The sequence below is a fragment of the Chloroflexota bacterium genome (genome assembly GCA_018825785.1).
In the GTDB taxonomy this organism is placed as follows: Bacteria; Chloroflexota; Dehalococcoidia; order JACVQG01; family JAHKAY01; genus JAHKAY01.
The window spans coordinates 55,626-113,097 of record JAHKAY010000006.1; the positions used below are offsets into that span (position 1 = coordinate 55,626).

Annotated in this window: 57 protein-coding genes (2 of these 57 only partly in view); 36 read left to right on the top strand and 21 right to left on the bottom strand. The window is 59.5% G+C overall.

The window, feature by feature from the left end; all coding sequences use genetic code 11:
- The 6 genes from KJ624_01180 to KJ624_01205 all read right to left on the bottom strand — a co-directional run.
- Window positions 1-215 carry the 5' portion of a hypothetical protein gene (locus tag KJ624_01180; protein MBU2008453.1) on the bottom strand. The gene continues 94 nt to the left of window position 1, outside the view, so only the first 215 of its 309 coding nucleotides appear in the window; the start codon lies at window positions 213-215; its stop codon lies beyond the left edge, outside the window.
- 127 nt (window positions 216-342) lie between these two features.
- A complete protein-coding gene (gene carA, locus KJ624_01185) occupies window positions 343-1,419 on the bottom strand; it encodes a glutamine-hydrolyzing carbamoyl-phosphate synthase small subunit (GenBank protein MBU2008454.1) in 1,077 nt (358 codons plus the stop codon).
- A gap of 157 nt (window positions 1,420-1,576) precedes the next feature.
- Window positions 1,577-2,908, bottom strand: coding sequence for a dihydroorotase (locus KJ624_01190; protein ID MBU2008455.1), 1,332 nt, complete (start codon window positions 2,906-2,908; stop codon window positions 1,577-1,579).
- Entirely contained in the window at window positions 2,901-3,830 is a 930-nt protein-coding gene (locus tag KJ624_01195; protein MBU2008456.1) for an aspartate carbamoyltransferase catalytic subunit, read from the bottom strand. Before KJ624_01195 ends, KJ624_01190 begins: the two co-directional genes overlap by 8 nt.
- A complete protein-coding gene (gene pyrR / locus KJ624_01200; protein ID MBU2008457.1) occupies window positions 3,827-4,366 on the bottom strand; it encodes a bifunctional pyr operon transcriptional regulator/uracil phosphoribosyltransferase PyrR in 540 nt (179 codons plus the stop codon). The genes KJ624_01195 and pyrR overlap by 4 nt, the downstream gene beginning before the upstream one ends.
- 138 nt (window positions 4,367-4,504) lie before the next feature.
- Complete coding sequence (locus KJ624_01205) at window positions 4,505-5,089, bottom strand: molybdenum cofactor guanylyltransferase (GenBank protein MBU2008458.1); 585 nt, start codon at window positions 5,087-5,089, stop codon at window positions 4,505-4,507.
- Between the two features lie 548 nt (window positions 5,090-5,637).
- Between KJ624_01205 and KJ624_01210 the strand changes: the two genes are divergently transcribed.
- The 6 genes from KJ624_01210 (at window position 5,638) to KJ624_01235 (ending at window position 8,367) form a co-directional block, all read left to right on the top strand.
- Window positions 5,638-5,898, top strand: coding sequence for a hypothetical protein (locus tag KJ624_01210; protein ID MBU2008459.1), 261 nt, complete (start codon window positions 5,638-5,640; stop codon window positions 5,896-5,898).
- A gap of 16 nt (window positions 5,899-5,914) precedes the next feature.
- A complete protein-coding gene (locus tag KJ624_01215) occupies window positions 5,915-6,187 on the top strand; it encodes a hemerythrin domain-containing protein (protein ID MBU2008460.1) in 273 nt (90 codons plus the stop codon).
- A 282-nt stretch (window positions 6,188-6,469) separates the two neighbouring features.
- Window positions 6,470-7,096, top strand: coding sequence for a flavodoxin family protein (locus KJ624_01220; GenBank protein ID MBU2008461.1), 627 nt, complete (start codon window positions 6,470-6,472; stop codon window positions 7,094-7,096).
- Window positions 7,097-7,157: 61 nt separating this feature from the next.
- Complete coding sequence (locus KJ624_01225) at window positions 7,158-7,580, top strand: rubrerythrin family protein (GenBank protein MBU2008462.1); 423 nt, start codon at window positions 7,158-7,160, stop codon at window positions 7,578-7,580.
- Window positions 7,577-7,957, top strand: a complete 381-nt coding sequence (locus tag KJ624_01230; protein ID MBU2008463.1) for a transcriptional repressor — start codon at window positions 7,577-7,579, stop codon at window positions 7,955-7,957. Before KJ624_01225 ends, KJ624_01230 begins: the two co-directional genes overlap by 4 nt.
- Entirely contained in the window at window positions 7,954-8,367 is a 414-nt protein-coding gene (locus KJ624_01235) for a rhodanese-like domain-containing protein (GenBank protein MBU2008464.1), read from the top strand. The genes KJ624_01230 and KJ624_01235 overlap by 4 nt, the downstream gene beginning before the upstream one ends.
- A 102-nt stretch (window positions 8,368-8,469) precedes the next feature.
- Here the strand turns inward: KJ624_01235 and KJ624_01240 are convergent, their stop codons facing one another.
- From KJ624_01240 to KJ624_01265, 6 genes are all read right to left on the bottom strand, one after another.
- Window positions 8,470-8,907, bottom strand: a complete 438-nt coding sequence (locus KJ624_01240) for a hypothetical protein (GenBank protein ID MBU2008465.1) — start codon at window positions 8,905-8,907, stop codon at window positions 8,470-8,472.
- A 5-nt stretch (window positions 8,908-8,912) separates the two neighbouring features.
- A complete protein-coding gene (locus tag KJ624_01245; protein MBU2008466.1) occupies window positions 8,913-9,350 on the bottom strand; it encodes a ferritin in 438 nt (145 codons plus the stop codon).
- 134 nt (window positions 9,351-9,484) lie between these two features.
- A complete protein-coding gene (gene gmhB, locus KJ624_01250) occupies window positions 9,485-10,036 on the bottom strand; it encodes a D-glycero-beta-D-manno-heptose 1,7-bisphosphate 7-phosphatase (GenBank protein ID MBU2008467.1) in 552 nt (183 codons plus the stop codon).
- Window positions 10,023-10,619 carry an SIS domain-containing protein gene (locus KJ624_01255; GenBank protein ID MBU2008468.1) on the bottom strand — a complete coding sequence of 199 codons (597 nt, stop codon included), beginning with the start codon at window positions 10,617-10,619 and terminating at the stop codon, window positions 10,023-10,025. Before KJ624_01255 ends, gmhB begins: the two co-directional genes overlap by 14 nt.
- Entirely contained in the window at window positions 10,613-11,872 is a 1,260-nt protein-coding gene (locus KJ624_01260) for a hypothetical protein (GenBank protein ID MBU2008469.1), read from the bottom strand. The genes KJ624_01255 and KJ624_01260 overlap by 7 nt, the downstream gene beginning before the upstream one ends.
- Before the next feature lie 97 nt (window positions 11,873-11,969).
- The gene (locus KJ624_01265; protein MBU2008470.1) at window positions 11,970-12,956 is read right to left on the bottom strand and encodes an SDR family oxidoreductase; all 987 of its coding nucleotides are present in this window, start codon (window positions 12,954-12,956) and stop codon (window positions 11,970-11,972) included.
- 71 nt (window positions 12,957-13,027) lie between these two features.
- Between KJ624_01265 and KJ624_01270 the strand changes: the two genes are divergently transcribed.
- The 14 genes from KJ624_01270 (at window position 13,028) to KJ624_01335 (ending at window position 34,554) form a co-directional block, all read left to right on the top strand.
- Window positions 13,028-15,808, top strand: a complete 2,781-nt coding sequence (locus tag KJ624_01270; GenBank protein ID MBU2008471.1) for a YfhO family protein — start codon at window positions 13,028-13,030, stop codon at window positions 15,806-15,808.
- Between the two features lie 55 nt (window positions 15,809-15,863).
- On the top strand, window positions 15,864-17,390 hold the full coding sequence (locus KJ624_01275) for an adenylyltransferase/cytidyltransferase family protein (GenBank protein MBU2008472.1): 1,527 nt from the start codon (window positions 15,864-15,866) through the stop codon (window positions 17,388-17,390).
- A gap of 12 nt (window positions 17,391-17,402) precedes the next feature.
- Window positions 17,403-18,389, top strand: a complete 987-nt coding sequence (locus KJ624_01280; GenBank protein MBU2008473.1) for an SDR family oxidoreductase — start codon at window positions 17,403-17,405, stop codon at window positions 18,387-18,389.
- A gap of 32 nt (window positions 18,390-18,421) precedes the next feature.
- A complete protein-coding gene (locus KJ624_01285; GenBank protein MBU2008474.1) occupies window positions 18,422-19,348 on the top strand; it encodes a thiamine pyrophosphate-dependent dehydrogenase E1 component subunit alpha in 927 nt (308 codons plus the stop codon).
- 9 nt (window positions 19,349-19,357) lie between these two features.
- Window positions 19,358-20,428, top strand: coding sequence for an alpha-ketoacid dehydrogenase subunit beta (locus tag KJ624_01290; protein ID MBU2008475.1), 1,071 nt, complete (start codon window positions 19,358-19,360; stop codon window positions 20,426-20,428).
- Between the two features lie 46 nt (window positions 20,429-20,474).
- Window positions 20,475-20,975 (top strand): hypothetical protein, encoded by a 501-nt coding sequence (locus tag KJ624_01295; protein ID MBU2008476.1) that lies wholly within the window; start codon window positions 20,475-20,477, stop codon window positions 20,973-20,975.
- Window positions 20,975-21,724: a glycosyltransferase family 2 protein gene (locus KJ624_01300; GenBank protein MBU2008477.1), complete on the top strand. Its 750-nt coding sequence runs from the start codon at window positions 20,975-20,977 to the stop codon at window positions 21,722-21,724. Before KJ624_01295 ends, KJ624_01300 begins: the two co-directional genes overlap by 1 nt.
- Window positions 21,721-23,217, top strand: coding sequence for a B12-binding domain-containing radical SAM protein (locus tag KJ624_01305; protein ID MBU2008478.1), 1,497 nt, complete (start codon window positions 21,721-21,723; stop codon window positions 23,215-23,217). The genes KJ624_01300 and KJ624_01305 overlap by 4 nt, the downstream gene beginning before the upstream one ends.
- Window positions 23,218-23,229: 12 nt before the next feature.
- On the top strand, window positions 23,230-24,384 hold the full coding sequence (locus tag KJ624_01310; protein MBU2008479.1) for a DegT/DnrJ/EryC1/StrS family aminotransferase: 1,155 nt from the start codon (window positions 23,230-23,232) through the stop codon (window positions 24,382-24,384).
- Between the two features lie 432 nt (window positions 24,385-24,816).
- The gene (locus KJ624_01315; GenBank protein MBU2008480.1) at window positions 24,817-26,853 is read left to right on the top strand and encodes a hypothetical protein; all 2,037 of its coding nucleotides are present in this window, start codon (window positions 24,817-24,819) and stop codon (window positions 26,851-26,853) included.
- A gap of 17 nt (window positions 26,854-26,870) precedes the next feature.
- On the top strand, window positions 26,871-30,041 hold the full coding sequence (locus KJ624_01320; protein ID MBU2008481.1) for a hypothetical protein: 3,171 nt from the start codon (window positions 26,871-26,873) through the stop codon (window positions 30,039-30,041).
- A gap of 12 nt (window positions 30,042-30,053) precedes the next feature.
- Entirely contained in the window at window positions 30,054-31,535 is a 1,482-nt protein-coding gene (locus KJ624_01325; protein ID MBU2008482.1) for a B12-binding domain-containing radical SAM protein, read from the top strand.
- Window positions 31,536-31,816: 281 nt separating this feature from the next.
- Entirely contained in the window at window positions 31,817-32,761 is a 945-nt protein-coding gene (locus KJ624_01330; GenBank protein MBU2008483.1) for a discoidin domain-containing protein, read from the top strand.
- A gap of 158 nt (window positions 32,762-32,919) precedes the next feature.
- Window positions 32,920-34,554 (top strand): acetolactate synthase large subunit, encoded by a 1,635-nt coding sequence (locus KJ624_01335; GenBank protein ID MBU2008484.1) that lies wholly within the window; start codon window positions 32,920-32,922, stop codon window positions 34,552-34,554.
- Window positions 34,555-34,823: 269 nt separating this feature from the next.
- Here KJ624_01335 and KJ624_01340 read toward each other — a convergent pair whose 3' ends face one another.
- From KJ624_01340 to mtaB, 5 genes are all read right to left on the bottom strand, one after another.
- On the bottom strand, window positions 34,824-35,000 hold the full coding sequence (locus KJ624_01340) for a helix-turn-helix domain-containing protein (protein ID MBU2008485.1): 177 nt from the start codon (window positions 34,998-35,000) through the stop codon (window positions 34,824-34,826).
- A gap of 564 nt (window positions 35,001-35,564) precedes the next feature.
- Entirely contained in the window at window positions 35,565-37,817 is a 2,253-nt protein-coding gene (locus KJ624_01345; protein ID MBU2008486.1) for a molybdopterin-dependent oxidoreductase, read from the bottom strand.
- Window positions 37,814-39,697: an FAD-dependent oxidoreductase gene (locus tag KJ624_01350; GenBank protein ID MBU2008487.1), complete on the bottom strand. Its 1,884-nt coding sequence runs from the start codon at window positions 39,695-39,697 to the stop codon at window positions 37,814-37,816. Before KJ624_01350 ends, KJ624_01345 begins: the two co-directional genes overlap by 4 nt.
- A 296-nt stretch (window positions 39,698-39,993) precedes the next feature.
- A complete protein-coding gene (gene aroF, locus KJ624_01355) occupies window positions 39,994-41,010 on the bottom strand; it encodes a 3-deoxy-7-phosphoheptulonate synthase (protein MBU2008488.1) in 1,017 nt (338 codons plus the stop codon).
- A 244-nt stretch (window positions 41,011-41,254) separates the two neighbouring features.
- The gene (gene mtaB, locus KJ624_01360; GenBank protein MBU2008489.1) at window positions 41,255-42,487 is read right to left on the bottom strand and encodes a tRNA (N(6)-L-threonylcarbamoyladenosine(37)-C(2))-methylthiotransferase MtaB; all 1,233 of its coding nucleotides are present in this window, start codon (window positions 42,485-42,487) and stop codon (window positions 41,255-41,257) included.
- Between the two features lie 68 nt (window positions 42,488-42,555).
- Here mtaB and KJ624_01365 point away from each other — a divergent pair, with 68 nt between their 5' ends.
- A complete protein-coding gene (locus tag KJ624_01365; GenBank protein ID MBU2008490.1) occupies window positions 42,556-43,302 on the top strand; it encodes a biotin--[acetyl-CoA-carboxylase] ligase in 747 nt (248 codons plus the stop codon).
- Between the two features lie 7 nt (window positions 43,303-43,309).
- On the opposite strand, the gene KJ624_01370 is transcribed toward KJ624_01365, so the two are convergent.
- The 3 genes from KJ624_01370 to KJ624_01380 are packed head-to-tail and all read right to left on the bottom strand — an operon-like array spanning window position 43,310 to window position 46,614.
- A complete protein-coding gene (locus KJ624_01370) occupies window positions 43,310-44,521 on the bottom strand; it encodes a hypothetical protein (GenBank protein MBU2008491.1) in 1,212 nt (403 codons plus the stop codon).
- Between the two features lie 29 nt (window positions 44,522-44,550).
- Complete coding sequence (locus KJ624_01375; protein MBU2008492.1) at window positions 44,551-45,315, bottom strand: slipin family protein; 765 nt, start codon at window positions 45,313-45,315, stop codon at window positions 44,551-44,553.
- 9 nt (window positions 45,316-45,324) lie between these two features.
- On the bottom strand, window positions 45,325-46,614 hold the full coding sequence (locus KJ624_01380) for a nodulation protein NfeD (GenBank protein ID MBU2008493.1): 1,290 nt from the start codon (window positions 46,612-46,614) through the stop codon (window positions 45,325-45,327).
- Between the two features lie 110 nt (window positions 46,615-46,724).
- Between KJ624_01380 and KJ624_01385 the strand changes: the two genes are divergently transcribed.
- The 13 genes from KJ624_01385 (at window position 46,725) to KJ624_01445 (ending at window position 56,388) form a co-directional block, all read left to right on the top strand.
- Window positions 46,725-47,921: an ATP phosphoribosyltransferase regulatory subunit gene (locus KJ624_01385; GenBank protein ID MBU2008494.1), complete on the top strand. Its 1,197-nt coding sequence runs from the start codon at window positions 46,725-46,727 to the stop codon at window positions 47,919-47,921.
- Window positions 47,896-49,251 carry an ATP phosphoribosyltransferase gene (gene hisG, locus KJ624_01390; GenBank protein MBU2008495.1) on the top strand — a complete coding sequence of 452 codons (1,356 nt, stop codon included), beginning with the start codon at window positions 47,896-47,898 and terminating at the stop codon, window positions 49,249-49,251. The genes KJ624_01385 and hisG overlap by 26 nt, the downstream gene beginning before the upstream one ends.
- Window positions 49,252-49,983 carry a hypothetical protein gene (locus KJ624_01395; GenBank protein MBU2008496.1) on the top strand — a complete coding sequence of 244 codons (732 nt, stop codon included), beginning with the start codon at window positions 49,252-49,254 and terminating at the stop codon, window positions 49,981-49,983. It begins immediately after the preceding gene.
- Entirely contained in the window at window positions 49,980-51,278 is a 1,299-nt protein-coding gene (gene hisD / locus KJ624_01400; protein MBU2008497.1) for a histidinol dehydrogenase, read from the top strand. The genes KJ624_01395 and hisD overlap by 4 nt, the downstream gene beginning before the upstream one ends.
- Window positions 51,279-51,289: 11 nt before the next feature.
- Window positions 51,290-52,363, top strand: a complete 1,074-nt coding sequence (gene hisC, locus KJ624_01405) for a histidinol-phosphate transaminase (protein MBU2008498.1) — start codon at window positions 51,290-51,292, stop codon at window positions 52,361-52,363.
- A complete protein-coding gene (locus tag KJ624_01410; GenBank protein MBU2008499.1) occupies window positions 52,356-52,931 on the top strand; it encodes an imidazoleglycerol-phosphate dehydratase in 576 nt (191 codons plus the stop codon). The genes hisC and KJ624_01410 overlap by 8 nt, the downstream gene beginning before the upstream one ends.
- A gap of 81 nt (window positions 52,932-53,012) precedes the next feature.
- Window positions 53,013-53,252: a type II toxin-antitoxin system HicB family antitoxin gene (locus KJ624_01415; GenBank protein ID MBU2008500.1), complete on the top strand. Its 240-nt coding sequence runs from the start codon at window positions 53,013-53,015 to the stop codon at window positions 53,250-53,252.
- The gene (locus KJ624_01420) at window positions 53,249-53,470 is read left to right on the top strand and encodes a type II toxin-antitoxin system HicA family toxin (GenBank protein MBU2008501.1); all 222 of its coding nucleotides are present in this window, start codon (window positions 53,249-53,251) and stop codon (window positions 53,468-53,470) included. Before KJ624_01415 ends, KJ624_01420 begins: the two co-directional genes overlap by 4 nt.
- Window positions 53,471-53,521: 51 nt before the next feature.
- Window positions 53,522-54,181: a YggS family pyridoxal phosphate-dependent enzyme gene (locus tag KJ624_01425; GenBank protein MBU2008502.1), complete on the top strand. Its 660-nt coding sequence runs from the start codon at window positions 53,522-53,524 to the stop codon at window positions 54,179-54,181.
- A gap of 22 nt (window positions 54,182-54,203) precedes the next feature.
- Window positions 54,204-55,013, top strand: coding sequence for a pyrroline-5-carboxylate reductase (proC, locus tag KJ624_01430; protein ID MBU2008503.1), 810 nt, complete (start codon window positions 54,204-54,206; stop codon window positions 55,011-55,013).
- Window positions 55,014-55,060: 47 nt separating this feature from the next.
- Window positions 55,061-55,606, top strand: coding sequence for a 16S rRNA (guanine(966)-N(2))-methyltransferase RsmD (rsmD, locus tag KJ624_01435; protein MBU2008504.1), 546 nt, complete (start codon window positions 55,061-55,063; stop codon window positions 55,604-55,606).
- Complete coding sequence (gene coaD, locus KJ624_01440) at window positions 55,603-56,115, top strand: pantetheine-phosphate adenylyltransferase (GenBank protein MBU2008505.1); 513 nt, start codon at window positions 55,603-55,605, stop codon at window positions 56,113-56,115. Before rsmD ends, coaD begins: the two co-directional genes overlap by 4 nt.
- A gap of 3 nt (window positions 56,116-56,118) precedes the next feature.
- Complete coding sequence (locus KJ624_01445; protein MBU2008506.1) at window positions 56,119-56,388, top strand: YfhL family 4Fe-4S dicluster ferredoxin; 270 nt, start codon at window positions 56,119-56,121, stop codon at window positions 56,386-56,388.
- A 56-nt stretch (window positions 56,389-56,444) separates the two neighbouring features.
- Here the strand turns inward: KJ624_01445 and KJ624_01450 are convergent, their stop codons facing one another.
- Entirely contained in the window at window positions 56,445-56,687 is a 243-nt protein-coding gene (locus KJ624_01450; GenBank protein MBU2008507.1) for a YggT family protein, read from the bottom strand.
- Between the two features lie 123 nt (window positions 56,688-56,810).
- On the opposite strand from KJ624_01450, the gene KJ624_01455 reads away from it, so the two are divergent.
- Window positions 56,811-57,431 carry a DUF3786 domain-containing protein gene (locus tag KJ624_01455; protein ID MBU2008508.1) on the top strand — a complete coding sequence of 207 codons (621 nt, stop codon included), beginning with the start codon at window positions 56,811-56,813 and terminating at the stop codon, window positions 57,429-57,431.
- On the top strand, window positions 57,419-57,472 hold the start of the coding sequence (locus KJ624_01460) for a polyprenol monophosphomannose synthase (GenBank protein ID MBU2008509.1). It continues 621 nt past the right edge of the window; the window shows 54 of its 675 coding nt (coding positions 1-54); it begins with the start codon at window positions 57,419-57,421; its stop codon lies off the right edge, out of view. The genes KJ624_01455 and KJ624_01460 overlap by 13 nt, the downstream gene beginning before the upstream one ends.

Here is a 57,472-nt window from a genome sequence, read left to right on the forward strand (position 1 = left end):
GCCGCGCACATCAGCAGGTTCAGGATGGCCTCCTTGATTTTCCCGTCCGAGAGCTCCCCTCTTTCCATCGCCGCCCGGAGACGGTCCTCCCCCGTCTTCCCCTGGATGAGGATGACGTACTCGGCCATTCCCTCCACCCTCATCCCCTTGTTCTCCGCCAGGAACTCCGTGGTGGCATCAGCTACCAGCTGGGCCAAATTAAAGATGGCTTTCATAGAACCTCACCCTTTCTGCCAGGGCCTTCTGTTCAAGCCTGCCCCTGCGGCGAGCAGCCCTCACCCCCTGGCCCCCTCTCCGTTCAGGGAGAGGGGGGAATTATCTCGCCCCTGCATCCCGATAGCTTCATGTTTTCACCATCTCCAGGAATTTGTCAAAGATATACTCGTTGTCTCTGGGGCCGGGGGAGGCCTCGGAGTGGTACTGGATAGAGAAGATGGGCAGGTCTCTATGGGCCAGGCCCTCCACGGTGCCGTCGTTGAGGTTTATCTGGCTCACCTCCAGTCCCCCCTTAAGGCTGTCCCCGTCCAGGGCGTAGCCGTGGTTCTGGGCGGTGATGAACACCCGCCTCGATTTCAGGTCCTTTACCGGGTGGTTTGCCCCCCGGTGGCCGAACTTCAGCTTGAAGGTCCTCCCGCCAAAGACCTGCCCTAAAATCTGGTGCCCAAGGCAGATGCCCAGGAGGGGCTTCTTCCCGACAAGCCCCTTTGCTGTCCGGACAGTGTAGTCCAGCAGGGCCGGGTCCCCCGGGCCAGGGGAGAGGACTATGCCATCGGGCTTGAGGGCAAGAATGTCCTCGGCGGAGGCTGTTGCCGCCACAGCGGTGGCCCGGCAGCCCCTCCGGGCCACCAGGCGCAGGATATTATATTTGAGACCGTAGTCCAGCACAACGATGTGGTAGCTGGGGGCCGGGGGGGCAGGCCAGTCATAGGGGGCAGGGGTGGTTACCTCCTGGACAAAGTCCATCTCCCCGTAGCTGGGCCGGCTCTTGAGGATGCCCAGGGCCTCTTGCGGAGAAAGCCCCTGGGCCAGCATCCCCATCATCACCCCTCGCACCCTCAGCCTTCGGGTGATGGCCCGAGTGTCCACGCCCCAGAGGCCAGGGATGCCGTATTCCTTCAGGAACTGGTCCAGGGTCTTGTGGGAAAGCTCGTGGCTGGGGGTGGGGCAGAGCTCCCGGACCACAAAGCCCCGCACCTGGATTCTCTTGCTCTCAAAGTCCTGGGCGTTGATGCCGTAGTTCCCCTGGAGGGGATAGGTAGCCACAAGGACCTGGCCGGCATAGGAGGGGTCGGTGAGCATCTCCTGGTAGCCGGTCATGGCGGTGCTGAAGACCACCTCGCCATAGGCAGTGGTCTCCGCCCCAAAAGGGACGCCCTCATAGACCGACCCATCCTCCAGGACCAGGAAAGATTTAGCCACCCTCACCCCCTGTCCCCCTCTCCCTGGGGGAGAGGGGGAATTTGAAATAGAGATTCCTGGGGGACACCCCCAGGCCCCCGCCAGAGGGGGCAAAGCCCCTCTGGACACCCCCGTTCCCCAAAGGAGGACATCGCTTTCAATAACTTGTTTCTCCCCTTCATATCTTCGCTTTTCGGGACTCCGGGACTTCCAGCTTGAGGGAGGGGTCCAGGTAAGCGGCCTTCCCACCCACCAGGGTGGCCATTACCCTGCCCTTAAGCTTCTCCCCACCCAGGGGGGTGTTCTTCCCCCGGGAGGCGAGGGCCTGGGGGTCCACCGTCCACTCCCTGTCGGGGTCAAAGATGACAACATCGGCGGGCCAGCCCACCTTGAGGCTCCCCAGCTCCTTTCCCAGGATGCGGGCCGGGCCTATGGTGAGACGGGCGACCAGCGTGAGGAGGTCCAGCTCGCCCCGGTGCACCAGGGCCATCAGGCTGCCCAGGGCCGTCTCCAGATTGGACATCCCCGGACCCGCCCGGGAGAACTCCACCAGCTTGTCCACGAGGGCGTGGGGGGCATGGTCAGTGGCCACCGCATCTATCAAGCCTTCCCTCAGTGCTTCGGCCAGGGCCTTCCTTTCCCGCTCCGAGCGCAGGGGGGGGTTGACCTTGAGGTTTGTATCGTAGGGGATAGGGGCCAGGAGCCTGTCATCGGTGAGGGTCAGGTGGTGGGGGGTGGCCTCGCAGGTCACTTTCACCCCCTTCTCCTTCCCCCTACGGATATGCTCCAGGGAACCCTGAGAGCTCACATGGTGGATATGGACATGCCCCCCGGTGAGGCCCGCCACGGCCACATCCCTGGCCACCGCCGCCTCTTCCGCCTGGGAGGGCATGCCCCGCAGGCCCAGGCGGAGGGAGACCACCCCCTCGTTCACCAGGCCCTCCCGGGCAAGCTCCGGGTCCTCACAGTGGTCCATAACGGGCAGGCCCAGGTAGCGGCTGAACTCCAGGGCCTGGCGCATAATCCGGGAGCCTGTCGGGTGGCCGTCATCGCTGAAGGCCACCGCCCCCGCCCGGGCCATGGCCTCCATCTCCACCAGCTCCTTCCCCACCCTGCCCCTGGTAAGGGCCCCTACAGGGAGGACCCTCACCAGGCCCTCTCTTGAGGCCTTGTCCTTCAGGAACTCTATCAGGGGAGGGGTGTCCACCGGGGGGCGGGTGTTGGGCATGGCGCAAACCGTGGTAAAGCCCCCCCGGCAGGCGGCCAGGGTGCCCGAGGCCATGGTCTCCTTGTCCTCCTGCCCCGGCACCCGCAGGTGGCAGTGGAGGTCCACAAACCCGGGGGAGACCACCAGGCCCTGGCCCTGAAGGACCTTGTCCGGCTCCTGGGGCGGGGGGGCGTGGCCTATCCACAGGACCCGACCCTTCCCCACGAGGATGTCTCTCACGCCGTCCAGCCCCTGGCCGGGGTCCATCAGCCTGCCTCCGGAGATAAGGATAAGGTCACTCATGGGCACCTCCCAGCAGGAGATAGAGCAGGGCCATCCGCACCGCCACCCCGTTGGTCACCTGTTCATCTATCAGGGACTGAGGCCCGCGGGCCACCTCTGGGTCTATCTCCACCCCTTCATTTACTGGCCCGGGGTGGAGGATGGGGGCCCCCGGCCGGGCCCGGGAAAGCCTCTGGGCGTTGAGTTGGTAGAAGGCCACATACTCCTCCAGAGAGGGGCTGAGGTCCTGCTGGCGCTCCAACTGGAGCCGGAGGGCTATAACTGCCCCCGCCCCTTCCAGGGCCCGTTCCAGGTCCCATTCTACCTCCACCCCGGCATAGGCATCGGCGAAGCTCATGGGGAGGAGTGTGGGGGGGCCACAGAGGACCACCCGGGCCCCCAATGCCCTGAGGCCCCGGATATTGGAGCGGGCCACCCGGCTGTGGAGGATGTCCCCCACAATCACCACCTTCAGCCCCTCCAGGCCCCCTATCTTCTGCCTGAGGCTGAAGATGTCCAGGAGGGCCTGGGTGGGGTGGGCATGGGCACCGTCTCCGGCATTGACAATGCTGGCCCGGCAGTAGCGGGCCGCCAGGTAGGGGGCCCCTGCCTCGGGATGGCGGATGATGATGGCATCGGCCCCCAGGGCCTCGATGGTCTTTATGGTGTCTAGAAGGGACTCCCCCTTCACCACGCTGGAGGCCTGGGCGGTGATGCCCACCACCTCGGCGCTTAGAGTCTTGGCCGCCAGCTCAAAGGAGGCGCGGGTGCGGGTGCTGGGCTCATAGAAGAGGCCGAAGACCCTTTTCCCCCGCAGGGTGGGCACCTTGGGCACCGGACGGGTGAGTACCTCTTTCATAGCCGAGGCCGTTTCCAGAACGGCCTCTATCTCCTCTCGGGAGAAATCGTCCAGGTCCAGGACATGGTGGTGATGCCAGGTCAAGGTGTCTCCTTCTTTCTGATGGCCACCTCGTCCCTCCCGTCCACCTCCGCCAGCCTCACTATGACCTCCTCATCCCGGGAGGTGGGGACATTCTTCCCCACATAGTCGGGCCGGACGGGCAGCTCCCGGTGTCCCCGGTCCACCAGCACCGCCAGTTGAATTGAGCGCGGCCGGCCGTAGTCCATGAGGGCATCCATAGCCGCCCGGATGCTCCTCCCGGTATAGAGCACATCGTCCACCAGGACCACGGCCTTCCCCGTGATATCGCCAGGGATATAGGTGTGGCGCACCTGGGGGGGAGGCCCCAGGGGGATGTCATCGCGGTAGAGGCCGATATCCAGGACCCCCACCGGCACCTCTATCCCTTCAAACTCCCGGATATTCCTGGCCAGGCGTTGGGCAAGGGGGACCCCCCGGGTGAGGAGGCCCACAAACACCACCTCCTGCCCCCCCTTGTTCCTCTCCACCACCTCGTGGGCGATGCGGGTCAGGGCGCGGCGGAAGTCCTCGGCGTTGAGGATAACCTTTTCCTGCATAAAAAAACCCCCTGCCGCGGCTGGCAAGGGGTTATAGTACTTTTTTTCCACCCTGTCTCCCTTACCAGCCTCACCGGACTGGTTTAAAGGTCCCTACCTCAGGGCCTTGTGCTATTGTAACACAAAATCCGCCCCTTTTCAAGTCTCTTTCAGCCAGGTCTGGGCCTTTTCCAGGTCCTGGGGAGTATTGATGTTGAAAAAGGGGAGGGTGTCCCCCATCTCCCTCCCCTCCACATAGCGCACCTTCACTCGAGTGAACACCTCCAGAAGGGAGAGCTTTCCCTGGCGCAGGAGGTCTCTGAGGACGGGGAGGCATGTTCGGGAGTAGACGGCATGGAGGGGCTCTAAAAGCTCCCCCACCCGGGGGACAACCGCATCATAGCCGGGGGCCAGGGAGAGAAGATAGCCCAGGAGCTCGGGCCTGATGAAGGGCATATCGCAGGCCAGGGCCAGGGCATAATGGCTGGGGGAGAGGAGCAGGCCGGTGTAGAGCGCCCCCAGTGGGCCTTTCCCCGGGAGAATATCCGCTACTATCCTCACCCCTGGGAGAAGGGGGAGGGGTCGCCCATCCCCCACCACCCACACCTCCCCCAGAGGCCTTGTCAGGCGGACGGCCCGTCCCAGGAGGGTTTCTCCCTCAAGCAATACGCCCGCCTTCTCACGGCCCAGGCGCAGGCCCTTCCCTCCGGCCAGGATGAGCACCACCGGCTTCACTGCTCCCATTTTACCAGACCATCTCCCCAGCCGTTTTGTGAGTTTGGTCGCTTCTTTTTTGTATGTTCTACAACCCTGGATTTCCCATATCAAACAGGGGCACAAATACGGTTCCTATGGTGGGATAGCACATCCTTGACAGCCGAGTCCCGGAGTCTTACTATCGGCACAGGTGGGTATACGCGGCTGGCACGTCCTTACCGAGAGCTGAAATGGGAAATCAAGGGTCAAGAGGGCAGCGGATAGTCAGATTTGTTGTCATTGTGCTCTTGCTCGCCGCTTTGGGCGTATGGACCGTTGCCTGCGGAGCGAGGCAGCCTACACCTACCCCAACTCTTACTCCTGCCCCCACGCAAACTCCTGCTTCCATCCCTACTCGCACGCCCACACCTAGCCCAACACCCACGCCTGCCCCCACCTCAACGCCCACTCCTACCGGCACGCCCACCGTTACTCCTGCCCCGCCTCCCGTCACTCCTCTTACTCCTGAAGTTACTCCTCCCCCTGTTCCTCCCGCTACTACGACAACATATGAACTCCTGTTTCGTGACGGTACAATGGAAAGAATCCCCATTGACCTGAGGAAAGGGGACATTGTGGCGGTGTCAGTAGACGTACCCTCCCCAGGGCAGATTATGGCGGTTGGAGTGGAGGACCCGGCCGGGGGAGGCCTTGAATTCCAGGCCGTCTATTATGATGACCGAGAAGTCACGTTTAAGGCTGTAACAGACGGAAAACACAATATTGTTGTGGCCCAGATGGACTCCAGAGGGGGTGCAGCGGCCGTCGTCATCAAATACTACCCTGCGGGGTCGTAGCGAGGCGGGCACCTGAGTGGCCCTGGAAGCCCTGAAGCAGGCCCACCGCCGGGGGGAGGCAATGCTGGCCCATCTGGAAAGGGCTTTGGCCTCTCTGGACAGAGAAGGTCGCCCCCTGGAACCTATTGATGAGTTCCTGGCCTTCTGCGATGGGGAGCTGGAGGCGCATTTTTCCCAGGAGGAGGAGAGCCTCTTCCCCCGGCTGGAGAGGGCCATCGGCCCGGGGTGGACCGATGAAAGCCATGCTGGAGGAGCACCTCTCCCTATGGAAGGCCGAGGACGCCCTTAAAGAGGGCCTCAAGGCCGCGCGGGGAGCCCCCTCACAGGTATCTCTGGAGAAGGCCCGCTCCCTGGTGCCCGTACTAAGGCATATCCTCGGCTCCTCAGGAGCCATATTGAAAAGGAGGAGAAGGTCCTCTTCCCCCTGGCGGAAAGGTTCCTCAGCCCTCAGGACCTTAGAGACATAGAGGAGGCCCTTGGCCATCAGGACCAAGAACATCTATGACCCCGTCTCCCCCGAGGACGGCCTGCCCATTGCCACAGGACCCTCCTGAAGTGGATAATAAGGGCGTTGACCACTCTTTCAGTTTTGGGCCTGGCGGGGAGCCCCCGGCGGGGGGGAAATAGCGATATCCTCGTAGATGAGGCCCTGGCGGGGGCCAGGGAGGCAGGTGCCAGCACCGAAAAGATCGTCCTGGAAGGGCTGGCAATCCGCCCCTGCCAGAACTGCGATGGCTGTCTCCACACCGGGGTCTGTATCATCGACGACGATATGCAGGCCATTCATTACAAGCTGAAGGAGGCCGACCGCCTGGTCCTGGCCGCCCCTGTCTTCTTCCTGGGCCTCCCCGCCCAGGCCAAGGCCGTGGTGGACCGTTGTCAGGCCCTGTGGATGGAGAAGTATATCGTCAAAAAGCGGAACATGTTCGCCCGAGACGGCAGCCGGCGGAAAGGCCTGTGGCTGTCGGTGGGGGGGAGGAAGGGGCTGGGAAACTTCGACGGGGCTCGCCTCACGGTGAAGAGCTTCTTCGCCACCCTGGACCTGGAGTTCTCCGGGGAATTCCTCTACCCCCAGATAGACCCCTACCGCTCCATCCTCCACCACCCCATCGCCCTGGATGAAGCCCGCCAAGCCGGAAAATCCCTGGCCACCCCCAATCCACCAGTTGACCAGGACTCATTGACAGGCAACACTTAATTGATTTAGCATACGATTGATTTAGCATAGGTAATAATTCTCGTTATTGAGGAGGTCATGTATGGAGCTGGTGAACGAGGTGAAGATAGGGGTGGTGAAGGGGACGGGTGTGGAGGAGATGGTGGAGGGGAACTTCCGGGAGGAGACGGCGGAGGTGGGGCTCTATCTGGCCATGGCCCGTCAGGCCCAGCGGGAGGGCTATCCCGAAGTGGGAGAGGCCCTCATCCGCATCGCCTGGGAGGAGGCGTGGCATGCGGCGGGGTATGCCGAGCTGGCAGGCAGGATTTCCCCGAGCACCCGGGAGAACCTGGAGAGGATGCTACAGGGCGAGGCTGCGGCCAACCGTGGAAAGAAGGAGGCCGTGGTGAAGGCCAAGGAGCTGGGGGTGGACCCCGCCCACGACTTCTTTGATGAGTCCAGCAGGGACGAGGGACGCCACGCCCGGGCCCTGGAGGGACTACTCAAGAGGTATTTCGGAAAATGAGACGGAGCCGGGCCCGGGAGGTGATTCTGGAGGAGCTGAAGGGGCTCAAGACCCACCCCCGGGGGGACGAGCTCTATGAGCTGGTCCGCCGGCGACTGCCCCGGCTCAGCCTGGGGACGGTCTACCGCAACCTGGACCTCTTCCGCCGGGAGGGACTGGCCCTGGAGATAGCCTGTGGCGACTTCAACCGCTATGATGGCGATACCTCGCCCCACAGCCACTTCTTTTGCCGAGCCTGCGCCCGCCTCTGGGACTGGGAAGAAGAGGTTGGGAAGAAGCTGGAGAGCAAAGGGGGCTTCACTCTTGAGGGGCGCTACACGGTCCTCTACGGCCTCTGCCCCGCCTGCCGCACTACAGCCACGGGCGGTGTCTCGTGAACAACAAGAGAACCCTGAGCCTGCTACTGCTCATTGCGTTGCTGCTTGTTGAAGCCTGCCGGTCGGGGGCAGGGGACGGAGCCAAGCCAGGCTACCGCAGCATAGAGCCGGAGGCCCTCCATTCTATGCTGGCGCAGGAAGACTTTCTCCTGGTCAATGTCCACATCCCCTATGAAGGCAGGATTCCAGGCACTGATACTTTCATCCCCTACAATGAAATTGACAACAATCGCAACCGGCTACCCGCCGATAAGGGGGCCAAGATAGCTGTCTACTGCATGACCGGCTCTATGAGCGAGATTGCCACCCGCCGGCTGGTAGAGCTGGGATATACTCAGGTGCTGGACCTGAAAGGTGGAATGCTTGCCTGGCAGCGGCAGGGCTATCCTCTGGAGGACTGGGCAAGGTAAGGGTCTGAATCAGGCCACGGTAGCCTGTGCCCCGACGGCCAGGGCCACGAGCAACCCCAGCCCTGTGGCAACCCCTGCCGGGAGGGCTGGCAGCACTTTTGGCTAGGGCTTCTTTATCCGGGAGAGGAGGGTCTCAAAGGTCCTGATGTGCCCTTCCTCATCGGCCAGTGCCTTCTCAATCAGGAGCCGCGAGGTGCTGTCCCTCGCTTGGGCCAGCAGGGGGATGTGCCGGAGGTAGAGTTCTCTGGCCTCGTATTCCAGCTCCAGGTCGTCCAGCACCATCCTGGCAAGGTCGCCCCCCTTGCGGATGGGGCGCATCCTGGTGGTGGGCTCGCCCCCCAGGGCCACTACCCTCTCCGCAAACTGCTCCAGGTGCTTCATCTCATCCCGGGACACCTTCTCAAAGAGCTCAATGATGGCCGGGCTGGCCATGCCCTCGGCCATATAGTGGTGCCAGAGGTACTGGATGATGGCCCCCAGCTCGTTGCTCACCCCCTCGTTGAGGATGGAAATAACCTTCTGGGTGTCAGCGGTGGCCACCGGTGCTACTCCCCGGGTTTGATTCCCAGAGTGGTCTCCCAGAGGGCGGCGTGCCCCTCTTCAGCGCTCACCACCTCTTCCAGCATCAGCCGTGTGGTGGTATCCCCCAGCTCAGCGGCCAGGCGGATGTGGCCCTTGTAGACCTGGATGGCATTGCGCTCCCCCTCCATATCGTCCCGGACCATCTTCTTCAGGTCGCCGCCCTTCTTGATGGGGGCCATCTGGCTGTTGGGCTCCCCACCCAGGTCCACAACCCTTTCGGCAAACCCCTCCAGATGCCCCATCTCCTCCCGGGCCAGCTTCTCAAAGAGGTCAATGACGGCGGGACTCTCCATACCCTCGGCCATGTAGTGGTGCCAGAGGTACTGGATGACGGCCCCCAGCTCCAGGCTTACGTCCTGGTTCAGGGCGTCGATGAGCTTGCGCGTTTCCTCCGGTTTCATTTCGCCTCCTAGCCTATCATTACAGATTTTTGCGCCACCGGGCAGGCACGACGCGCCTATTTTACCCTTTCTCTTCTCCCTGTGGCAAGAGGCAGTTTGCAGGCCTGGTCCCAGGGCTGGGGCTGGCCTCGGGGTCAGCGCCTGGGTTTCTCTGGGGAGACCCCGTCCCCTATTATCCAGCGCACCGCCTCCAGGAGGCTGGGGGCGGTGAAGTCAGCAGCCACATGTTTCTCCGGGGGGCCGGTGTTCACCAGGATAGCCTTGCACCCTAGGTTCCTGCCCGGTTCCAGGTCCCTTTCTCTGTCCCCCACCACATAGGAGGCTGCCGGGTCCAAGCCCAGCTCCCTGATGGCTGTAAGAAACAGCCCTGGCCTGGGCTTTCTGCACTCGCACCCCTCCTCGGGGTGATGGGGGCAATAGTAGATAGCATCCACCACGGCACCCCGGCGGCCCAGCTCCTCTCCCAGCTTCCTGTGGATGGCAGCCAGGGTCTCCCTGGTGAGGTAGCCCCGGCCAATGCCCGACTGGTTAGTAATGACCACCACCCTGAAACCCTCTTCGTTGAGGAGCCTTACCGCCTGCGGCACACCGGGCAGGAGGTGGAGGTCCTCCACCCTCCGGCAGAAGTGGACATCCCGGACCAGGGTGCCATCCCGGTCCAGAAAGACGGCCCTATACCCCCGCATCGGGGGTCCCCCCGATTTCCCTCAGACAGGTAGTGGTAAGATGGCAGAGAAGGAGGTGGACATCCTCAATCTGTTCCATAGAACGGCTGGGCACCACCAGACAGATATCCACCATGTCCCTGAGCTTCCCACCATCAAAGCCGGTGAGGCCGATGGTGGTGGCCCCCGCCTCTTTGGCCAGGCGGAGCGCATTGAGGACATTCCGGGAATTGCCGCTGCCGCTTATCCCTATGACCACATCCCCGGCCTGGACCCAGGGGGCGAGCTTGCGGGCGAAGACCTCATCGTAGGAAAGGTCGTTGGCCCACGCAGAAAGGAGGGGCAGGCTATCGGTGAGGGGAAAGGCCTTGATGGGGGGCTTGTGGGGGACCATGGCCCCCTTGGCCAGGTCGCAGGCAAAATGGGAAGCGGTGGCCGCCGAGCCCCCGTTGCCACAGATGAAGACCTGCTGTCTCTTCAGCCGGGCCTCCTCCAGGCGGAGGATAATCGGCTCTATCTTCTCCAGCGGCAGCCTGGCCAGGCTCTCCCCCACCTGGGCCAGGTAGCTATTGGCAAGTTCCGCTATGGACTGGACCTTCAACATGGAACTCTCCTCTTCCCGGAAAAGTAGAAGGGGGCCATCAGCACCAGGGAGACCAGGCCCGAGGCCAGCACCACATCCACCAGCTGGCCAAGGCGGGCATGGAACATGACCAGCAAGCTGACCTGGAGCCCGGCCGCCAGGAGGGCAGAATAGACCACCCCTGTCTGGCCCAGGGACAGGGCATAGCTCACCACCAGAAAGGAAACGGCCAGGGCGGCCATGCCTATGCTGTAGCGAAAGAGATAGGGGGCCCCCTGGAGGTATTCCTCTCCGAAGAGAGAGCGGACCGCCGTCTCGGGGAAAAGGGCAAAAAAGGAGACCGCAGCACCAGCCAGGGCCAGGGTGAGGATGAGGGCCCGGAGAAAGAGACGGGTGGGGGAAGTGCCCCTCTCCCTGGCCTCCGCTGTCTTGGGGAAGAGGGCCCAGGTGATGCCCCAGGGGGCATAGAAGGCTATCCTGCCCAGGACGGCGATGGCAGAATAGGTGCCAGCATCCTCCTGGCCGAGGTAATGCTTGGCCAGCACCATATCACCGTTGACCAGGATGGTAATGCCCAGGATGGCCAGGGAGGCCAGCCCGGTGTATGCCCCCAGCCCCGCCACCTCTGCCTTCTCCTTTCCCACCCGGCTCAGGTCCCGCAGGGAAAAGAGGCTCAAACCAAGGGCCAGAAGGAAGGACAGGGGTATGGCGGCCAGGCCGCCCCCAACCCCAAGCCCCAGACCGACAAAGAGGACACCCAGGAGGAGCTTGCTCACGGCATGCAGGGTCTGGCTGGAGCCCAGGGCCAGGAAACGCTGCAACCCCTGGAGGGTGCCCCAGCTCGCCGAGAGGACAAAGGCCACCATCAAGGAGGAGAACAGGATGAGGGCATATGACGGGTTTTCCACCTTCAGGAACCGGGACACCACGGGGCTGAGGCCCCCCAGCAGGACGAAACCCCCCAGCCCCAGGTAGAAGGTGCGCCTCAGGGAGTAGCGCAAGAGATAGTTGACCTGCCCCAGGCCCCCGTTGGCCCTGAACTGGGAGGTAAGACGGGCTACCGCTGCCGCAATGCTCTGAGAAAAGACCGAGACAATCACCAGAAGGGAGGTGAAGGTGAACAGGATCCCGTACTGCGCCGGTGGCAGGAGCACACCCATAGCTAGCTGGTAGAGGTAGCTGAAAAGGTTGACCGTCAGGCCAAAGCCCGCCATCACGGCACCCTGGAGGGCCATGTCATCAGCTTTAAATCTGGTGGCTAATCCGTTGAGCATTCGGCTTTTAGAGGACCAATCCCGCGCCCCCGAAGACAAAAGGAAGTAGAACATCCACCAGCACCAGTGTCAACGACCCAAAAGGGCCTTTCAGCCGCTAGGTTGAGAGGTGTTGGAACCAGGCCCTGGTGGCCTCAGCGATGGTCTCGGGGGTCCAGAGGGGGGCCTCCCGCCAGTATTCAATGTTCTCCAGCATGACCCTCACCCCGTCTTCAAAGGAGACCCTGGGTTGCCAGCACAGAAGACTTTGTATCTTGGATATATCGGCATGGGTGCGGTCAGGTTCCCCCGGCCGTTTGGGGACATGGACCACCCGCCCGCCCAAAAGCTCCACCAGGCGGTTGACACTATGAGTCTGGCCGCTGCCCACATTCAGCGCCTCCTGCCTCAGGTCCGAGCGTGCCGCCATGACCATGGCTTCCGCCACATCGCTAACAAAGGTGAAGTCCCGGCTCTGGGTGCCGTCCCCCACCACGGTGAAAGGCTCCCCATGGAGCTTCTGGGCCAAGAAGACCCCAAAGACCGCCCCGTAGGCCCCCGAGGTCCGCGAGCGGGGCCCATAGACATTGAAAAGGCGCAGGGAGAGGACGGGCAGTCCATAAACCCTTCCCCAGTGGAGGACATACTGCTCTCCGACATACTTGGTCAGGGCATAGGGATACTGGGGCTGGATTTCTGCCGTCTCGGGGGTGGGGAATATTTTGGGTAACCCGTAGCAGGAAGAGGAGGCAGCATAGATAAACCTCCTCACCTTCGCCGCACGGGAGGCCTCCAGGACGCTCGCCGTCCCCCACACATTGGCCCGGTGGTATGCCAGAGGGGAAACAATGGAGGGCACAATATCGGCCAGGGCGGCCAGGTGGAAGACCCAGTCCACCCCCTCAAAAAGGGGCCTGATACTGTCCAGGTCCGCCACGTCCGCCTGGTGGACGGACAGGCCCTTCCTATCGTGGAGGTGGGACAGGTTTTTCAGACGGCCGGCAGAGAGGTTGTCCAGGACCACCACCTGGTGGCCTTCGGCCAGGAGACGCTCCGCCAGGTGGCTGCCGATGAACCCCGCCCCTCCCGTAACCAGTGCCCTCATACTGTCCCCTATTCTTCTGACCCAAATGGGCCCTGTCAAGGCTCCAAAGGGTCCACTATGATGGCCTGGCTATGAGGCTCAAAGGCCTTCTTTTCATCCAGAGGACAGCCCGCCGCCTTCAGGACCATGAAAACCTCCGGGTGGCCCTACTCTATGCCCTGCTCATCGCTGTGGCCTATCCCCAGGTGGTCTTTATGGGCAAGACCCTGGTAGCCTCCGTCTATTACCCCCATGGGGTAGTGGCGGAGGGCCCCTACGGTTACCTGGGCAGAAGGATAGAGAACACCTTCAATCTGGACCTGGCCAGCCCGGCCTATTACGAGTTTCCTGTTAACCGCCTGGTGGGTGAGATATACCGCCGGGGCCAGCTCCCCCTCTGGAACCCCTATCAGGCGGCGGGGACACCTCTGGCCGCCCAGTATAGCAGCCGGGCCTTCTTCCCCTACCAGATTGCGGAGGATATCCTGCCTCCCTGGACCTGGGACTATTTCCTCCTGGGCCGGCTGTGGATTGCGGGGTTTCTTACCTACCTTTTCCTCAGGGCTCTTTCCCTCTCGCCAGCCAGTTCCTTCCTGGGAGGGGTCTTCTACATGTTCTCGGGGAGCCTGGTCTGGTTTATCAACCTGGAGCAGATGGCCAATGTGGCTATGCTGGTGCCGGGCCTCCTCCTGGCGACGGAGAAGCTGGTCCGAAACCAGGGGGGCAGATATATCGCCTGCTCCGCCCTGGCCTTTGGCCTGGTCCTCCTAGCGGGACAGCCGGAGACGGCCCTGTATTCCCTGGCCCTGGCCGCTGCCTATTTCCTTTTCCGTGTCCTCCGGGCAGGGGAAGGGGTAAGAGCAATATTAAGGCAAGGGGGGAGATATGTCTTTTCCTTTGGGCTGGGGCTGGGCCTCTCGGCGCCTCTGACCTTGCCTTTTATAGAGTTGATGGGAAACTCTTTCCATGTCCATCCGCCGGGGGGCCCGGTGGGTATTCAGGGTCCCATCCCGTATGCCTGGTCTGTCTCATTGCTCGTCCCCACCTATTTCCAGGAGCACACAATTTTCAGGGAATTCCCCCAGACTGGCATCTGGGACTTCCTGGGAGGCTACCTGGGGGTGGTGGTCGTCTTTCTGGCCTTCCTGGGACTCCTGTGCAGGGGAAGACTGGGGGCCTACGGCCTTTTCTTTTTCCTGGCCGGCCTTGTGGTCCTGCTGAAAAACTTCGGGGTGCCCCCGGCGAAATGGCTGGGCTATCTGCCCATCTTTGACCAAGCCTGGAGCGACCGGTGGGCCTCTCCGGCCTGGGCCCTTTCTTTCGCCGTAGCCGGGGCTATCGGCCTGGAAAGCCTGGGGCGAGAACCCGGGCCGGGGATGAAAGGTGGCATCTCCGCAGGTAGGCTGCGTCTCCTGGGGGTGGGGCTGGTCCTCCTTGGCCTGGGCCTGGCCTGGGTCATCCTCAGGCCCAGGCTTCTCTCACTCCCAGGTCCCCTTACTTTGAAAGGCCAGCTGGTCGCGGCCTACTTCCAGGCCCTCTCCCTGGGGGCGGGAGGCACAGCTATTACCGCCTCCTTCTTCCCCAGGGAAAAGAGGGGCGGGGCCTCTGTCCTTTCTGTGGCCGTAGCCCTGGCCCTGGTGCTTTTCCTGCTCATCGCCCTGGCCCTGGTCTCCCCACCCCCCTTCCCCGGAGAAGGGGGCCTGGTGGCCATAGTAGCCCTGACGACAGCCTCTATCCTGGTCTTCTCCCTTCAGGCGGGAAACCGAAAGGCCGCCTGGGGGATGGGAGCCCTGGCCGTCCTGGAACTCTGGTTCCATATTCCCAAAGGCTACAATATCTCCTGGCAATATCTGACCCTCATTCCCCTTCTTATCGGTCTGCCCCTGGTATTCGCCCTGGCCAGGGGGAAGGGGCGCTGGGCCGTCCTTTTTGCTCTGGCACCTGTGTTGTCTTATATCATCATCGATGCCACGGCCCCAAAAGGCCTTCCCCAGCGCTATGACCCCTTTACCGAGGCACCCTATGTCCAGTTCCTGAGGGAAAAGGCGGGCTATTACCGGATAGCTGGGGGTGATGGGGTGCTGATGCCGAACTATGCCGGCGCCCTGGGGGTCTACGATGTGCGGTTCATCAACGCCCTATCGGTGAACTCCTACCAGCACTATGCGGAGAATAGCCTCCTCCCGGGGCCCCATACGGTGCCTATAGACAGGCTCTGGTTCACCGGCATCCCGGATTACCTGAAGCCTGAAGAGTCGTCTTTCTATCAGGAAATCCAGGAACGGGCCTCTTTCTACTCCTTCCTGGGGGTGAAATATATCCTGGCTCCATCACCCGTCTCCATTGATATGCCCCTTGTCTATGACGGTGAGGCGAAGGTGTATGAAAACCCTTCTGTCCTCCCTAGAGCGTTCCTCGTCTACCAGGTGGAATACGCCTCCTCCTACCAGCAAGCCCAGGAGGCCCTGAGCCGGCCCGATTTTGACCCGCTCTGCCGGGTGGTGCTGGAGCAGGAGGCTTCCTTCAGCCCCCAGGAAGGCCGGGGGACTGCCCGCATCCGAGAATACCAGCCCAACAGGGTGGTCATGGAGACGCAATCGGAGACCCCTGGGATTCTGGTCCTCACCGATGTCTTTTATCCCGGCTGGACAGCCTATATAGATGGCAAGGCCGCCAAGATATACAGGGCCAACGGCCTGGTCCGGGCGGTGATGGTGGACAAGGGGGACCACACCGTCGTCATGAGCTACTTCCCCCGCAGTCTTGCCTTGGGCCTGGCTGTTGCCCTTCTTGCTGGGGTGGCCTGTTTGGCCCTGATGTTCAGGAAAAGGAACCAAAAGGGCCTTTCCGGTTCCTTACAACTCTTGGCATAATTTGGGTCATGCCCGACCGGACCCATCCTCAGCCCCAGGCCAAAGAGGGTTAACCTTGAAGAACCACAAAATAGTGCCCCTGGACGAACTGGCGCAAATAGTCTCCCAGTGCAAAGCAGAGGGCAAGAAGGTAGTCCACTGCCACGGCGTCTTTGACCTCCTGCATCCCGGACACATCCTGCATTTTCAGGCCGCCAGGGGCCTGGGGGATGTCCTGGTGGTTACCATCACCCGGGACGCCTATGTGGACAAGGGGCCGGGAAGGCCGGTGTTCAAAGAACGCCTCAGGGCTGAATCTCTTGCCGCCCTGGAGGTCATAGACTATGTGGCCTTCAATGACTGGCCCACGTCGGTAGAGACGATAAGAAAGCTCAGGCCCGATATCTATGCCAAGGGCAGTGACTACCGGCACCCCGAGGACGATCTTACGGGCAAGATTAAAGAGGAAGAACAGGCCATCCTCTCCGTTGGGGGGAAGGCCCATTTCACCGACGAGCTAACCTTTAGCTCCACCAGCCTGCTCAATGCCCATTTCAGCGTCTACCCGGAGGCGGCGGAGAAGTTCCTGAGGGATTTCCGCCAGAGGTATTCCGCCGAGGAAGCAATCAAATGGTTCCAGAAACTCCTTCCCTTGAAAGTGCTGGTCTTGGGGGACACCATCATCGATGAATACCATTACTGTGTCCCCATGTCCAGGTCCCCCAAGGAAAACCTCATCCCCGCCAAGTACATTTCAGAGGAGACCTTTGCCGGGGGCATCCTGGCCTCAGCCAACCACGTAGCGGGTTTCTGCGCCGATGTCCACCTGCTCACCTGCCTGGGCATTCAGAACAATTACGAGAAATTCATCCTGCAACACCTCAGGCCGAATATAAAGGGGAAGTTTTTCTACCGGGAGGATGCCCCTACCGTTGTGAAACGGCGCTTTGTTGACCCAGCCTTCCTGAGCAAGATGTTTGAGGTCTGTTTCATGAACAGCCACGAATTGCCCCCTGCCGTGGCCAAACAAATAGAAGGCTATCTGAATGCATGCATATCCCAATATGACCTGGTAGTAGTGAACGACTTCGGCCATGGGTTTATGACCCAGGAAATAATAGATGTTGTGTGTGAGAAGTCCCGCTTCCTGGCAGTGAATGCCCAGACCAATAGTGCCAACATGGGCTTCAATCTTATTACCAAATATCCCCGGGCCGATTATGTCTGCCTTGATGAGGCCGAGGCCCGCCTGGCCTGCCACGATAGGACGGGGGACCTCAGGGAGATAAATACAATGCTGGCCAAAAGCTCAGGGTGCAGTAAGGTGGCTGTCACCCAGGGGCACAAGGGATCACTGGTCTATGACAGGGAGGGGGGATTCTTTGAGATCCCCGTCTTTTCCCTGGAAGTAAAGGACAGGGTTGGCGCCGGCGATGCCTATTTTTCCATCACCTCCCCCTGCGTGGCGGCGGGGTTCCCTGGGGACCTGGTGGGGTTTATTGGCAATGCGGTAGGGGCCCTGGCCGTCCGCATCGTGGGCAACAGGACCCCCGTGGAGCCTGTTCCCCTTTTCAAATTCATCAAGGCCCTTCTTGCAGCCTAAAGAAAGGGAAGCATGACATCGGAGAAACATATCCTGGTAACCGGTGGCTGTGGCTATGTAGGCAGCATCCTGGTCCCCAAGCTGGCCAGGGAATACAGGGTCACGTTGATAGATAGCATGATGTTCGGCAATCACCTGCAGGGTGTGGAGAATGTCACCACTGTAAAGGGCGATATCAGGGACTATACTCTGATGCGTTCCCTCCTATCCTCTTGCACCGATGTCATCCACCTGGCTTCCATAGCCAATGACCCCTGCTCTGAGCTTGACACAGCCATGACCCAATCAGTAAACCGGGATGCGGTGGAGCATCTGGTAAGAGCTGCCAAGGAGCAGGGCGTCCGGAGGTTCATCAGCGCCTCATCCAGTGCCGTATACGGCGTAAAGGAAGAGGAATCGGTGACCGAAGACCTCCCCCTCGCCCCCCTCACCCTCTACGCGAGGCTCAAGGCCGAGACAGAGAGAATCGTGGCCAGCGCCGCCGGCAGGGATTTCGTCACCGTTTCCATCCGGTCAGCAACTGTATGCGGTGTCTCACCCAGAATGAGATTTGACGTAATTGTCAATATGATGGCCAAGATGGCCATCGCCGGCGGGGCGATAACCGTTCATGGCGGCGACCAGTATCGGCCCAATGTCCATATTGATGACATCACCGACCTTTACCTCTTCCTCCTGGAAACCCCGGCGGAGAAGATAGGTGGCCGGGTGTTCAACGCCGGGGCCAAGAACCACACCGTCCTGGAAATAGCCCAGATGGCTCAGGAGGAGGCCGGTGGGATAATCTACCTGGATAGCAACGTCACGGACAACCGGTCCTATCGTATATCATCGGGGCTGATAAGAAGAGAGCTGGGCTGGGAGCCCCGGAGGACGATTCGGGATGCCATAAAGGACATCAAGAGGGCCTTTGACGGGGGTATGTTCCCCGACCCCGATGACGATATCTTCTACAACATCAGGACCATGAAAGCTCTTCAGCCGAGCGATAAACGGTGACGAACAAGGAATTCCACCTGAATCTTTGCCGGATGATGCTTCTGATTCGGCGCACCGAAGAGAAGATTGGTGAGCTCTATCCAGAGCAGGAGATGAAGTGTGCAGTGCACCTTTCCATTGGCGAGGAGGCCTCGGCGGTCGGTGTTTGCGCCGCCTTGAGAGGGGACGATGTAATCTACAGCACTCACCGCTGCCATGCCCACTATCTGGCCAAGGGCGGAAACCTCAAGCGCATGGTGGCCGAACTATATGGAAAGGCCGCAGGCTGTTGCCGGGGCAAGGGCGGCTCCATGCATCTGGCTGACCCCGAGGTTGGGATGATGGGCTCTTCCGCCATTGTAGCCGGGTCCATACCCCTGGCTGTGGGCTCGGCCCTGGCCTTCAGCATGAAAGGGAATGACAGAGTGGCAGTGGCCCTTTTCGGCGACGGCGGGGCGGAACAGGGCTCTTTCACGGAGTGCCTTAGTTTTGCTTCTCTGAAGAGTTTGCCTGTCATATTCGTTTGCGAGAATAACCTGTACGCTACCCATACGCATATTTCAGCCCGCCAGTCTAAAGACAACATCCACCAGCGGGGCGAGCCTTACGGGGTTCCCGGCACTCAAATAGACGGGAACGATGTGCTGGCAGTCTATGAGGCTGCTTTCCAGGCCGTGGAACGCTGTCGTTTGGGGAAGGGCCCTTCTCTACTGGAGTGTCGCACCTATAGGTGGAGGGGGCATGTTGGGCCTGACTATGACTATGACCTGGGCTACAGAAGCAAACAGGAACTGGAGGAATGGATGCGCCGATGCCCCATTTTGACTTATGAAAGGAGTCTGGTCAGTGCTGGGATTTGCAGCCAAAGCGACCTTGACTTGATTAGGGAAGAAGTGGATGAAGAGGTCGCCAGGGCTGTAACCTTCGCGAAAAGCAGCCCGGAGCCGGAGATGGACGAGCTTCTGCAGGACGTCTATTAGGTCTTGTCCATGAAGGAGAACCAGGCAATCCGGCAGGCTAAATACGTAGAGGCGATTGGTGAAGCCCTTGTTCAGGCCATGGAATGCGACGAGAGAGTTTTCGTCATGGGCATTGGGGTGGATGACCCCACCGGTGTCTTCGGCAGCACCCGGCCTGCCTTCAAGAGGTTCGGCAAGAAACGCGTCTTCACCATTCCTCTCTCGGAGAACGCTATCACTGGTGTGGGGATAGGTGCTGCCCTCTCGGGGCTTCGCCCGATAATGGTCCACGCCAGAAACGACTTCCTGCTGCTGACCATGGACCAGTTGGTCAACCATGCCGCGAAGTGGAGCTACATGGCGGGCGGCCGCATGAAGGTTCCTTTCACGATTCGTGCCATCATTGGTAGGGGATGGGGCCAGGGTCCGCAGCACTCGCAGAGCCTCCAGGCCCTGTTCGTGCACACACCCGGCCTGAAAGTTGTCATGCCGGCTACTCCCTACGATGCCAAGGGTTTGTTGCTAGCCAGCATTGGGGATGATTGCCCGGTCATTTTCATTGAACACCGGAGGCTTTACGACACCGTGGGACCGGTCCCAGAGGAAACGTACACCGTCCCTCTGGGGAAAGGCGCAGTGCGGCGTGAGGGAAGAGATGTCACGGTGGTGGCAAGCTCCCTGATGGTGCTGGAAGCCTTACAAGCTTCGCAACTTCTGCAGAGCGATGGCATAGCTGCTGAGGTAATTGACCTCCGCACCCTAAGCCCTCTGGACGATGAACTGGTCTTTGACTCGGTTAGAAAGACTGGAAGGCTGGTGGTGGCGGACACAGGCTGGGAAACCTGTGGCGTTGCCGCTGAAGTGTCTGCCCGGGTAGCCAGCAACGTGTTTGGTTCCTTGAAGGCCCCCATCAGACGGGTGTGCCTCCCGAATTCACCAACTCCCACCTGTCCCAGCCTGGAAAAGGAGTTTTATCCCGGTGCCGAAGATATTGCTGCTGCGGTGAGAACGGTCGTGGGGAGGGGGAAAGAGCCCATGCGGCCTCGTGCTTCAGCCCGGACCCAAGAGTCGTGGGACAAGGGATTTACAGGCCCATTTTAGCTGGAGGATGCCATGATTCCGGTTGTCAGAAGGCTGTAATCTGGGGATGCAGGTCAAGGACCATCTCGTAATCGGCGGCGTTGCCTCCCTCCTTCTCATTCCGGCCTGGGGGGCGCACAGCCTCATTTTCCTGGCGGCCACGACCCTGGTTGATGGTGACCACTACCTGGACTACCTCTACCGCAACGGGTTCCAGAATTTCAGCTTGAGGAGAGCCACAAAATTCCACCAGGTCCTTCACGAGATTGCCAAGAGGGACAGCTTCTTCGGGCTAAGCCTGTGCCACACCGTTGAGTTCCTTCTTTTCTTGGCTTTTCTGCCAATGTGGACTCACTCCACGCTGCTATGGGCCGCTTTCTTTGGCGTCCTCTTCCATCTGGGGCTCGACTTAGCTCACGAATATCGAGAGGGGGTCCTTTTCAAGCGGGCTCTATCAGTAATTGAATACATCATCCGGTGGAACCGGATGAAGCATAACGGTCAGAACCCCGAAGTCCCATATATCCGTGCCCTGGAAGCCATATCGGTGGAGACGACCAAGGGGTGATGAAGGAGAGTATGAGGCCGTCCATCTCCGTAATCATCCCTGCTCTCAACGAGGAAAAGGCTGTGGGGCCCACCGTGGAGGCGCTGCTGGCAGCCCTGGACGACAGGTTCAGCCGGTACGAAATCCTGATTTTCGATGATGGCAGCACGGACGGCACAGGAGACTTGGCGGAAACCCTGGCGACCCGAGACGCAAACATCAGGGTGGTGCACAATCCCAGGAACATGGGCCTGGGCTACAACTATAGAAGGGGGGTGGAACTGGCTCAGAACGACTACGTGGTCCTTTTTCCGGGGGATAATCAGTTCCCCGCTGATTCCATGGCGGAACTCTTGCGCCATGTAAGCTGGGCAGACATTATCATCCCGTATCATACCAATGACCGCATCCGACCCTGGCACCGAAGGCTGATTTCCCGCCTCTTCATACTGACCATGAACCTCCTGTTCGGACTGGGGGTCAAGTATTACACGGGAACTGTCATCCACAGGAGAGAGTTAATTCGCTCTGTCCCCATCTCGTCCACAGGCTTCGCGTATCAGGCTGAGGCCTTAACGCGGCTGCTCAGGTCAGGGCACAGCTACCTTGAGGTGGGCATACAAATCCAGGAGAGAGAATTTGGCACCACTACTATGTTCAGCTTGAAGAACATCCGGAATGTGCTCACAACTGTGGCCAGACTCTTTGGGGATATCCGCATCCGAGGTGGAAAGAGGTATAACAAGCGCCCCAAGAGGATAATCCGGTGAAAATCCTGTTCGTTGTCCAGACTATAGATTTCATTGACCCCATTGGCATGATGCTGATGTCTGCTCTGGCCAAGAAGAAAGGCCATAGAACCCGTCTGGCAGTCATCAGCCGGGAAAACCTGCTGGATAGAATCGCCGGGCTTAAACCAGACATAGTCGCCTACAGTGCCTCCACGGGTGAGCACAAATATTACATAGAGGCTAACAAGGTAGTTAAGGCCAGGTTCCCTCATATCTTCACCATCATGGGTGGGGCCCATACTACCTTCTATCCCGAGTGCATAAGTGAGAGCACCCTGGACGCGGTCTGTGTGGGTGAGGGGGACGAGGCCTTCCCCGAGCTACTGGGGGCCCTGGAGAGAGGGCAGGATATTTCCGGAATTCGGAATATCGTCACCCGCGCCGGGCAAAGGAATGGCCTCCGGCCTCTTTTTGAAGACCTGGACAGCCTGCCCTTCCCCGATAGGGAGCTATTCTATAAGACCACAGAGATGGGGCAGTTCCCCCTCAAGAGCTTCATGGCCTCCCGGGGGTGTCCTTATCCCTGCACCTACTGCTTCAACCATGCCTTCAGGAAGCTCTACCGGGGCATGGGCAAGCTGGTCCGAAGGCACTCGGTGGACTACGTCATAGAAGAGGTGGCCCAGGTAAAGAGGCGGTATCGTCTGGATGTGGTGAAGTTCTACGACGATATCTTCGCCTACCGGGTGGATGACTGGCTGGAGGACTTTGCCAAAAAATACAGGAGGGAGATAGGCCTCCCCTTCCATTGCCTCACCAGGGCGGACCTGATGACGGAGGATGTGGCCAAATTGCTCAAGGAGGCAGGCTGCTTCTCCATCAGCATGTCCATTGAGGCGGGGAACCCCCAGTTCCGCAATGAAGTCCTGAAGCGAAACATGACCGATGAGCAGATCATCCGCGCCTTCCATATCTGCCGCAAATCTGGCATCAAGACCTTCTCCAACAATATCATTGGCCTTCCTTATGCCACGATACAGAATGAGATTGAAACCCTGGACCTGAACCTCAAATGCAAGGTCTCGTATGCCGAGTTCCCTATCTTCCACCCCTATCCCAGGACAGAACTGGGTGACTTCTGTATTGAGAAGGGGATATGGAAGGGCAACTATGCCCAGCTCCATATGTCCTATATGAACCGTTCCCCCCTTTCCTGTTTTGCCGAGAAAGAAAAGGCCGTGCAGAAGAACCTGGCCGAGCTGGGCCTTCTCGTCATCTGGTTCCCCTTCCTGAGGAACCTGGTAGTGAAGCGGCTCATCTATCGGCCCCACACCAGACTCTTCCTCTGGGCTTATGTCCTAGCCAAAGCGTATCTGGTGCGGAAGCGAGTTTATCCGGTGAAGTTGAAGGTAGGGGACGTGGTCAGGCTCCTTCGCAAGACGTTCAGTCTAGAGACCTTCAAGCATAGCGATGAGCAGCTTCTCATCGATAAGGGAAGCCCGCGAAGGAACAGTCAATGCCAGGAGCTGTGAAAGGAGGCAAGAATGAAGGTGGGGTACTCGTACCTGCTTCAGCAGTTTGATGTCCGGCCAGGCAAGATGAAAGTGTCCTATATGGACCTTCCCAGGGGGACCAACGCCACCGAAATCCTCCGGGCTCTTCGGGAGCAGCTCAAAGTCTGTAACTTTACGCTGGGCCCGGAGGTAGCCGAGTTTGAGGCGAAGTTCGCCGCCCTGCACGGGACCAAACAGGCCATAGGGGTGAATTCAGGGACAGATGCGCTTTTCCTTACAATGAAGGCTGTGGGCATTGGGCCCGGAGATGAGGTTATCACTGTTCCCAACAGCTTCATCGCCACAGCAGCAGCCATCGCAAATACAGGAGCCCGGCCTGTCTTTGTGGACGCGGGGGATGATTACAATATCAATCCTGACCTGATTGAAGAAGCTGTCACGCCGCGCACCAGGGCCATCCTCCCTGTGCACCTTACGGGAAACCCCGCCGATATGCCCAGGATAATGGAGATAGCGCACAGGTACGGACTGCTGGTAATTGAAGATGCGTGCCAGGCAGTGAGCGCTTCTATCAATGGAAAGCCCGTCGGTTCCTTTGGCATCTCCGGTTGTTTCAGCCTGCACCCGCTCAAAAATCTCAACGTCTGGGGGGACGGTGGGGTGCTCACTACCGACTCTGATGAGCTGGCCGAGAAACTCCGGTTGATGAGAAATCACGGCCTGAAAAACCGGGACGAATGCGAATTCTTCGCCTACAATAGCCGGCTGGATACAGTTCAGGCGATTGTTGCCTTAAGACTTATGCCTGCTCTGGAGGCCGCCACCGAGGCCCGCATCAGGCACGCTCGGGTCTATGATGAGGCCTTTTCGCAACTGGGCGAGTTGATCAAGGTGCCTCCCCGCAAAGCTCAGGTGAGGCAGGTGTTCCATACATACGTAGTTCAAGCCAAGGATAGAGACAATCTGTATGAGTATCTCTGTTCCAATGGCGTAGAGGCCAAGATCCATTATCCCATACCCATTCATCTTCAGAAGGCATCGCGTTATCTTGGCTACAAGGAGGGCGACTTCCCCCTGTGCGAGGCTCAGGCGAGGTCCATTATCACCCTTCCCGTGCACCAGCATCTAACAGAGATACAGCTGGAATACGTCGTTGGCAAGGTAGGAGAATTCTACGGAGAATGATGGAAATTGCTGCAGCTAATTGCGTCACGATGTCATGTCCGGGGCATATGCGAGGTGGTCTGGGACTCGGTCTTCTACCAGCCTCAGGCTGCTGAAGGCCAACGGAGGGCCCTTGGAACCAGCCAAAACAATGTGGCCCGAGGCAAAGAGATGCATGCTGAGTGGCGGCAAGGAACAAAGCGCTCAGCATTTGGGAGACTTCAGGCTGCTTGGACGGCCTAGTATAAGCTCGCTATGGAATATTTCTAGCGCATTGAGGCCCGTGTTCTGGCTGTTCTGGGAAACTGGCATAGCTGGCCGCCGCAGGCTGGAGCCGGCATGGCAAAAGGGAGAAAGGAACGCTCTTTGAATATATTAGGAGGAAGGTCGGCACTTCACCGGGGTGCCCTCTTCCCTTTGTGGGTCTTTCTGGCATTTTTTGTCTTTATCACGGTGCTTTATAGAAGCACCCTCTTTGATACGCCAAGGTCCGACCACGTTGAGATATTCGCCATCTTCCAAGACCTCACTTTTCCTCAAGATATTGCCCAGATAGCCTTTATGGAGTTTTTCGGCCACCCCAGATTCCAGCCCCTGGCCTGGCTCTTCCACTTCTTTCAGATAAAGGCCTTTGGTATGAATTTCATTTGTTACCACCTGGTCATCATTGGCCTGCATGCCCTCAATGGCACGCTTCTCTTGGGTTTGCTTTACGCCCTGTCTCGAAAGCTCCTCTTTTCCTTCTTTACTGCCCTTGTGTTCATCTCCCTATTTACTCATCTTCCCCTGATTGCCTGGCCGATAGCCTCCTACTCCCTCCTCAGTGTCACCTTGAGCCTTTCCGCTCTGCTCAGTCTGCTCAAGTTCTATCAGAGTTCCAACAGGGCTTTCCTATATGTTTCCTATTCGTTCGCCTTTGTGGCATTGTTTCTATACGAGCTGAATTTGATAGTCCCTGCATTCATCTTCCTCTTTGCTGTGGGACTCGGTTGGGCAGCCGCTAGTAAGAAGCGCCTGATTTTGCAGAACTTATGTCTGGTAGCAATGGTCTATTTCGTTTATGGCGGGCTGTATTTGTGGCTCGTGCCTAGATATGCGGGGCTGCCGGAGCATGTCCTGAGTGGGCAGAGCGCCTGGCTCGCCCTGGCCGCAGTGCCCATCGAGTTTTTCAACACGGTGTTCGGCCACAACGTTTTTGCCACATCAAGGGTGGTAATTGATGAACTGTCCTTCTATGTGCCATTTACAGTGAAGTCTTTCTCAATGAACACCATGGAGCCGGGCCTGGTCAAGCTCAACCTTCTGGTATATCTGGTCCTGTTGACCCTGGCTATCGCGTTGCGCAGACCGGAAAGGGGCCGGGGCTTGTGGTTATTCCTGCTGGCCCTCTGGGCCTTTGGCTACACTGCTATGATATTTCTCGGTCGGGGGGTGGCCTATGTTCTAAGTCAAGCGAGGCATGCTTACTTTCCGAGTATGCTGCTCCTCTTCATTGGCGCTCATTTCTATGAGCGCTATTTCTCACAGGGGTGGGCTCTGGCCAGGAGAGACGGCTCTTACTTCCTGGGCAAGTATGGTGGAGTGGTGGTTTTGATGGCTGGGGTCTTTTTCATCAATGTTAATGTAGCCAAAATATCCTGGACTCTGCATGAGTACATGGGATACCGTTCCTATCCCAACACCATTTACTACACAGCTAGAGACTGGCTATCCCAGCCTGAGAACAGGGACAATAGCCTGTTAATTTCGGTTCCAACTTATCCGCCCGAGGAGAAGCTGGCTTGGGGTGCGGATATACTGCCGGACCTATTCCTCTCAGACCCCCGCATCACCAAGAGTTTTCAGCAAGCTACTCATATTTTGGAATGGGGCGAGGGCCAGGCCTCGCCTTCAATCACGGAGCTCAGCCGTTACCCATCAGGGAATGCCAGTGATGACTTCAGCATTACGTTTGGCATCATGCCGCACCCACAAATCACCGAGGATTATCTGGAGGTGCTTGGTGCTTCGGCTGAGCCTGGCGTGGAACGATTTGGCAAGCAATGGTGGCTACGGCTCTACTTCGACCAGTCGAGGAACCTCCCCGGGGACATAGCCGGCAGGGCCAGGGTGGTCCTGGGCTACTCCCAGGGCAGCTACGGGCACATCATTGACGGGCGGGTTTTCAGCAGTCAACCGATAACCATAGGGCGGAGCCGAATGACCCACATTGTATTGGTGAAAGATGCTGGAACCTTCGGGGTGATTGTTAATGGGGAGCTGCTGGAAAAGGCTCAAGACATCACGGATGAGGACCTACAGAATATTGAACTTCCCCTGGGAAAGCTTTATCGGATGGGTTACCGCAAGCCGTACTACTATGCCCACACTTTCATTGAGTTTGGAAGGAGCCGCTTTTCAATCCAGGATAGAGAGAAAGGCTATATCTTCAAAGAAATTCGCTTTAATCCTAAAGGATTTCAGGAATATCACATGTCTTTAGACTTCTAGGCGATGTGGGCTGGAAAATGGAGAAGATGAAAAGGCTATCAAGATTACGAGAAGAAATGTTGGGAGGGTTGCCCAAGCATCTTCTGTTCCTGGCGCTGGTGGCATTCCGGGTCTTTGGGCTTTTGCAGCACGAAATGTGGCGGACTGAGGCACAGCTACCCCTGATGGTGAGAGATAGTCAGTCATTCGGCCAACTGCTGCACTGGCAATCATACGGAAGAGAACACATCCTCTGGCCCAGCATGCTATATGGTATGAAAATGCTGGGCCTGGACGCGGTGGTCGCAGGGCAGTGGCTACATCTAGGTCTCTCCATCATCCTCTTGGGCGTCATCTTTTATGGTATTCCACGCCTGCCCCTTATTATCAGGGCATCAGTGGGCTCTTCATTCTTCCTGATGTACGAATACAGCGCCATAACCAGAGTATATGGAGTGACAGCTTTACTGCTGGCGATATTTGTGATGCTGGAACTGCGCATCCGAAGAGGCATTCTGTGGAAAGCATTGACGCTCTTTTTCATGTCTCTTTCCAGCAATGTCGGTTTGGTACTTGCTATCGCCCTCGCTGTCTACCTGTTTGCCAAGCGTTCGGAGGAGCAGTGGCATACACGGGCTATGGGGGCCGGCATTGTCGCCTTAGGCATAGGGCTCAGTATTGCCACAGCGCTGCCTCCTGCAGACCTCAGCGAAGCGCCATGGCTTGTGGCCTATCGGGCTGATGCCTCTCGATACTGGGGTATACCGCATCTCCTCCCAACGACCGCCAGAATGTTTCTTGATGGCTTCCTCTATATTCCAATAATGACTTCACCACACTGGTATGAACCAACTTCCTGGTCCGAGCCTCAATCGCTCTTGTCCGGTGTGATATCAGAATACAAAGTTGCCACCTATCTCATCGGGTTAGCGGTTATCGCGTTGGCGGTACGGTTTCTATGGCACCTGTTTCGCATAAGCAAGCCTATTGCACTGGGTGTTGCCACCCTCTGGGGAGGCAACCTGCTTGCCTGGTCAGTGATGCACCCCGGCTACACCCGGCATTTTGGCATTCTACTCCTGGGCACCCTTGGGCTATTTGCTCTAGCTGCAGACATGAGGAAAGGTTTCTCCGTGAAAGGGATGACCATCATTGTCGTGGTCATTCTGGCTATCCAGAGCGCGTCTGGATTCTGGGCTGTTTATGCTGAGGTTGGAGACTCTTTCTCCCAATCCAAGAATCTGGCCCAATGGTGGCAGGCCAATTATCCTGAAGAAACGCCCTATGTTTTTCCCGACCATGTGGGTGCAACACTCAGCCTGTATACGGGGGGCTACGCCTATTCCCTGGCATCAGAGAGGGAGGAAGCAGTCTCCTTCGTTCGTGAGAGCGAAGAATTCGCACAGACATTTTCTCCAGCCTTAATCAGCAACCTGGACTTAAGAGGAGATAGCCCCTTTCTCATTACCAACTTCCCGTATCATGCCCTCCTGGATGGAGGTAAAACCATCGTGGAGCCGGTCCGCGCTTTCCAGTCCGCAGTAGCTTTCAATGAGTCCTTCTGGGTTCACCGGGTCCGCCACGGAAGCGAAAGCGAGCTATGGACTTTCAAGTTTTTGCCATTTGAAGGCCAATTCTGGACGGTAGAGACCTCTCAACATAATTGGCAACAAAATGTTATAGAGCAGCCTGAGCCGAGGTTTGATAATGAAACTGGTTCTGCAATCGAGATAAAGATAAAGTTCTTAGAGGCACCGAACACTGACCCCAATGCCCTGGTCTTTCAGCTCCTGGACGGAAGAAGGCCGTTAAAGGTGTCTTTCTTTGGAGACGGATTTAGAATTCAATATGACGTTCTGAGAACCAGGTATGAAATAGACACGACGGACGATTTTCATGTTTACCGTTTCACCTTAAGGAGAAATACGGTAGAGGCATATGTGGATGGCAAGAAGGTTGGTTCCAGCTATCTTAGTGCTGAAACAGAAGATAAGAGGGTCCTCTTAGGGAATGTCGGCACTAGGGGCGAGAATATAGCAGCACAAATCAAGTATGTGGCCTACTCTGCCAGTGGGGCACTGCCACCAGAAGGGGAACAGGAGCCAGAGGAAGCCGAAATATGGACCATGTTTACTGATATGCAGATGTCACCCGATGCTCCCCCTGCCGCTTGGGCAGGGAATGGGACATTTTCTGTGAAGTCGGTTGTAGATGGTGTGCTAACAGTAGCTACCAGGGGTACTGATTTAGGACACTTCTCACAACTTGTGCCAGAATTCGATAACGCCGTGGGCAGCACGGCTGAAGTAAGGCTTAAGCTTCTGGATGGCCCCAAAACCGATTCTGACGGGGCTATGCTGTCGATTTCCGATGGGTTGAGGGAAGCAAAAATAGCCTTCTTTACCGACCACATTAATATTCTTGACCAGAGTGAGTTCAAGAGATTCAGCTGGATGGATACTACCGATGATTTTCACACCTACCGGATAGCCATCATTGGGGATAGTCTGAGAGTGTACGTGGATGGCGCGGAGGTGGCTGCGGCGACCCTGCGCCAGCAGGCTACCGGGAGGCAAGTCCTGTTCGGCGATTTCAGCACCAGCGCAGGTGAGAATATGGGTGTCAGGGTGGACTACCTGGCCTACTCCGTTAACGGGGCTAAGGCCCCGGATGGGTCGTCCATCAAGACTGTGGAAGGTGGTGAAGAAGAGCAGGACATTCCATGGACATCGGCCAAAGGCGGCTTCGTAATCAGGACCGTGGGCAAGGAAAATGAACCGGCCGGAACCGGCTATCCCATCAAGGAATTTGACAACTCCCTGGGTTCTACCCTCGAGGTGAAGATGAGGATTCTGGAGGCACCCGCTTCAGGATTCAATGGGGGAGCACTTTCTCTCATAGATGGCCAGAGAGAGGGGAAACTTAGCTTCTTCAACGATAGAGTTGAGATACGCGACGTGAACGATTTTAGACAAGCATATGAGTTAGACACTACTGATGGGTTCCACGTCTACAGGCTAACCATCGTTGAAGATACCCTGAAGGCGTATGTTGACGGGATGGAGGTGGCGATGGTGACACTGGCCAACAGTAACAAGGAGAAGAAGATACTGTTTGGGGATTTCAGCCCCGAAGAGGGCGAGAATATATATGCCCAGGTTGAGTACCTGGCCTATTATGTGGGTGGGGCCGTGTCCCCCAGACCATGATTGGAGGGACTCATGCATGACGTGCTGCTAATCAATCCGCCTTCAGCTTTCTCAACCTATAAGGGGACAAAGGTTGGCGTCTATGTGCAACTCTATCCGGTATTGTCCCTGGCTTGCCTGGCGGCCATGCTGAGGGAGAAGGGCTCTGGCGTTTCCATACTTGACCTGGGGATAGAGCAGTACCCTTGGCAGGTGCTGGAGGCAAAGCTGAGCGAGTCAAAGTCGCGCATTATAGGGGTAACCTGTACAACGCCGCTGTATCCTGAGGTAGTCCAGCTAAGCCGGGCTATCAGGCAGAGGGTTGGCAATGGTACGGTGCTTGTCGTTGGCGGGCCACATCCTTCAGCCCTGCCGGCGGAAACGCTGCTGGAGTCTGACTTTGACATCGCCGTTGTAGGCGAGGGCGATGAGACAATGGTTGAAATAGCTGAGGGGAAGAAGCTGTCCGATATCAAGGGTATCTTCTACAAGGATGGGGAAGGGATATCATCCACCGCGCCTCGGGAGCGCATCAAGGACCTGAATGCACTCCCCTTCCCGGCCCTTGACCTCTTTGATGCGAAGCGATACCGCTGTTCCAGGCTGGTTTCCAGGAAAACCCCAATGAGTGACCTGATGACCAGCCGGGGATGCGTTTTCAACTGTAGCTTCTGTGGCAAGAAGGTCTTTGGACGGAGGTTTATATCTAAGTCGCCGGAGAAAGTGATTGAGGAAATCAAGCACACGCTGAGTCTAGGTTTTAAGGAGATTCGCGTTGTGGATGATATGTTCACCACCAACATGGACAGGGCCAAGACAATCTGTGAAATGATACTGAGGGAGAGGTTGCGTTTCCCGTGGAACCTGGCAGCGGGACTCAGGGTGGAATGCATCGATGAGGAGTTCCTCCGTTTGGCCAAACGCGCTGGACTGTATCAGGTCTCTATCGGCTTTGAGAGTGGCGACCAGGATTGCCTGGATTCAATTGCCAAGGGCATTACCCTTGAGCAGAGCATGAGGGCCATGCATATGGTAAAGAAAGTCGGCCTGGAGAGCGTGGGATTCTTTATGTTGGGCCTGCCGGCCGAGAGTGAGGAGAGCATGAAGAAGACCATTGACTTCGCCGTGAAACTGATGCCGGATTTCGCCAAGGTTACCATTCTCATGCCCCTGCCAGATGCCAGGCTATTCTGGGAGTGGGAGAGGCAGGGGCTTATCAAGAGCCGGAACTGGAGGGAGTATAAGCTCCACGGGGGCGGCGCCGTTTACCAGCATCCAACGCTGGACCGTGAAAAGCTGGAGCAGTATTATGATCTCTTCTACCGGAGATTCTATCTTAACCCGAAATACCTTTTCAGAAGAGCCGGAATCGCCATTTCCAGAGGTACCTTTTTCCTTGAGCTGTACTACGGCGCCAAGACCTTTCTCCCCAGCGTGTTCGGACCACATCCCAAGCCCGCCCGCCCTTCTGCAGAGGAGCAACATGCCCGACTAACCGAGAAGGAATACCTCTAATAACATGGCTGGCTCGAAATTGACCGGCCACAGAAAGGATGTACCTTGAGATGCCTAGAATCAAGTTAGTCGCTCTGACGGTACTCTTATTGGCAATGACAATGATGATGAGTGGCTGTCTTCAACAGGTGGCTCGGACTACAGCTGAAGGTCCCACTGTAGCCCCGGAGCCAGCCCCAAGCCAGACTCCAACTCTGTCTCCTTCTTCTCAACTCCCTCGGTCCCCAGCACCCCCCACGGTGTTGGGCAAACAGGGGGCAGACCTGAGCGGATACAGCAAAGTGGAGCTGAACGATGACCAGATTGAGGTGAGCAGTGTATTCCAGGGCTACGGAGGAGGGAATCTCATCAGGGATACTGGCAGTTTCTGGCACATAGGAGTCCCGAAGGAAAGCGACCAGGCATGGGCAATCATTGACTTGAGGAGTGGGATGCAGTTGGTTGTGATTGCGGTCAGGCCCCGCTCGGACCACCTATCACACCTGTGGAAAGTAGACAACGCTACGCTTGAGGGGGGCAATGACAGCAAGGCATGGGACACTTTGGCCAAGCTCAGACTAGACCACGATGCGCTAAATGGAAGAGACTGGATATCTTTTATGCTTTCAGAGGGTGTCGGTCCATACCGGTACTACCGTCTTCTTATCAATGACCCTGATTTCATCTCCATGGCCGGGCTTGCATTGTACACTGAAGATGCCATCGCAATCGTCCCAGGGCATGAGCCTGCAGATGCTGAGACAGGGCTCCCAACCGCGTTGGGCAAGCAAGGAGGGGACCTCAGCGGATACCGCAAGGTGGAGTTGCTCCCTGGCCAGGTTGAGGTGAGCAGCAGCATGGAGAACTATGGTAAAGGCAACCTCTTGTCAGATGCTGCTGGTGCTACTTTCTGGCACGTTGGATTGCCGAAAGAAACTGACGAAGCCTGGGTGTTGGTTGACTTAAGGAGCGAGGGCACTCTGGCTGCCTTAGGCATCAGGCCACGCACAGACTATCTGACACATCTGTGGAAAGGCGGTTCTGCCGTCTTACAAGGCAGTAACAATAGAGAGGAGTGGGTCCCAGCGGTCGAACTAGTGCTGAACCAAGGGGAGCTCAACGCCGTTGACTGGATAATATTTGTACTTCCCAATGATATAGGCCCATACCGGTACTATCGTCTTCTTATCACTGACCCTGATTTTATTTCCATGGGCGGGTTTGAACTGTTCCGCAAAGACCCCTGAGCCTTCATCCCGCCCCCGATGGCGCGCCGACCAAGTGGAAGGCTGCATCTCTGTCGGCGATAATTTGGAAGGCCCTCCCAGGCAAGTCATCCTGGGGCTTTGCTTCTGCTTCCCGGCCGTTGCGTAGAATATACCCGAAGGGCTAGAATGGGCGAGGCATGACAGCCGCTGACCTGCTGGTGCGATGCCTGGAAGCCGAGGGGGTGGAATACATCTTCGGCATCCCCGGGGAGGAGACCTTGTCCCTAATGGATTCCCTCTCCCGCAGCCGGATCCGGTTCATTCTCACCCGCCACGAAGGGGGCGCGGCCTTCATGGCCAATGTCTACGGCCGCCTAACCGGAAGGCCCGCGGTCTGCCTGGCCACCCTTGGCCCTGGGGCCACCAACCTCCTTACCGGCGTGGCCGATGCCTACCTGGACCGCTCTCCCCTGGTGGCCATCACCGGTCAGGTGTCCCTTTCCCAGGTTCACAAGGAGGCCCACCAGTACATCAACCTTGTGGAGATATTCCGCCCTGCCACCAAATGGAATGCCCGCGTTGAAAACCCGGGGGTCATTCCCGAGGTGGTAAGAAAGGCATTCAAGCTGGCCCAGCAAGAGAAGCCCGGGGCCACCCACCTGGAGCTGCCCGAGGACCTGGCCGGGATGGAGGCCGAGGGAGAACCCCTTTTCCCTACCCCTATCTCCTATCCTCAGCCCAACCCCACCGTTGTGAAAGAGGCCTCCAGGCTCATTGAGCAGGCCAGTTACCCCATGGTGTTGTCCGGCCACGGAGTCATCCGCCGGGAAGCCAGCCGGGAACTGGCCACCCTGGCCCACCGCCTCAGCCTGCCTGTGGCCAACACCTTCATGGGGATGGGGACTATGGATTGCCGGGATGAGCTATCGCTGTCCACTGTGGGGCTGCACGAGAGGGACTGGGTGATGTGTGGCCTGGACCGGGCCGATGTGGTGCTGGCCGTGGGTTATGACCCTGTGGAGTATGAGCCCCGCTTTTGGAACCGTGGCCGGACCAAGAGGCTCATCCACCTGGATACCACGCCAGCAGGGGTGGATGCCCACTACAACCCTGAGGTGGAAATGGTCTCCGAGCTGAAGGATGGCCTGCTGGCCCTGGCTCAGACCTGTTCCCCCCGTCCCGAGCCAGCGGGCCAGGCCACCCTGCGGCGCTTTATCTCAGGGGAGCTAGCTCAGTACTGGACTGATGCCAGCTTTCCGGTGAAGCCCCAGCGGGTCATCGCCGACCTGCGCCGCGCCCTGGGGGAGGAGGACATCCTTGTCTCAGACGTGGGGGCCCACAAGGTGTGGGTGGCCCGCCTTTTCCCCGCCTATCGCCCCAACACCGTCGTCATCTCCAACGGCTTCGCCTCCATGGGGATTGCCATTCCCGGGGCCATGGCGGCCAAGCTGGCTTTTCCCCAGAGGAAAGTGGTGGCGGTGGTGGGGGATGGTGGCTTTATGATGACGGCAGCGGAGCTGGAGACGGCCAATCGGCTGGGGTTACCCTTTGTGGTGGTGGTCTGGGCCGATGGCGGGCTGGGGATGATCGAGTGGAAACAGATGAAGCGTTATGGCCGCTCCTTCGGTGTCTCCTTCACCAACCCCGACTTCGTCCTTCTTGCCCAGGCCCTGGGCCTGCCCGGTTTCCGCGTCACCCGGACCGAGGAGTTCCTCCCCACCCTGCTTCAGGCCCTGGAGTTGGACCGGCCCTCCATCATCGAGGTCCCCGTGGACTATCGGGAAAACATGCGCCTCACCGAGAAGCTGGGAAGGCTGGTCTGCCCTATTTAGCCCTTGACCGGGAGGCCACCTTCCCTCCTGGACGCGTCCCAGGCGAGCGGTATATAATCAAACGAAGGCTTGGGCGGTTAGCTCAGCGGTTAGAGCGCCTGCTTCACACGCAGGAGGCGGTGGCTCAAAGCTAGCGTCTACCGATTTAGCTACGAAATTGGGGCGACAAAGCAAGAGGTCTTTTGTTTTACTCCTATTAGTCTTGATGGTGGCCCTTCCGGTCTTCATCGATCGCCTCCTATGCATTATTTTGAACTTCTGCGAGAGACTCACCGTTTTGTCTCCTTGGTCAATTCCTCAATTCTTAAGAGCGCCAGCGGGGACGGCTTGAAGGTGCCTTTCTCCCAACGCCTCACTGTGATGACACTAACCCCCAACCTACGAGCCAATCCATCTTGGCTTAAACCTAGTTTGCGCCTCAATTCTCTTATCGATTCCCTATTCATGATATCATATGATAGCTCATCTGCTACCATTAGTCAAGATGAGAACGTCGCCCCAATCTGAACCACAACGCCCAGCACCGACGCAGGCGTCCGGCCCAAGACATGGATGCCGATTGCGGCCGGTATCCTCAGCATTGTTTGTGGTGCTACTGACTTACTTGTCGGAATACTATTTGCCGCCATTACCAACTACGAATGGCATGGCCTCCAACTTGTGTCAGCCATACCTGTTATTATCCTTGGGTAGTCGCCACAGCCGGTGGCATCTTTGCCATCAACAGGAGAAACGGGGGACTAGCCTTTGGCGGCGCCATTTGTGCTGCCATTTCCCCCGCATTTCTACTGGGTATCGCCGCAGTCATCCTTCTGGCACTATCAGAGAAAGAGTTCGCCAACCCTGAGGAAGATGGAAAGCTGCCTTCAGGGCCGCTGCACCCCTGGTTTGAAGATGAACTCGGGCTCTAAGGTCTGGGGCTCTCCTTCGGCATCGGCCAGGCTGGAGGTGGAGGTGCTCAAACGGGGGGGGAGAGGCTGAGGGAGCTGGTGGCTGTACGACGTACAGCCCTATGCCTTTACCCATTTCTCAACCTGGACCAAAGCAGTGTTGGTGCAGAAGGCGCCACCCGGTGATTTGGCATCCCTGGTCAGCACATTGGCGCAGCCACCGTGGTCTATGCCTTTCCCATCGGGGTCATGCCAGGCACCCTCGGGGACATTCACTACACCGGGCATTATCCTCTGGGTAACCTCAGCGGGGAGAACTGTTTGTCCTCTATCATTGTAGACTCGAACCAGGTCGCCATTACTGATGCCCCTGGCACGGGCATCGTCGGTGTTTATCTGCATGCGTTGAGGAATCAGCTCTCTGAGCCAAGGTAGGTTGTCAAACTGACTGTGGGCCCGCGCACGGTGATGGGTGGTCAGCAGTTGCAGTGGATACTTCTTCGCCAGAGGGTCGTTCCGGCCCTCCCAGGCCTCAATATATTTGGGGATGGGAGGAAGCTGAGGGTCATTCCAGTCTGCCAGCTCTTGAGAACATATTTCGATCTTCCCCGAAGGAGTGGGGAAGGGACGATTCTCCGGGTCTTCTATTTGCTCCTTAAAGGCGACATAGGGCTTATCAGTTGGAAACTTGTACAAGGCCTTCTTCCTAAGTGTCTCGTAATCAGAACCTTCTTTATCTTTGGCAAAGACCTCTCTATACCCCTCCACTATGCCTTTTAGCCATTCCTCTTCTGTCTTCTCGTTGTAGTCATTGATACCCATTGCTTTGGCTATCCCCTCTGCTATCTCCAGGTGGGACTTGGATTCATGTAAAGGTTCTGCTGATTTGTTTACGAGGCCATACCAGGGGGTGGCGCCGCCACTGGTGAAGTCATTTCTTTCAAAGTAGGTATTAACCGGCAGCAAGATGTCGGCGAACTTGGCTGTGGCTGTCATGAACTGCTCCTGAACAGCGATAAACTCCACCGCCTTAAAAGCTTCAATAGTCTTGTTGGCATTGAGAATCTGGTTTACATAGTTGGTATTTGCCAGATAGAGGAGTCTGTAATCGGCAGGGTAGCCGCCGGCCTTGCCCTTCAATACTGCGTCTGCTATCTGGCCGACATTTATCTTTGCACTGCTATTGGTGCTGGAGCCGCGCGCCTTGACCGTATTCCTGCGAGCAGGCCATCCCTCCTCAACCGGATTTCTGGGACTGCCCATCCGCCCCTTTGTGCGGGCCAGGAAAGCCATCTCCCCACCCCAGTGCTCACCTCCCCATGACCTGCCTGCGGAACTTCCCCCGCTGATTCCTATATTGCCCGTCATGGCCGACAGGGCGATGGCAGCACGGTGGTATTGCTCTCCATAGGCAGTGCGCCCGGGGGCTATGCCAGCAATCAACGCTGCCGGCTTGGTGGTGGCGTATAGCCGGGCCAGCCTTGCGGTGGTATCTGCTTTCACGCCGGTGATGGACTCCGCCCAGGCAGGTGTCTTTGGTATGCTGTCTTCAATGCCCAAAACATAGTCCCTGAATTTCTCTAAACCTACGGTATATTTATTGATAAATGTCTGGTCATGGAGGTTTTCCGTGATAATCACATAGGCCATTGCAATAAGCATGGCTGCATCAGTACAGGGGTAAATGGGTATCCATTCATCGGCGAAGGTGGCTGTGGAATCTGTATACCTTGGGTCTATGGAAATGATTCTGGCACCGGCCTCCTTGGCCCGGGCCAAATAGTATGGCGTGTTACAGCGGTGGATTGTAACTGCGGGGTCCCACCCCCACATTATTATCAACCGGGAGTTGAGAAGGTCGTCTCTGGTGCTGTTGGTCATAGCCGTTCCGTAGGTAGCACATTCGGCAAAGACGCCACCCTCATAGGACATGAAACCCCAAAGTGGAGTATAACCTCCTGCCATGCAGAGCAATCTATGCATCGGCGTCATAGTGTGGAGGACATGGATATCGGCCAGTGAACAGAAGAAAATGATGGATGCTGGGCCGTAGGTATCTCTGACCCGTATCAGTTCCTTAGCCACAGTAGAGAAGGCTTCGTCCCAGGAGATGCGCTCAAACTTCCCCTCCCCTCTGCTCCCGGCCCTCTTCATGGGGTACTTGAGGCGGTCTGGCGCATACAGACGCTGCCGGAAAGAGCGACATCTAAGGCAGGCCCGGAATTGAGGCTCTTCGCCGTCATCAGTCTCGATCCTGGTGACCACGCCGTCTTTGACGTGGACTTTGAGGAGGCAGGCTCCACCACAATGGCTATTACATGCAGTATAGATGATGCTATCATTTTGCTCTGTTTGTCTGCTATTCTCGCTCATTTCTTCCTCTCCTCAAGTGTCTTCTTCGGCAGATGTTTTGGTCTGAATATGATTGACGGCATTGTGGTTGATGAATACGCGAAACCGACGGCCTCTTGAGTATCTCCGTATTTTGCCCTCAGTTCTTCCATCGCGCCAGTGTCCAGGGCCCGCATAATGCAGGCATCTACGCAGATAGGATTCTTGTTCTGTTCCAGCCTGTCCAGACAGAAGTCACATTTCTGCATCTTGGCCCCGTTTTCGGCTCCAAACTGCGGGGCATGATAAGGGCATGCTCTGAGGCAGAGCCTGCCGGCACAGTTCATGCATCTCTTGGCTTCGGCAATGGCCTTCTCCTCAGCGTACCCTCGCCCTATCTCACTGAAACTGCGGACCCTCTCCTGCGCTGTAAGCTTAGGCATATCTTGCCGCTTTTCCTTGAGCAGGTCAGCCGGTATCTCAACCTTGATATCAGCGGCTGTGAGGGGGACATCTATGCGGCTCTCTTTCAGAACCTCTCCCTTCAGATAGCGGTCGATATAGTGTGCAGCCCTTTGGCCAGCAGCAACAGCATCAATAATCCAGGCCGTTCCTGTGACTGCATCTCCCCCGGCGAAGATGCCAGGATGGCTGGTTTCCAGAGTCTCCGGGTCTATGGCGATGGTGCCCTTCCTTGTTACCTTGATGTTTGTGCCTGCCAAGAGTGAGGCCAGGTCTGGAGATTGCCCGATGGCGAATATGATTGTGTCCACTGACAAGACATGCTCGGACCCTTCAATGGCCTTGATGTGCAGCCTCCCATCCTTGTCAAACTCCATCCGCTGCAACCTAAGGCACTCGACGCCAGTGGCATTACTGTCCTGGCAGACAATCCTGTTGAAGGTAAGCGAGGGGTAGATGACGATTCCCTCCTCTTCAGCTTCAGCAATGTCGGAGCGCATGGCCGGCATCTTTTCTCGGGACTCGAGGCATGCCACTGCCACCTCTTGTGCCCCCAGGCGAAGAGCCACGCGAGCACAATCAATGGCTACATTGCCACCTCCAAGCACTAAAACCCTTTTCCCCAGCTTTGTCTTGTTGCCCAGGTTTACGTGGCGCAGGAATGCGCTACCTACCAGGACATTGCTAGCTTCAGCGCCAGGAATGGGTAGCTTATGCCCTTTGTGGGCCCCCACTGCAATGAAGATGGCTTCGTAGCCCTGGCGAGAAAGGTCGTCCAAAGTCATGTCTTTACCTATAGCCGTGCCGGTCTTGATTTGTATCCCCAAACCTTCAAGATACCTGATGTCACGGTTTAGCACCTGTCTCGGCAGGCGATAGCGAGGAATACCGACCGCGAGCATGCCCCCTATAACAGGGAGTGCCTCAAAGATTGTAGCCTTGTAGCCCTTTCTTATGAGGTCGTAGGCCGCGGAAAGCCCTGCTGGCCCTGAGCCAATAATGGCCACACTCTGGCCTTCTGGTCTGGGAAGAGGAGGCGTCTCCTCGTCAGCTACGGCGTCATAAGCAAATCGTTTGAGGTCTCTGATGGCCAGGGACTCATCGGCTTCGCTTCTCTTGCACGCCGTTTCACACGGCCGGGAGCACACCCTGCCCAAAACGCCAACCAAAGGCAGTTTCTCCCTCATCAAATCTAAAGCTTCCTTAAACCTGCCCTTGCTAATCAAGGCGATATAGCCCGGTACATCCACATGGGCGGGGCAGGTTACCTCACACGAAGATACATCTATTTCGCCATTTCCGTTGCTGGCAGTTATGCCGCAGCGCGCGCTTTCCCGACACCTTCCCCTGTCCACTACGACTACGCCGTCAGCTTCTCTCTTGGTTATCGCTTGCGCGGGACAGACTACGGCGCAGAGAGGGTCCTTGCAATGGCAGCATGTGGTGGAAAGGTAGGCCAAGAAGGGCTGAGGGAATTTGCCTCCCTCAAACGGAATTACTCTCCGCCAATGAGCTGGCCCGGCAGGTATATCATGCCAGTCTTTACATGCTACGCAGCAGGTAAAGCACCCGATGCACCTGGTCTGGTCAAAGTAGAAACCCTTTTGCATAGTTGCTCCTTAACTCCCTTGCTCCAGGCTAGTTTCTGAGCCTTGATTGTCTCTGGCACCTCAGACTCTTCCCCAAAAACTGGCACTCCTGCAGGCCGCCGCAACAGGCCGCTCAGCCCTGGCGAGCCTCCCAAGGCAGGTGCAGTCTAGATATATCTGCCCACTGAATTGGCAATTGACTTGAGTTCTTCCATCAACCTGGCAAAATCTGATGGTGTGAGAGACTGAAGGCCATCCACCAGGGCTTCCTTCGGGTTGGGGTGAACCTCTATAAGAAGCCCATCGGCGCCGGCAGCCACAGCGGCCTTGGCTATCGCTGGAACCAGCGAGTAGTGGCCAGCGGCGTGGCTGGGGTCAACAATGACCGGCAAGTGGCTGTATCTCTTGACTACCGGTATAGAAGAAATATCCAGAGAAAAGCGAGTGCTGTCCTCAAATGTTCTGATTCCCCTCTCACAGAGAATAACCCTGTTGTTTCCCCCTGCCAGTATGTAGTCGGCCGCTGTCAGCCACTCGGTAACAGTGCACGAGAATCCACGCTTCAACACTACAGGGTACCTGCTCCTGCCAACAGCAGATAGCAGGGCAAAGTTCTGCATATTTCGAGAACCAATTTGGAGAATGTCAGCATACTTAGATACCATGCTGACATCGTGGGGGTCTACCAGTTCGGTAATCACTGGCAAACCCCACTTGTCGCTGGTCCGCGCCAGCAATTCCAGGCCTGCTTTCTCTAAGCCCTGAAAGCTGAAAGGAGAGGTACGCGGTTTGAAGGCACCACCGCGCAAAATACAGGCCCCCGACTCTTTCACTATCTTGGCTGCCTTCATGAGTTGCTCTTCATTCTCGACAGCACAAGGCCCTGCCATTACTACAACGCGCCTGCCCCCAATCTGAATACCGTCTACGGAAACCAGGCTGTCCTCCGCCTTGAATTCCCTGGAGGCAAGCTTGTAGGGCTTCATAATCCGGGTTACTTTCTCCACCCCAGGGAGCACGGCAAGAATATCTGTAGACAATTGCCCTGTACTGCTTCCCAATACGGCGACCACCGTTTTGTTAGTGCCAACGTTCAGCTGGACGTCTAGTCCCAGCGACTTGGCCTTCTGCACTACACCATCTATCTCTTCTGGGGTGGCCCCCATTCTCATTTCTACAATCATGGCGTCCTACTGTACCCCCATACGAGTCGAATTTCCCGTTTCAGTTTCTCACCAAGCTGTCCACATCCACACGTCAGCATTAGCGATAATATTACACCCAGGTTCTAGCCGTCAAGCTAATCCCTGGTCTCACAAGGAGGAAAAGCCACGTCAAAAAATCTCTGCAACTGTTTCATCGTTGTTCAGTAGCCCAGTCCCACGTTCTTGGGGACTCCACCCTCTTCCAGGGGCCGGGGCAGGCCCTTCAGGAAGGGGGCTGAAGCTCCCCCCACAGCCCCTGAGGGTGAAGGCCCGCCAGCCGGGCCCGGCGCACCTGGTTGGCCAGGGGCTCCTGGCTCCGCGCGAAGACGCGGAGGTAGCTGGGGGTATGGCCCGTCCACACCCCCTTTCTCTCCCTCTTCTCAAAGAGCACGGGCATCTCCTGCCCCAGGAACCTCTCTCTATGGGCAGCAAAGCATTCCTCCGCCAGGAGGAGCATCTTCTGGACACGGGCCTGCTGGGCCTTTTCCAGCCCCGGGGGGAGGGCCGCGGCCCTGGTACCGGGGCGGGGGGAGTAGGGGAAGACATGGATGCGTGCAAAGCCCAGCTCCCGGCACAGGGTGAGGCTCTCCTCAAATTCCCTCTCCCCTTCCGCGGGGAAGCCCACCATGATGTCGGTGGTGATGGCCAGCCCCGCCACCTCCCGGCGCAGGGCCTCCACCTTTGAGGCGAATTCAGGGAAGGTATAAGGCCTCCCCATGGCCTCCAGGACCCGGTCGCTCCCGCTCTGGAGGGGAAGGTGCAGGTGGGGGCAGAGGCGGGGGTCCTGCAGGAGGGAGAGAAGCTCCGGCCCTATCTCCTGCGGCTGGAGGGAGGAGAGGCGCACCCTGCCAATCCGGGTCTTCCTCAGGACCTGGGCCAGGAGGCCGGGAAGGGAGGTGCCGTTCCAGCGGTAGGCCCCCACCCGGGTCCCGGTGAGGACCACCTCGCGGTAGCCCTCCTCCTCCCGGGCCTTCACCTCCCGGAGGATAGCCTCAGGGGAGAGGCTTCTCTCCCGCCCCCGGATGGCGGGCACGACGCAATAGCTACAGTGCAGGTTGCATCCGTCCTGCACCTTCACCAGGGCCCGGGTCCGGTGGTGGGGATGGGGAGGGCTGCTCCCTGAGGGTGGGACTATTCCTGCCAGAAGTTCCGGGAGCCTTTCTTTCTCCTCCTGGGGCACCACCAGGTGGGCCAGCCCGGAAAGCTCCTGCGGGTCCCGTTGGGCGTAGCAGCCGGTGGCCACCACCAGGGCCTGGGGGTTCTCCCTGCGGACGCGCCGCAGGAGATGGCGGGCCTTGGCATCTGCCTCCCGGGTAACGGTGCAGGTGTTCACGATGTAGGCCCGGGCCGTCTCCCCACCCAGGACATAGCCAGATTTCTCCAGACGTCGGCAGAGCTCCTCGCCTTCCGCCTGGTTCAGCTTGCAGCCCAGGGTGATAAGGGATATCCCGGCCATCGCCCCATTATATGTTTGAGAAGGAAGGGGGACAAGCTGGCCTGCTTTTGTTAGAATCTACCCAGACTATGGCTGAGGAGCGGATCATAGGGAGAAGGCTCCTCCACTACTCCGGCCTTCCTTCCACCATGGAGGTGGCGGCCCGGGAGGCGCGGCGCGGGGGTGAGGAGGGGATGGTGGTGTGGGCCGATGAACAGCTCTCAGGCCGGGGCAGGAGGGGGCGGGGTTGGGTTTCCCCGAGAGGTGGCCTGTTCCTCTCCATCGTGCTCCGTCCCACCCTTCCCCAGCTCCCTTCCCTGCTCATGCTGGCCTCGGTGGCGCTGGTGCGGGTGCTGGAGAGGCTTTTCGGCCTCCCCGCCCGGCTCAAGTGGCCCAATGATGTCTTGATAGGAGGGAAAAAGGTCGCTGGCATCCTGGTGGAGACCTCCTTCCGGGGGGAGGTCCTGGAATACGCCGTCGTTGGCATCGGCCTCAATGTGAACCTGGACCCCGAGAGATACCCCGAGATTTCAGACACTGCCACCAGCCTTTCCCGGGAGCTGGGCCGGGGGGTGGGCCTGGGACAGACCCTGGAGGTCCTGCTGGAGGAACTGGACGGGCTATACCGGGGGCTGAGGTCGGGGAGGGAGGTGTTTGAGGAGTGGAGGGGCTATCTGGAGACCCTGGGCCAGAGGGTAAAGGTCATCGGGGTGGGGGTGGAGGAGGAGGGGGTTGCCCAGGATGTGACCCCCGATGGCCGCCTTCTCCTATTGCGAAAGGACGGCCATCGGGTGGAGGTCCCCGCCGGGGAGGTCAGACTGCTCCACCAGGGATAGTGCGCCTCTAATAGCTGAAGACCGGGATTTCCACCTGGGTCACCATGCCCGGCTTCACCAGGACCATCCTGCCCGACGAGAGCATGAGGGGCGTCAGGGGATTGTCTGGACTGAAGTCTATCCAGTAGACCCCTTCCTTCACGGTGAAGCTGGCGATGCCCGAGGCATTGGTCTTTGCCACCCCGGCATCGGGGGGGTCCAGAGGGGAGACATCGCGCCAGAGCGCCATTCCCATATTGGGGACAGGCTTGCCGTCGGTAGCGACCAGCTTTACCTGGAGAAGGGTCTGCCCTGCGGGAGAAGCGCTGACCGCCATTGGGGCGGGGGGAAACACAGCGGGGGTACCTTCCCCGCTGAGGATGCCGTTCAGGGCTATTGCGTGATAAACGAGCGCAATAATTCCGAAGCTCTCCAACGGTCCCTCGCTCATCCCCATAATCCAGAGGGCCTTCAGGACAGGGTCGTTTGAAGCCCCCACGGCCTTGTCCGCCTCCGCCCGCAGTTGGGCCTCAGTATACTGATAGTTCGACAGTAGCCCGAGTTGCTGTCTGTAGGGGTCCATGAACAGCAGGTCCGTAACCTTAGCATAGGCCTGGAGAGTGGCCAGGCTCCCGGGGAGTCCCTGCCCCCCCTGGGCCAGAGCCAGCTGGCTTTCCAGACTCTGGACCCTGGCCAGGGCAGCCTGGAGGTCGGCCCTGGCCAGGGTATAGTCGGCCGTAGTCTGTGCCAGGTCCGCCCTGGCCTTGTCTAGGCTGGCTTTTGCCGAGCCCAGCTCGGACTGCAGGTCCCTGGCCTGGGCCAAGCCCAGGCTCACGTCTCCCTCCAGCTTCTGGGCCCTGGCCTGGGCTGCGGCCAGGTCAGCCTTGGCCTTGTCGGAGTCCGCCCTGACCTGGACCAGGTCATTTCTGGCCTTGTCCCTCTCAGCGATAGCCGAGGTGTAGTCGTTCTGGAGGGACTGTACCCTGGCCTGGGCCGTGGCGAGGTCCGCCTTGGCCTTATCGGAGTCCGCCTTTGTCTGGGCCAGGTCGGCGTTGGCCTTGTCCAGGCTGGCCTTCGCCGAGACAAGCTGTGCCCCGAGGTCCGTGGCCTGGGCCTGGGCTGTGGCCAGGTCTGCCCTGGCCTTGTCGTATTCCGTTTGGGGGACTCCTCTGGAGCAGGACGTCGTCATGAGGAGCCCCAAGGCTATAGCGAGCAGAAGGAACCCGTTCCAGCCTTTCACCTTTCCCCCTTTATGAAGTTACTAGGTCCCTAAGATGACTTCTTCACCCTTTCCATGAAGGCGGTCATGATATCTATGGGCAGGGGGAAGACAATGGTGTTGGTCTTCTCCGTAGCGATGGTGGTCAGGGTCTGGAGGTAGCGGAGCTGGAGGGCCGCCGGCTCGGTGGCGATGACGTGGGCGGCATCGGCCAGCTTCTGGGCAGCCTGGTATTCGCCCTCGGCGTGGATTACCTTGCCCCGCCGCTCCCGCTCGGCCTCAGCCTGGGCGGCCATGGCCCGCTGCATCGACGGGGGCAGCTCTACATCCTTCACCTCCACCGCCGTTACCTTCATCCCCCATGGGGCGGTGTGCTCGTCGATGATCTCGCGGATGGCCAGGTTGAGCTTCTCCCGGTGGGCCAGGAGCTCGTCCAGGTCCGACTTCCCCAGGACGCTGCGGAGGGTGGTCTGGGCGATCTGGAAAGTGGCCGCACGGAAGTCCGCCACCTCAATAATGGAGGCCTCGGGGTGGATGACCCGGAAGAAGATGATGGCGTCCACCTTGAGGGTGACATTGTCTTTTGTGATGACCTCCTGGGCGGGGACATTGATGACCACCACCCGGGTATCAATCTTGCGCATGGTGTCCACAAAGGGGATGATGATGCGGATGCCGGGGGGCCGGGTCCCCACCAGCCTCCCCAGGCGGAAGACTACCCCTGCCTCATACTGCCAGACAACCCTGATGGTGGCGGGCAGGAGTACGATGAGGACGAAGAGGACGATAACACCGAAGAGTAAGAAATTATTCATGCTTACCTCCTATTTCTTCTTTCGTATAACCGAGAGCTTCAGGCCCTCCAGGCGCTGGATGATGACCTCCTCTCTCTCTTGAATGGGCCCCTCCAGGCTGACGGCCTCCCACAGCTCGCCGTGGGCCAGGACAGTGCCCCCGGGGTTAAGGGGGGTCTTGGCCACCGCTGTAATGCCGGCCATGCCCTCCCTCCCTGTCTGCTGAGGTTGGCGGTGGGTGCGCACTACCGCGGAGATGGCGAAGAAGAAGAACGCCCCCAGACCCAGGGCCATCCCCACCACCAGCCAGCGGTTGACGGTGAAGGCAGTTCCGCTAAAGAGCAGAAAGGAGCCCATCAGCATGGAAGTTACACCTCCTGCGGCCAGAAGGCCGTGACTGGGGACAAAGGCCTCCGCCACCAGCATAGCGAAGGCCAGGAACATAAGCAATACCCCTGTCCAGGAGGCCCCCAGTATCCCCAGGGAGTATAGGGAGAGGAACAGGGCAATCCCACCCACCACCCCCGGGAGGATGGCCCCAGGGTTGGAGAACTCCACCGCTATCCCCAGGAGGGCCAGGGAAAGGAGGATATAGGCAATATTGGGGTCGCTGATAGCGTGGAGGAAGCGCTCGGCAAAGGTCATGGGGACTCGGTTTACTTCCGCCCCACGGGTGTGTAGGGTGGTCGTTGCATAGCCACTGAGGGTTATCTGGCGCCCCTCCAGCCTGTCCAGGAGTTCAGAGAGGTTTTCCGCCCGCAGGTCAATGAGGTTCAGTTCCAGGGCCTCATTGTCAGTCTTGGCCAGGCTCTGGCGCACCATGTCTTCCGCCGCTTCCACATTCCTCCGGCGCTCCTGGGCGATGCTGCGGATGGTGGAAGCCAGGGCGTTGACAAGCTTCTCCTCCTGGGGCTGGGGGAGCTCATCGGCACCGCCTATGGTAACCGGGTGGGCGGCGCCGATGAAGGTCCCCGGGGCCATGGCGGCGACGTGGCCGGCCAGGGTGATAAAGGCCCCCGCCGACCCCGCCCAGGCCCCGGCAGGGGAGACATAGACAACTACCGGCACCGTGCTGTTGAGGATGGCCTCTACGATGACCTGTGTGGTGGTGGTCAGCCCGCCGGGGGTGTCCAGCTCAATTACCAGGGCCTGGGCCCCGTCCTGGGCATGGTCTATCCCTCGCTGGATATAGTCGGCCACCACGGGGACGATGGAGCCATTCACCTTTATCACATCTACCCGGGGAGGGGCCCCCTCGGCCTCCAGGGGCAAAAGGAAGGCCACCGCTAGCAGAAAGAAAGCCAGGTAAAGTCTTCTCATGCCTGTGCCTATTATATGGCACAGTATGCCGGAGTGCCAGCCTCAAGAGTTAAATTCATCACCGGGTTCCGGTTGAAGGGGCGGTGGTCTCGGAGTAGAATATTCCGAGCATGGAAAGGTGTAAGGGGATGCGGGACCTCCTCCCGCAGGATATGGAAAAGTTCCGCCGCCTGGAGGGGGTCTTCCGGGATGTCTGCCGGCGCTGGGGCTACGGGGAGGTGAGGACCCCGGTCCTGGAATACCTCCATCTCTTCACCACAGCAGGGACCCTCACCCCGGGGATGCTCTCCCGGGTCTATTCCTTTCTGGACTGGGATGGCTGGAGCGGGGAGAGGGTGGTCCTCCGCCCCGATGGCACCATCCCCACGGCCCGCCTTTTCCTCTCCGAAGTAGGAAAGGACCCGGCCCGCCTTTTCTATGTGGAGAATGTGTTTTCCTTTGAGGAGACGGGCCGGGAGGCGAGGGAAAGGTGGCAGTGTGGGGTGGAGTTCATCGGCGGGCCGTCCCCCCAGGCGGAAGGGGAACTGGTCTCCCTGGCCCTGGAGGTGCTGGTGAGGCTGGGGTTTTCGGCCACGGTGAAGCTGACTCACCAGGGGTTTCTCAAGGCCCTCCTGGGGGAGGTGGGGGAGGACCTCTTTCCCCGCCTCCTGGAAGGGGAGGGTCTCTCCACTTTACAGCCCTCCCGTCCGGAGATGGAGAGGGCTATGCCCCTCCTCTTCGGCACGAAGGGCACGGGTCCGGGATACCTGAAAAACCTGAAGGCTCTTCTCCTGCCCTCCTTTCCCTCCTTGAGGGAGAGCCTGGAGGACTTCTCCCGCGTGGCCCAGCTCCTCTCGGGGGCGGGGATTGCATACGAGATAGATATGGGGAATGGAAAGGGCTTTGAATACTATACCGGGGTGGTCTTTCAGTTCTACATCGGCGGGGAGCGGGTGGGGGGAGGGGGGAGGTACAATAATCTCCTCCCCCTGCTGGGGAGGAAAGACATCCCCGCTGCCGGCTTAGCCCTCTATCTGGAGCCCCTGCTGGCCAGGATGGAAGTCTCCCTCCCCCGCCCCTCGGTGCTGGTGGTGAGGTCTCCCACCCCCCGGGGGCAGGGGAGGGCCTTTGCCCTGGCCCGGGAGCTACGGGCCTCGGGCTACAGGGTGGAGATGGAATGCTCCGCCTCCCCGCCCCACTTCCTTATTGAGGTGGGGAATGGCTTTACCGTGGCCGGACCCTCGGGGGAGGTGGTCCGGCTGCCCTCGCTGAAGAGACTTCTCGCTTTCCTGGAGGAGATGGGTGCCGTTAAAGCTGGCCCTGCCTAAAGGGAGGCTTCAGCCCCTGCTATCTTCCTGGCTTGGGGGCTGGGGTCTGGAGGGGTATGAGGCCACTTCCCGTTCCTATCGCCCCTCTTCCCGCCTCCACCCCCAGCTTCAGCTCAAGGTCTTCCAGGAGAGGGATATACCTATCCAGGTGGCGGTGGGGAACTATGACCTGGGAATCTGTGGCCGGGACTGGGTGGAGGAACTGCTGGTCCGCTACCCCCAGAGCCCCCTGGTCCGGGTCCGGGAGGTGGGCTCCGGCGGGGGGGGGCTCTATCTGGCCAGTTCTATTTTCTCCCCCCTTTCCTCGGCCTCGGAGATGGCGGGACACCCGGGCCCCCTGCGCCTGGTCAGCGAATACCCCAATCTGGCCGAAGCGGTGGCCCTCCGGCTCCGCCTCCGGCGCTTTCAGGTCTTTCCCCTGTGGGGGGCGGCGGAGGTCTATCCGCCGGAGACGGCAGACCTGGTGGTCATGGCCTCGGCCTCGGAGGACGACCTGAGGGATAGGGGCCTGTGTCCCCTGCTGCCCCTCCTCCCCGCCTCCACCTGCCTCATCGCCTACCGCCCTAGCTGGGAGGGGAAGGACCTGGGGGAGGTCCTGGCCGGTTTCCCCCCTGCTCTCCAGGAAGGGGCCCTCAAGAGTGGGGGGGCTTCCACGGCAGCAGGGGCAGCCTTCCCTCCCGGCCTGGCAGTCCTGGCCCTCCCCGATGGCCACCAGCAGCCCCCCACCCTGGAGTTGCTGCGCCGGGCGGGCCTCCCTGCGGATAGCTACTCCCAGGGGGAGAGGCGCTTCCTCTGGGAGGGGGTGGCGGTGAAGGTGCTGCGTCCCCAGGATATGCCCATCCAGGTGGCCAACGGCAATCTGGACCTGGCCATCACCGGCCAGGACTGGCTCCGGGACCACCTCTGCCGCTTCCCGGGGAGCCCGGTAAAGGAGTACCTTGCCCTGGGCTTCGGCCAGGTGAAGGTGGTGGCGGTGGTGGGGCCCCAGACCGAGGCAAGCAGTCCCGAAGAACTGCGGGGGGCCTTCCCGGTGCTGAGGGTGGCCTCGGAGTATGTGAACCTGGCCGATAGATATGCCACGGATAAGCACCTCGGCCCCTACCGGATTATCCCCACCTGGGGTGCCAGCGAGGCCTTCTTGCCCGAGGATGCCGACCTGTTGATAGAAAACACCCAGACCGGCCGCACCCTGGCCCGCCACGGGTTGAAGATTATTGATACCCTGCTTGAGTCCTCCGCCTGCCTTATCGGCCCCAGAGAGCTCCCCCCGAAAAAGCGGGTAAGGGTGGAGGCCCTGGTGGAGGCCTTCCGCCGGGGGGCGGGGGGATAGATGCCTTCCCTGGCCCTCCACCTGGGGGTGGCCCTGGAGGCGGCCCCTGCCCTGGGGTGGACGGAGGAGGAGTTGGCCAGCTATCTCCTGGGCTCTACCCTCCCCGACATCAGCCTCTTCCTGCCCCTGGAGCGGGAGGAGACCCATTTTGTCAGCCTTTCTTCCCTGCCCGGGGAGGGGGAGATGGAGGGGGGCCTGCTGAGAGCTTTCGGTCCCGTCGGTGGCCTGGAAAGGGCACTGGAGGCGGGCTACCTCTGCCACCTGGAGATGGACCTGCTGTGGGTAAGGGAGATTTTTCACCCCCTTTTTGGGCCCCGCTCCCCCCTCCGGGAGGACCCCCTGGCCCACGTGAAGGACCGGGCCCTTCAATATGAGCTGGACCGCCGGCAGAGGGAGGAACGGGCCACCATGGACCGGGTGCGCCAGCTCCTCGCCCTGACGCCACCTGTGAACGCCCCGCCCTTTTTGGGGGGGGACAGCCTGGAGGCCTGGCAGGGGTTTATCCTCAAGGCCACGGCCAGCCAGCGGGGCTGGGCCCGCTTCTCCGGCTTCGCCCAGCGCTACTTGGTCCAGAGGGGCAGGGTGGGCTCCCGGGAACTGAAGGAGTTCCTGGCCTCTCTCCCCGCCTCCGCGGACGCTCTCATAGCCTATGTGGGCGAGGCAAACCTCCAGGCCTTCAGGGAGAGGGCAGTGGCCTGTTCGGTAGAAGCCGTGCGGGTATATCTCCAGTGAAGATACTGAGCAGCCAGCAGGCGCGGGCCCTTCTGGAACGGCCGCCCCTGGAAGGCTACAGGCTTCCCCCCCAGGTGAGGGCAAGGATTAAGAAGGCCTTTGGCCACAGCCTCCAGCCCCGGGGGGTGGTGGAGCGGATAATAGACGGGGTGAGGAAGCGGGGCGATGAGGCCCTGCTGGACTTCACCCGCCTTCTGGACGGGGTGGAGCTCCCTTCTCTGGAGGTCCCCCGAGAAGAATGGGAAAGGGCCGTGGAGGGCCTTCCTGCCCCCCTCCTCTCGGCCCTGAAGATGGCGGCGAAGAGAATAGAGGCCTACCACCGCTGTTTCCGTCCCCTCTACCCCATCTCCACTGGGGGTGGGATGGGCTACCGGGTGAGGCCCCTCAAGAGGGTGGGCCTGTATATTCCAGGGGGTATGGCTGCCTATCCCTCTACTGTCTTGATGTCTGCCATCCCGGCCCGGGTGGCGGGGGTGGGGGAGGTGCTGGTGGTTTCCCCGCCCCAGAAGGACGGTTCCCTTCCTGCCCCGGTGCTGGCGGCCTGCTCCCTGGCGGGGGTGAATCGCGTCTTCAGGGTGGGGGGGGCCCAGGCTGTCGCCGCCCTGGCCCTGGGCACCGGGACAGTACCCCGGGTGGACAAGATCTGCGGGCCGGGGGGGCTCTTCGTCCAGCTGGCCAAGAAGCTGGTCTATGGCCTGGTGGATATTGACGGCCTCTACGGCCCCACCGAGGCCGTGCTCCTGGCCGATGAGAGGGCCGCCCCCAGGGCCATCGCCCGGGAGCTCCTGGCCCAGGCAGAACATGACCCCCTGGCCCGGGCCCTCTTCCTTACCTCCTCCCGGAGGCTGGCCCGGGAGGTCTCTCTGGAGGTGGAAGGGAGGCTCCCGGGGCTGGAGAGGAGTGAGATAGTGCGCCAGGCCCTGGACAGGGGCGGGGGCATCGTCCTGGTGAAGGGCTTGGAGGAGGGCATAGGGCTTATCAATGCCTTTGCCCCGGAGCATGTGGCCCTCTTCCTGGAGGAGCCCTGGCCCTGGGTGGAGAAGATAGAGAATGCCGGGGGGATTTTCCTGGGGGCGGTGGGTGCCCTGGGGGACTACATGGCCGGGCCCAGCCACGTCCTGCCCACCGGGGGGACAGCCCGGTTTGCCTCCCCCCTGGGGGTGGGGGACTTCCTCAAGCTGACCTCGGTGGTGGCCCTGGAGGAAAAGGAAAGGAAAAGGCTCTCCCGCCGGGCAGCGGTCATCGCCCGGGCCGAGGGCCTCACCGCCCATGCTGAAGCCATGGAGGAAGATTGAAACCGGAAGAGCTGGTCTGCCGCCGTTTTCAGGCCCTCCGGGTCTACGACCCCACCCGCTCGGTGGAGGCCCTGGCGGAGGAGGTGGGGGTGGCGGTGGCAGGCGTGGTGAAGCTGGACGGCAACGAGAACCCCTACGGCCCCTCCCCCCGGGTGAAGAGGGCCCTGGCCCGCTATCCCTACTTCCATGTCTACCCCGACCCCTACCAGAAGGCCCTCAGAAGGGGCCTCGCCGGCTATGCGGGCGTGGGGGAGGAGTCCATTGTGGCCGGGGCGGGCAGCGACGAGCTCATTGACCTCATCCTGAGGCTCTTTCTGGACCCGGGGGATAGGGTGATGAACCTGCCCCCCACCTTTGGTATGTATCCCTTCAGCACCCTGGTCTGCGGGGGGGAGGTGGTGGAGGTCCCCCGCGATGAGGACTTCCACATAGACCTTGAGGGGGCAAAGAAGGCCATCGGCCCCAGGACCAAGGTGGTCTTCATTGCCTCCCCCAACAATCCCACCGGCGACATCTCCGACAGAAAAACTGTCCAGGCCCTCCTGGAGACGGGGATAATCGTGGTGGTTGATGAGGCCTATTATGAGTTCTGCGGGGAAACGGTGATGCCCCTGGTCTCTAAATATGACAACCTGATTGTCCTGCGCACCTTCAGCAAGTGGGCGGGGCTGGCGGGGCTGAGGCTGGGCTACGGGGTCTTTTCCCCCAGCATCGCCGAATATATCATGAAGATGAAGCCCCCCTACAATATCAATGCCGCTGCCCAGGTGGCCGCCCTGGCATCGCTGAAGGACCTGGAATATCTGAGGGGGAGGGTGGAGGCCATACTGAAGGAAAGGGAGAGGCTCTTCCTTGAGCTTTCCCGCCTCATCTATATGCGCCCCTACCCCTCCCGGGCCAACTTCATCCTGTGCCGGGTGATAGGCGGCAGGGCAAAATACCTGTGGCAGGGGCTGAGACAGCAGGGGGTGTTTGTGCGCTATTTTGATACCCCCAGGCTGAGGAGCTTTGTCCGCATCAGCGTGGGCAGGCCGGAAGACACCGATGCCCTGTTGGCGGCTATTAAGGAGGTGGTCCATGGCTAGGTCGGCCAGGGTGTCACGGGAGACCGGGGAGACAGTGGTGAAGGTGGAGCTGGACCTGGACGGGAGGGGGCAGGGGGAAGTCCAGACCGGCCTCCCCTTCTTTGACCATATGCTCCAGCAGTTGGCCACTCATGGCCTCTTTGACCTCAAGGTGTCGGCCACCGGCCAGGACCAGCACCACAAGGCAGAGGATGTGGCCATCGCCCTGGGCCGTGCCCTCCACCAGGCCCTGGGGGAGAAGGGGGGCATCGCCCGTATGGGCCACGCCCTCGTCCCTATGGATGAGGCCCTGGCCCAGGTGGCGGTGGACCTGGGGGGCAGGGGATATTCCCAGATTGACGCCCCTATCGGAGACGCGGAGGGGATAAAAGGTGACCTGATAGCCCACTTCCTGGAAAGCCTGGCCCGGGAGGGGCGCTTCAACCTCCATGCCCAGGTGCGGGGCCAAAACGACCACCACAAGGCCGAGGCCCTCTTCAAGGCCCTGGCCCGTGCCCTCGCCTCCGCCACCCGCATAGAAAAGCGCCGCCTCGGTCGGCCTCCCAGCACCAAGGGCGTAATAGGCTAGGACCCCGAAGAATTTGCTTCGCTCGGTTTTTCCCCGTGCGTGGGGCAGCTTATTCTTGGGTTCTTGTGCTACAATTGGACGATGGGAGGCAGGGCTGTGCTAAGAAGGTTTCGGGTAATCCTGGAGCCCAATGAACTGGGCGGATATACGGTTGCTGCCCCATTGCTTCCTGGATGCATCAGCGAGGGCGACACCAGGGAAGAAGCCCTGGCAAACATCAAGGAAGCTATAGAACTCTACCTGGAAAGCCTTGAAGCGGATGGGGAGCCCATCCCTGCGGAAGAAGCTGTTGAGGAAGCGGTCGTAGAGGTCACTGTGTGAGGCTTCCCCGGGTTAGCGGGAAGCAGGCCGAGGGGGCACTCCTGCGAGCGGGTTTCGTGATACATCGTATTAGCGGAAGTCATCATATCCTCAAGCACCCTGAAACAGGTCGGAGGGTGACAATACCTTTTCACCGACGAGAGCTTGCCCCCAAGACATTACGCTCCGTCTTGAAGCAAGCGGCCATCAGTGCCGACACGTTTGCCGAACTTCTCTAAGGCACCCCCCTTTGTTCCCTCTTGCGGGACATGGTGTTATTATCTTCTGGCATGAGCATTGCCGAGAACCTGGCCCGGGTCCGGGAGCGGCTAGACCGGGCCTGCCAGAGGGCAGGCCGGCTTCCCGAGGAGATAACCCTGGTGGCGGTCGCCAAGGGGGTGGGGCCGGAGAAGATACTGGAGGCCCACTCCCTGGGTATAAGGCATTTCGGCGAGAACCGGGTCCAGGAGGTCCAGGGGAAGATATCCGGCCTCAAGCACCTTGACATAACCTGGCGCATGGTGGGCCATCTCCAGACCAACAAGGCGAAGCTGGCCCTGGAGCTCTTTCATACTGTGGACAGCGTGGACTCCCTCCTCCTGGCCCAGGCCCTCAGCCGGAGGGCCCTGGCTCCCCTCCCCATCATGCTGGAGGTCAATGTCTCCGGGGAGGCCACCAAGTTCGGCTTTCTACCTGAGGCCCTCCCCCTGGCCCTGGAGGAGATTGCCCGCCTTCCCAACCTGGAGGTGAGGGGCCTGATGACGGTGGCCCCCCTGGTGAAGGACCCCCAGGAGGTCCGGCCTGTCTTCTCCCGGCTGCGGGGGATGGCCCAGGCCCTGGGGCTCAAAGAGCTCTCCATGGGGATGAGCGACGACTTTGAGGTAGCCATAGAGGAGGGGGCCACCCAGGTCCGCCTGGGCCGGGCCATCTTCGGCCCAATGGCATGGTGATATAATACTCCGCAACTAGGGGGTGAAGATGAAGATTGCTTTTCTAGGTTGTGGGGCAATGGGGGAGGCGATGATCTCTCAGGCCCTGGCTAAAGGCGTGGCCAGGCCCCGGGAGATTAGCGTCTTCGACACCAACCCCCTCCGCCCTAAAGAGCTCAAGAAGACCTATGGCCTGACGGCCAGCGAAAGCAACCCCCAGGCGGTGAAGGGGGTGGGGCTGGTCGTCCTGGCCGTTCTCCCCCAGAACTTGCCCTCCCTTGTGGAGGAGTTGAAGGGGAAGCTGGAGGAGGACCAGCTGGTCCTCTCCATCGTGGCCCGGGCCTCGCTGGCCACCCTTTCGGGGGGGCTGGGGCACCAGGCGTTGGTCCGGGTTATGCCCAACATTGCGGTGCGGGTAGGGGAGGCCATGAGCCTCTGGACCGCCACCCCCCAGGTTACCCCCGCCCAGAAATTAAGGGCCCGGCGCTTTCTCCAGGCCCTGGGCAAAGAGCTCTTTACGGCTGAGGAAAGGTACCTGGACATGGCCACCGCCCTTTCCGGCAGTGGCCCGGCCTATGTCTTTCTATTTCTGGAGGCCCTGGTGGATGCCGGTGTCCACATCGGGCTCCCCCGGGAGCTCTCCCATGAGCTGGCCCTCCAGACCCTCCTGGGGTCGGCCCGCATGGCCCAGGCGCTGGAAAAGCACCCCGCCGAGCTCAGGAACCTGGTCACCTCCCCCGGGGGCACCACCGCCGAGGCCCTCCTCCGGCTGGAGGAGGGGGGTTTCCGCGGGCTGGTGAACCGGGCCGTCCTGGCCGCCTACGAGAAGATAAAGGCCCTGGGCAAGTCCTAGGCTGGGCTATCGTTGTCTCCTTTTCTATGATAAAATAAACCCTCTGGATGAGGGTTATCGCGGGAGAGGCCAAGGGGAAACCCCTGAAGGCACCTAAGGCCATCCGTCCCACCACGGACCTGGTAAAAGGGGCTATTTTCTCCATGCTGGAGGCCCTGGGTGGGGGGTGGGAGCGGGTCCTGGACCTCTACTCCGGCAGCGGTGCCCTGGGGATTGAGGCCCTCTCCCGGGGGGCGGAGTGGGCCGACTTTGTGGAGAGGGAGCCCAGGAACTGTTCCGTCATAAAGGATAACCTGGAGAAGACGGGGTTCAAGGAGCGTTCTCATGTCTATTGTTGCTCGGTGAAGCGGGCCCTGGAATTTCTGGAAGGGGACTATGACCTGGTGCTGATGGACCCCCCATATGCCATGCCTGGCCTGGAGGGGCTGGTGGGGGAGGTGGCACTCTTCCCCCGCCTCAAGAAGGGGTCTTTCCTGGTTGTGTCCCACTCCTCCCGCACCCCCCTGCCCCCCCAGTTTGGTGGGCTGGCGAGATTAAAGGAGCGCCAGCATGGAGATACCACCATCTCCATCTATCAAAAGGGGGCCCCATGACCGTCGCGGTCTACCCGGGGAGCTTTGACCCGGTGACCAACGGCCATCTGGACATCGCCAGCCGGGCAGCCGGGCTCTTTGACCGCCTTATCCTGGCCGTCTATGAGACCCCGCCCAAGGCCGTCCTTTTCTCTCTCCAGGAGAGGCTGGACATGCTGCGCCGGGCCTGTTCCTCTTTACCTGAGGTGCAGGTGGTGGCCTTCAGCGGGCTCATCATTGACTACTGCCGCCGGGCGGGGGCCAAGGTCATCGTCCGGGGGCTGAGGATGACCTCCGACTTTGAGCGGGAGTTTGAGATGGCCCTCATGAACAAGAACCTGGCCCCGGAGATTGAGGTGGTCTGCCTTATGGCCCGAACCGAGTACCAGTTCCTGAGCTCCAGCCTGGTCAAGGAAGTAGCCGGCCTGGGGGGCTCCATCGAGAGCCTGGTCCCGCCCCACGTGGCTTCAGCCCTCCAGGCTAAGCTTCCCCGGCTGAAGGAAATTCAAACAGGCCAAAAAGGAGGTTAAAGCATGGCGTACAAGATTACCGAGGATTGCATAAACTGCGGCGCCTGTGAGCCGGAATGCCCCAACTCGGCTATCACCGAGGGGGACCCTGTCTATGTGATTGACCCCAATAAGTGCACGGAGTGCATAGGGCACTTTGAAAGCTCACGCTGCGCCGCCGTCTGCCCTGTGGATTGCTGTGTCCCCGACCCCGCCCACAAGGAGACCAAGGAGCAGCTCTTGGCCAGGTTCAAGAAGCTCAACCCCGAGAAGACCCCCAAGCTCTTTAGCTGAAGGGCCGGAGCCCTTCCTCCTCTCAGGCCCTTGAGAAAGGGGCCTTCCTCCTTTTTTTAGGAAAGGAAGCGGTAGAGGAACTGGAGGAGGAGGATGGCGATGAGGGGGGTGATGTCCAGCATGCCGACCCGGGGGACAACCCGCCTCAGGGGGGCCAGGATGGGTTCGGTGATGGTATTGAGAAAGCTTGTTATGGGGTTGGTGGCGGGTAAGGGGAACCAGGAGAGCAGGGCCCTGGCGATGATGGCGAAGGTAAGCACCTGAACCAGATAGCGCAGGTAGGTGTAGAAGAGTTCCAATCTATATCCAGCCGTAGCGCAAGATGGTGATAAGGGCTGATGTGCCTTCAGACATGAGTCTATTTTAGTTCCTTCTGCCCCTATGTCAAGTGGAGACCGGATATGGGATATAATTGAGAAGATATGGAGGAAAGGACCAAAGCCTGGAGGCAGGCCCTGGAGAAGGCGCGGGGGGAGCTTCCGAAGCACAGCCCCTATGTCCTGGGGGCCAAAAGCGGGTGCGACTTCAGGGAAGGGGAGTTCCTTCTTCCCTTCTTCCACAGGAGATACCGCATCTCTTTCCCCAAGGGTGAGGCAAGGGAGGAAGGAGGGGGAGAGCCCGCTATCTGGCTCAGAATCCTTTTCCTCCATTACCTCCTCACCGCCGATGGCACCCCTGTGGCCGATGCCTGGATTGCCTACCGCCATCTGCCCGGGGCGGAGCTCTTTGAGGGCCGTTTCGTGAACATGGCCATAAGGCCCCTGGTCCAGGCTTTTGGCCAGGACCTGGAGGGCTTTAAGCGGGCCGCCGAGGCCCTGGGGGGGGTGCCCATGAGCCGGACCGGGGATGCCGCCTTTTACTTCCTGGCCCTCCCTCATCTCCCAATGGCCTGCGTCCTCTACCTGGGGGATGAAGAGGTCTCCCCCTCGGTAAGTACCCTCTTTGATGCCAGCGCGCCCCATTATCTCCCCACCGAGGACCTTTCCTTGCTGGGGAGCTACCTCTCTCAGGCCCTCAGGAGCCACAGGCAATGCTCTCCCTGATTATCCCTACCTATAACGAGAGGGGGAACATTCGTCCCCTC

Coding starts and splice junctions, on each gene's coding strand:
- KJ624_01270 (MBU2008471.1), top strand. CDS start 13,028: ATGAGGCTCAAAGGCCTTCTTTTCATCCAGAGGACAGCCCGCCGCCTT.
- rsmD (MBU2008504.1), top strand. CDS start 55,061: ATGAGGGTTATCGCGGGAGAGGCCAAGGGGAAACCCCTGAAGGCACCT.
- aroF (MBU2008488.1), bottom strand. CDS start 41,010: ATGATTGTAGAAATGAGAATGGGGGCCACCCCAGAAGAGATAGATGGT.
- KJ624_01190 (MBU2008455.1), bottom strand. CDS start 2,908: ATGAGTGACCTTATCCTTATCTCCGGAGGCAGGCTGATGGACCCCGGC.
- mtaB (MBU2008489.1), bottom strand. CDS start 42,487: ATGGCCGGGATATCCCTTATCACCCTGGGCTGCAAGCTGAACCAGGCG.
- KJ624_01365 (MBU2008490.1), top strand. CDS start 42,556: ATGGCTGAGGAGCGGATCATAGGGAGAAGGCTCCTCCACTACTCCGGC.
- KJ624_01245 (MBU2008466.1), bottom strand. CDS start 9,350: ATGAAACCGGAGGAAACGCGCAAGCTCATCGACGCCCTGAACCAGGAC.
- KJ624_01385 (MBU2008494.1), top strand. CDS start 46,725: ATGGAAAGGTGTAAGGGGATGCGGGACCTCCTCCCGCAGGATATGGAA.
- KJ624_01380 (MBU2008493.1), bottom strand. CDS start 46,614: ATGAGAAGACTTTACCTGGCTTTCTTTCTGCTAGCGGTGGCCTTCCTT.
- KJ624_01280 (MBU2008473.1), top strand. CDS start 17,403: ATGACATCGGAGAAACATATCCTGGTAACCGGTGGCTGTGGCTATGTA.
- KJ624_01230 (MBU2008463.1), top strand. CDS start 7,577: ATGAGACGGAGCCGGGCCCGGGAGGTGATTCTGGAGGAGCTGAAGGGG.
- KJ624_01395 (MBU2008496.1), top strand. CDS start 49,252: ATGCCTTCCCTGGCCCTCCACCTGGGGGTGGCCCTGGAGGCGGCCCCT.
- coaD (MBU2008505.1), top strand. CDS start 55,603: ATGACCGTCGCGGTCTACCCGGGGAGCTTTGACCCGGTGACCAACGGC.
- KJ624_01320 (MBU2008481.1), top strand. CDS start 26,871: ATGGAGAAGATGAAAAGGCTATCAAGATTACGAGAAGAAATGTTGGGA.
- KJ624_01410 (MBU2008499.1), top strand. CDS start 52,356: ATGGCTAGGTCGGCCAGGGTGTCACGGGAGACCGGGGAGACAGTGGTG.
- KJ624_01255 (MBU2008468.1), bottom strand. CDS start 10,619: ATGTTGAAGGTCCAGTCCATAGCGGAACTTGCCAATAGCTACCTGGCC.
- KJ624_01340 (MBU2008485.1), bottom strand. CDS start 35,000: ATGAATAGGGAATCGATAAGAGAATTGAGGCGCAAACTAGGTTTAAGC.
- KJ624_01260 (MBU2008469.1), bottom strand. CDS start 11,872: ATGCTCAACGGATTAGCCACCAGATTTAAAGCTGATGACATGGCCCTC.
- pyrR (MBU2008457.1), bottom strand. CDS start 4,366: ATGCAGGAAAAGGTTATCCTCAACGCCGAGGACTTCCGCCGCGCCCTG.
- KJ624_01445 (MBU2008506.1), top strand. CDS start 56,119: ATGGCGTACAAGATTACCGAGGATTGCATAAACTGCGGCGCCTGTGAG.
- KJ624_01335 (MBU2008484.1), top strand. CDS start 32,920: ATGACAGCCGCTGACCTGCTGGTGCGATGCCTGGAAGCCGAGGGGGTG.
- KJ624_01415 (MBU2008500.1), top strand. CDS start 53,013: ATGGGAGGCAGGGCTGTGCTAAGAAGGTTTCGGGTAATCCTGGAGCCC.
- KJ624_01455 (MBU2008508.1), top strand. CDS start 56,811: ATGGAGGAAAGGACCAAAGCCTGGAGGCAGGCCCTGGAGAAGGCGCGG.
- KJ624_01375 (MBU2008492.1), bottom strand. CDS start 45,315: ATGAATAATTTCTTACTCTTCGGTGTTATCGTCCTCTTCGTCCTCATC.
- KJ624_01225 (MBU2008462.1), top strand. CDS start 7,158: ATGGAGCTGGTGAACGAGGTGAAGATAGGGGTGGTGAAGGGGACGGGT.
- KJ624_01310 (MBU2008479.1), top strand. CDS start 23,230: ATGAAGGTGGGGTACTCGTACCTGCTTCAGCAGTTTGATGTCCGGCCA.
- KJ624_01205 (MBU2008458.1), bottom strand. CDS start 5,089: ATGGGAGCAGTGAAGCCGGTGGTGCTCATCCTGGCCGGAGGGAAGGGC.
- KJ624_01300 (MBU2008477.1), top strand. CDS start 20,975: ATGAAGGAGAGTATGAGGCCGTCCATCTCCGTAATCATCCCTGCTCTC.
- gmhB (MBU2008467.1), bottom strand. CDS start 10,036: ATGCGGGGGTATAGGGCCGTCTTTCTGGACCGGGATGGCACCCTGGTC.
- KJ624_01345 (MBU2008486.1), bottom strand. CDS start 37,817: ATGAGCGAGAATAGCAGACAAACAGAGCAAAATGATAGCATCATCTAT.
- KJ624_01295 (MBU2008476.1), top strand. CDS start 20,475: ATGCAGGTCAAGGACCATCTCGTAATCGGCGGCGTTGCCTCCCTCCTT.
- KJ624_01425 (MBU2008502.1), top strand. CDS start 53,522: ATGAGCATTGCCGAGAACCTGGCCCGGGTCCGGGAGCGGCTAGACCGG.
- KJ624_01290 (MBU2008475.1), top strand. CDS start 19,358: ATGAAGGAGAACCAGGCAATCCGGCAGGCTAAATACGTAGAGGCGATT.
- KJ624_01325 (MBU2008482.1), top strand. CDS start 30,054: ATGCATGACGTGCTGCTAATCAATCCGCCTTCAGCTTTCTCAACCTAT.
- KJ624_01285 (MBU2008474.1), top strand. CDS start 18,422: ATGATGCTTCTGATTCGGCGCACCGAAGAGAAGATTGGTGAGCTCTAT.
- KJ624_01210 (MBU2008459.1), top strand. CDS start 5,638: ATGGAAAGAATCCCCATTGACCTGAGGAAAGGGGACATTGTGGCGGTG.
- KJ624_01265 (MBU2008470.1), bottom strand. CDS start 12,956: ATGAGGGCACTGGTTACGGGAGGGGCGGGGTTCATCGGCAGCCACCTG.